Source organism: Aliiroseovarius sp. Z3 (assembly GCF_029105185.1).
Taxonomy (GTDB): Bacteria; Pseudomonadota; Alphaproteobacteria; order Rhodobacterales; family Rhodobacteraceae; genus Aliiroseovarius.
This window is the reverse complement of sequence record NZ_JAFMZK010000007.1, coordinates 1-54,572: the sequence shown is the minus strand read 5'-3', so window position 1 is coordinate 54,572 and position 54,572 is coordinate 1. Positions and strand designations below refer to the sequence as shown.

The following is a 54,572-nucleotide window of genomic DNA, read 5'->3' as shown; positions in this document are numbered from 1 at the left end:
CTGTCCGGCGCGTTGCGGGGGATGGTGGCCGCCCTTTATGACAGAATAGACTCCAACGAACAGTTTGCTGCCGACGTGGCCCACGAGATCAAGAACCCGTTGGCCAGTTTGCGGTCGGCCATCGGCACCTTGCGTTTGGCCAAGAAAGACGAACATCGCGGCAAGCTGCTGGATGTGATCGACCACGATGTGCGACGGCTGGATCGTTTGGTCAGCGATATCTCAAATGCTTCGCGGCTGGACAGCGAGCTGGTGAAGGAAGAAGAGGAAGAATTCAACCTTCTGAAAATGCTGGGCAATCTGACTGAATATCTGAGCAACGAAGGCAGCGATAAAGGTGTCGAGTTCATCACCGATCTGCCCCCGGATCCGATCTTTATTCGCGGGTTGGAAGCCCGATTGGCGCAAGTGTTCGTGAACCTGATCACCAACGCGCTGAGCTTTTGCGACGAAGGTGACGCGATCCGCGTATGGGTGCGACGGCGGGAAAACCGTGTGCTTGTGGTGATCGAGGATACCGGCCCCGGCATTCCGGAACAGGCCTTGAGCAAGATTTTCAAACGCTTCTATTCGGAGCGTCCTGAAAGCCAGTTTGGCAACAACTCGGGGTTGGGGCTGGCGATCTCGAAACAGATCGTCGAGGCCCATGGCGGCGTCATTTGGGCCGAAAACATTCGGCCCACCGATGCCGATGTCACCTCTGACCCGCTGGGCGCACGGTTCGTGGTTGGCCTTCCGGTGTGACCGAGGGGGCCCCGACGCAACCGCTTGGATTTCACGCGACAACGGTTGCCGTGGATAATGCAGCGGCGATGATTGTCGGCCCGTCGGGATCGGGGAAATCGTCGCTGGCGCTTCAATTGATCGGGCTGGGGGCGAAGCTGATCTCGGACGACTATAGCCGTGTCGAGGTGGGTGAAGCGGGACCGTTCGTTCTGGCCCCTGACCGCCTGCAAGGCGTGATCGAAGCCCGTGGTGTCGGGTTGATCAATGTACCATGGAAAGCCTCGGCCCGGCTTCAACTGGTCGTTGATATGGCCCAGGATGAGGTGGAAAGACATCCCGGTTCACGACGGCTCACAAATATTGGCGGATACGATATCGACCTTGTTTTGCGGGTTGACGCGCCTTACTTCGCATGTGCGCTATACCACCTGTTGAAATCCGGACGGTATGACGCGACAAGCTAGGCGATGAAGATGACTGACAACAACACCAACACGGGACAGAAGGTTGTTCTGGTGACCGGGCCATCCGGTGCCGGGCGAACAACGGCGATCCGCGTGTTGGAGGATATCGGCTATGAGGTCATCGACAATCTGCCGCTGTCTCTGATCGGTCGCGTTCTTGGTGGACCGGCACTGGATCACCCGCTGGCGCTGGGCGTCGATGTGCGCAACCGCGACTTTTCGACCGAGATGATGCTGCAGGTGATCGAGGATCTGCGCGAAGATGATCGACATGATGTTGAGGTGTTGTATCTGGATTGCTCACGCGACGTGTTAATCCGCCGTTATTCGGAAACGCGGCGGCGCCACCCGCTGGCCCCTGCCGAGACACCAGATCACGGCATCACCCGCGAAATCGAGCTTCTGGCTCCGATCCGGGGACGTGCGGATGTTCTGATCGACACGTCGGAATTGTCGCCGCACGATCTGAAAGAAGAGCTGATGCAGTGGTTGTCGCAGTCGGGAGCGGAAAACCTGGCGGTGTCGGTCCATTCGTTTTCATACAAGCGTGGGGTGCCCCGCGGGCTTGATATGGTTCTGGACGCGCGTTTCCTGCGCAACCCGCATTGGGAAGCGACGCTCAGATCATTGGATGGTCGCGATGACGCTGTTGCGGATTACGTCGCCAAAGATCCGCGGTTTGACGAGTTTTTCATCCGCGTCGCTGAACTGGTCGAGTTTCTGATCCCCGCTTACGGGGACGAAGGGAAATCGCATCTGGCCATCGGATTCGGGTGCACCGGAGGGCAACACCGTTCGGTTGCCCTTACGGAAAGATTGGCAAAGACGCTTGCACACAAGGGTTGGCAGGTGTCAATTAGACATCGGGAATTGGAACGCCGAGCCGAAACGGGGCCGGCATCGAAGCAGTTGGGGTAACGAGCGTGATCGGCATCGTGATCGTCGCGCATGGCGGGCTTGCAAAGGAATATCTTGCCGCTGTCGAACATGTTGTCGGCAAACAACCCGGTGTGCGTGCCATCTCGACCGATGCTGAATGCAATCGGGAGAACAAACAATCTGAAATCGCAGCCGCCGCTGACGCCGTTGACGATGGTGATGGTGTGGTCGTGGTGGTCGACATGTTTGGCGGCTCGCCCGCCAACCTGTCGCTGCCGGCGTGCTGCAAAGCGGATCGGAAGATCCTTTATGGTGCCAACCTGCCCATGTTGGTGAAGCTGGCCAAGACCCGGCATCTGCCGATTGAAATGTCGACAAGCAAGGCGCTTGCAGCGGGGCGAAAATACATCGACTGTATTGATGGTATACAGGAGTTGTAGTGTATGAGCACGAGCCGCGAATTGGAGATCATCAACGTCAAAGGGCTGCACGCACGGGCATCGGCCAAATTCGTTGATACAGTCGAAAACCACGATGCGACCGCGCGCGTATCCAAAGACGGCATTGATGCCGAAGGGGATTCGATTATGGGCCTGTTGATGCTGGCGGCATCGCAGGGCACGAAGATTCACGTCGAAACCTCGGGTCCGCAAGCTGTCGAGTTGATGGCGGCACTGACCGAACTGGTTCAAGACAAGTTCGGCGAAGGCATGTAAGGCGCGTGTCGCGGGACGAATATGGGACAAGACGTGGTGAATAACGCAGACAGCGATATGGTCGAAAGCAGTCAGGATGGCCTGTCCCACGACCAGTATGACCGTCGCAGCCTGACCTATGCCAATTCCCTGAACAACCCTTTTCAGTCCTATGTCATCCGGATTGTCGAATGGTTCACGGGCAAAATCTCGATCCTGCGAATGGTTCGAAAGCTGGAAAAGCGGGGCGCTCCGAAAGGGCAGGCGTTCTGGGGGGCCTGTCTGGATGTGATGGGTATTCGCGTCGAAACACCTGACGATCAACTGCGAAACATTCCGCCAGAGGGCCCTGTGATCGCGGTTGCCAATCACCCGCACGGATTGGTGGATGGGATGGTGTTGGCGGAGCTTATTGGCCGTCGTCGTCAGGATTACCGCATCCTCAGCCGTTCGGTTTTGGATGGGTTGGACGAGGTGGCATCATCTTACATGATCCCCGTGCCGTTCCCCCATGACCCCGATGCACAACAAAAGATGGTCGAAATGCGTGCCCAGACCATGGCGCATCTGAAAGCAGGCGGGCTTGTCACGCTTTTCCCGTCCGGAGTGGTCGCGTCATCCGACAGTCTGTTTGGTCCGGCGATTGAACGGGAATGGAATGTCTTTACCGCGCAGCTGATCCGCCGGTCCGGCGCAAAGGTGGTGCCAATCTATTTCCCCGGCGCCAATTCGCGCTGGTATCAGATGGCCAACCGGCTGTCTGCGACCATGCGGCAAGCCTTGCTGCTGCATGAGATCGTCAGAAGCTGTAACCGCCCGCAAAAGCCGGTGATTGGGCCAGTTCTATCGGACGTCGAGATGGAGCGCCTGCATACAGACCCACGCGGTTTCATGGGGTGGCTGCGCAGCCATACGCTGGCGTTAGGACAGCCTCGCGACTAACGGCGGGTCACCGTCACCGCGTGGGAACGGGCGTGTCACCACGATAGTCATAAAATCCGCGTTTGGATTTCCGACCAAGCCAACCGGCTTCGACATATTTGGTCAAAAGCGGGCAGGGGCGGTATTTCGTATCCGCCAACCCGTCATGCAGCACGTTCATGATCGCAAGGCAGGTGTCCAGCCCGATGAAATCCGCCAGCTCAAGCGGGCCCATTGGGTGGTTCGCGCCCAGCTTCAACGAGGTGTCGATGCTTTGCACCGACCCGACACCTTCGTAAAGCGTGTATACGGCCTCGTTGATCATCGGCATCAGGATGCGATTGACGATGAAGGCGGGAAAGTCTTCCGCACTTGCGGCCGTTTTGCCAAGTCGGTCCACGACATCATGGCATGTTTTGAAGGTTTCCTGATCCGTTGCAATGCCCCGGATCAGTTCTACAAGCTGCATCACCGGAACCGGGTTCATGAAGTGAAACCCCATGAATCGCTCTGGACGGTCCGTGCCGCTGGCCAGCCGCGTGATCGAGATTGACGACGTGTTGGAGGTCAGGATCGTGTCAGGTTTCAGATGCGGCAGCAGCCCGTCGAAGATTTTCTTTTTCAGGGCTTCATTTTCAGTCGCAGCTTCGATGATCAGATCGGTTGCACCAATATCTGGCAGCTTCAACGTGGTTGAGATCAGACCCAACGCCGTGTCGCGCTCCGCAGACGTGATTGTTTCGCGGGCGACCTGCCGTTCCATATTCTTTGCAATGCGCGCCATGGCGGCGTCCAGACTGTCCTGACTGATATCATTCAGGCGCACTTCGTAACCGGCCAGAGCCATCACGTGCGCGATACCGTTGCCCATTTGCCCGGCACCTACAATGCCTATCGTCTCGATGCTCATCTGATCCCTTTCATTGTCTTGCGACAGAGTATGCGGCAGCGCGGCAGGGGTGCAAGGGTTAAGCACGGCCTAAGAAAATTTGCTGCATTTGAGGGTTAGCCAAATGAAAACCAGTTCATGCGAATCATCGTCCCGGGTGAAAATTGTTGGAGTGGGTGGAATGGCTTACGATACTTTGGGCAAGGGCCCGTTGAACTATCAGTTGTGCAGGTACGGAACGTCAAAAATCCTGTTTCGCGGACCGAAGAAGAAGCTGACCGCGCCATATGTCGCGGTGTTGGGCGGCACAGAGACCTTTGGCAAATACCACGCGCATCCGTATCCGGAATTGCTACAGCTGGAGCTTGGAATGCAGGTTGCGAATTTTGGCTGCCAGAATGCAGGTGTGGATGCGTTTCTGCACGATCACGGGCTTCTGACGCTGAGCAATCGCGCGAAGGTTACCGTGCTGCAAGTGCCCGGCGCGCACAACATGTCCAACAGGTTCTATTCGGTGCATCCGCGGCGCAATGACAGGTTTCTGCGTGGCTCGAACCTGTTGAAAGACCTTTATGACGACGTCGATTTGACCGAGTTCAACTTTACCCGTCATCTGCTCACCGCGCTGCACGATGTCTCGGTTGACCGGTTCGCCAAGGTCGTGGACGAACTGCGCGTGGCGTGGGTTGCGAGGATGAAATTGCTGATCGCGAAATTGGACTGTGAGGTTGTCTTGCTTGTGGCTGGCCGATCATCCGATCAGCGACGGTGCGCGGGATGGCATCAATGGATCCGACCCTCTGTTCGTCGATCAGGAAATGGTGCAAGCCATCGCACCGTTCGTTGCTGATGTTGTCGAGGTCGCAATTTCTCGCCAGCAGCAGAAGGATGGGCGTCGTGAATTGATCTTTGCAGACATGGATGAACCAGCTACGCGTGGCATGCTTGGCTCGATCGCCCACCGCAAGACCAGCCGCGCCCTGCATGACGCCATTGATCGGCTTCGGTAAGCGGTCAATGAAAAGGCCCGCTGAAACAGCGGGCCTTGATCAATTCAGATCGTTTCGACGTCAGAGTTTTTCGGTCAGGGCCGGGACGGCGTCGAAGAGGTCGGCAACCAGTCCGAAGTCGGCAACCTGGAAGATCGGGGCTTCTTCGTCCTTGTTGATCGCAACGATGATCTTCGAGTCCTTCATGCCAGCCAAGTGCTGGATGGCGCCCGAAATGCCGACGGCGATGTAAAGATCGGGGGCGACGACCTTGCCGGTCTGACCCACCTGCCAATCGTTCGGGGCATAGCCCGAGTCGACGGCTGCGCGGGATGCGCCAACGGCGGCACCCAGCTTGTCGGCCAGTTTCTCGATCAGGGCGAAGTCGTCTTCCGACCCAACACCGCGACCGCCGGATACGACAACGCCAGCCGAGGTCAGCTCGGGCCGGTCGCTTTCGGCAACCTTGTCTTCGACCCATTCCGACAGGCCTGGGTTGGCGGCAGCCGACACGGTTTCGACAGATGCGGACCCGCCTTCGCCAGCCGCATCAAAAGTCGATGTGCGGAAGGTGATGACCTTCTTGGCATCTGACGACTTCACAGTCTGCACGGCGTTACCGGCATAGATCGGGCGTTCAAATGTATTGCCGTCAACAACGCCGGATGCGTCCGAGATCACCATAACGTCCAGAAGCGCAGCCACGCGGGGCATCACGTTCTTGGCGTCGGTGGTGGCGGGGGCCACGATGTGCTCGTAATCGCCAGCCAGCGAAACGATCAGGGCTGCGGTCGATTCGGCCAGGCGGTGACCCAGCGATGCGTCTTCGGCAACCAGCACCTTCGACACGCCGTCGATCTTGGCAGCAGCGTCGCCAGCAGCGGCGGCAGATGCGCCAGCGGCCAGAATGGTCACGTCACCCAATGCCTTGGCGGCGGTGACAGCCTTGGCGGTGGCGTCCATCGCCAGTTCGCCATTGTTGACTTCTGCGAGAAGAAGAACAGCCATTATACAGCCCCCGCTTCTTTAAGTTTCTCTACCAGCTCGTCCACGGAACCAACGATGATGCCAGCAGCACGGGCTGCAGGTTCGGTGGTTGAAACGATCTCAAGGCGCGGGGTCACGTCAACGCCGTAATCCGCAGCGGTCTTTTCATCCAGCGGCTTTTTCTTGGCTTTCATGATGTTCGGCAGCGACGCATAGCGCGGCTCGTTCAATCGCAGGTCAACGGTGACGATGGTCGGCATCGACACTTTGATGGTCTGAAGGCCGCCGTCCACTTCGCGGGTCACAACAGCCTTGTCGCCGTCAATGTCCAGCTCGGAAGCGAAGGTGCCTTGCGACCAGCCCAGCAGGGCCGACAGCATCTGGCCGGTGGCGTTCATGTCGTTGTCGATGGCTTGCTTGCCCGCCAGAACAAGGTTCGGCTGCTCTTCTTCCACGACTTTCGCCAGAATCTTTGCAACGGCCAGCGGTTCGATGTCGTCGTGAACATCGTCGGCAGCGACCACCAGAATGGCACGGTCGGCCCCCATCGCCAGCGCCGTGCGCAGGGTTTCCTGAGCTTGCTTCACGCCGATTGATACGACGACGATTTCCTCCGCCTTGCCGGCTTCCTTCAGGCGGATGGCCTCTTCGACGGCAATCTCGTCAAAGGGGTTCATCGACATTTTCACGTTTGCAAGATCGACACCCGTTCCGTCCGCTTTCACACGAACCTTCACGTTATAGTCGATCACGCGCTTCACAGGCACAAGCACCTTCATTGGCGTGTCTCTCCCAATTAGGCCCCGGTTGGGGCGGTCTCAGTTCCCCACCCGTTTACCGGGTCGGAGACGCTGAAAACAGCGTAAAATCGTCACGTTCTGTCCAAAGGACGCCGCGTTTTTTGCTTTTGACGGGGATTCGTTACGAGAATGTTTCTGCCAAGCGGCGATTGGGGACTTTTGCACCGACACGGGAGCGGCGTGCATAGTGTTCGGGAATCGGTAAGGAGTATTTGAAATGCAGACAGAGACAGAACCACTGGAGGTCATTGATGCGCCCGCGCGGACGATAGCGGGCACTACGAAAACTTACGACATGCAATCCCGAACGGCCATTCCGGATCAATGGCGGGCGTTTTTCCAGGCAGACCACCAGATCGAAAACAGTGTCGCGGGCGTAATGTATGGTGTGTCGTTCGACGCCGATGCCGCAGGCACATTTCGCTATGCCGTCGGTCTGGAAGTGTCAGACCGGTCTGCGACATTGGCGCCAGAGCTGTGTTACGTAGATTTGTCGCAAGGGCGATATGCCGTGCGCCGGGCCTTTGGTCCAGTAAGCGAGCTGCCGCGGATTTTCGACCGTGTTTTCGCCAAGGATTTGCCTGCCAAAGGGTTGCACGAACGCGATGGCGCTTGTTTTGAACGCTATCCCGATGATCCACGCAACAGCGCGGATATCATGGCCTATGAAATCTGGGTTCCGGTTCAGTGACGGGCTGTGCTTCAATCTAGCGGTTCGCCCCCGGCACCCAGAGCACGTCTGATTTGCCGTCATCATTGGCGATGCGGGCGGCAACAAAGCACCAGTCCGACAGGCGGTTCAGGTATTTGATCGCGGCTGGGTTCACATCCTCCTGTGCGGCCAGTTCGGTGGCCAGGCGTTCGGCCCTGCGACTGACGGTGCGCGACAGGTGCAGATGGGCGGCAAGCGCGGACCCGCCGGGCAGGATGAAACTGCGAAGCGGCTCCAACGCCTTGTTCATCGCATCGATCTCGGCCTCCAGCCGGTCGACCTGTTCCTGCGCCATGCGCAGCGGGGGATATTCGGCCTCGGCATCCTTTGCCATTTCGGGGCGGCAAAGATCGGCGCCAAGATCAAACAGGTCGTTCTGAATGCGTGCAAGGGCGGCGTCGACGTCCCCCTCGGCATGAAGTCTGGCCAGCCCGATGGTCGCGTTGGTTTCATCCACGGTGCCATAAGCATCAACGCGGGGCGAATGCTTGGCGACACGCGACCCGTCGCCCAATGCGGTTTCGCCCTTGTCCCCTGTGCGGGTGTAAATCTTGTTCAGAACAACCATCAGCCAGCACCTCCGCGCAGCCAGACAAAAAGAAGGATCAGCGCGATGGCAATGGCCTGCGCCGCGACGCGCCACCGCATCATCTTGTTGGAATATTTCCGCGAGGTGTCTCCGCCGATGCCAAACGATCCGATGCCAAGCATCAGAATGATAACCACGGCACCGCAGGCAACCGCGACAAGTACGAATAATGGGTCGTCGAACATGGAAAATCCTCGGCTTCAGTCCCTGATGAGATAGACCTGCAAGGGCAAAAAGGCGAGGGGTAATCGGCCGCGTTCAGCCATTGGGCGTCAGGCGGTCCCCCATCCGGGTTGACAGAACGCGCCGGGCGATCCCTGCGATGCGGGTCGCGGTGGTGACGTAGTAGCGCGGTTTTGGCTTGGGGCTTTCCAGCGCATGGATCAGTTTGTCGGTGACGGCCGAGGGGGGCAGTTCGAACCGGTCTGGTGTGCCGCTGTCGTCATACAGACGCTCGCGCAACTTGCGATACAGGCCAGCACGTGGGCTGTTTTCCCAGTCGATCCAACGTTCGAAATGCGGTTGTGCGTTCTGGCGGATTTTCGTGGTGATCGGGCCGGGCTGGATCAGGACAACCTTGATGGGTGTGCCGCGCATCTCAAGCCGCAAGGTGTCGGTCAGGCCTTCCAGCGCAAACTTTGACGCAACATAAGCGCCGCGCCACGGCATGGCGGCAAACCCCAGAACCGAGGAATTGTTGATGATCCGACCGTGACCCTGCGCCCGCATGATCGGCAGGGCAAGGCGTGACAGATGGTGGTAGCCAAACAGGTTCGTCTCGAAAATGTACCGTAGCGCATCGGTGGGAAGGTCTTCGACTGCGCCGGGGATCGCGAAGGCTCCGTTGTTGAACAGCGCGTCCAGCGTGCCGCCGGTGCGATTGGTGGCCTCAGCGATGGCAGCATCCATGCTTGCCTCGTCCGCGTGATCAAGCAGGAAACTTTCAAAACCTTCGGAACGGAGGCGTTCGCAGTCAGCCTGTTTTCGACACGTGGCGAAAACCCTCCAGCCGCGCTTGGCCAATGTTTGCGCTGCGTCATAGCCGATACCGGACGAACAGCCGGTGATCAGAATGGATTTTCCGTTGGTGGTCATGCGGTGATCCCTGTTCTGCGCAGGCAGCACTAAGTCGGCAGAGCGGGGCGGGGTCAATAAAAAACGACGCGGGCCGACAATCGGCCGCGCCGTTGAGCCCATCTTGGCTCATTCATCTTTTGTCAAAGCTGCGACGTCAGGAATTTCGACGCCATGAAGCCGCGTTCGCCGGTGTCGACCACTTTGATCTGGCTCCAACCGCTGTCGGTCGTGCCCATATTGTAAACCTCGGTCCCGCGGGTAAGCTTGGCGACAACGCCGTGGCTGGTCGACGGTCCTGCGCGCATGTTTACGGTTGTACCGCTGACGAAGACGGTTGGAAATGCGTCGGTGGTCAGGTTTGCGGTCGCAGGTGTCGGTTTGGCGATTTTGGACGCCATCTTCCGGGCTGCCGCTTCTGCCAGCTCTGCTGGCGATTGCGGCGCCTGAGCACCAGCATCCGTGACGGGTACGGCCATCAATCGTGCAGGTGTGGCCTTGGCCGGTTCCGTGACCGTCGGTGCTGCATTTGCTGTCGCGATAACCTCGCCTTCTGCGGTTTCGGGTGAGGCTGAAATCCCCAGATCAGGTGATGCAGATACCGGCACAATCGTGTCCTGCGCAATGGTTGGCTCGCGCCCGATACGGTCAACCGGCAGATCGCTATCCCGCCCGAAATGGACCATCGCGACGCCAAGCACCCCGATCGTCAGGCAGCTTAGTTTAATAATTCCCACAATTTTCCCCTTTTAACCATCTACTCTTAACGAGGTTTTTTTATTCTTCTGTTCGACTTCCTAACGCCGACCCCCATCGGCAGGATTGAAACAGAAGCTTGTTTTGTTGGTGTTAAAATGAACACCGCGTCATAAAAATTTCAGGGGAAAGATCGACATCCTTTCCCACGGTAGCTTTACCCTTCCCACAGCACTCGATACACAACAATTATGAACGATTTGACCGACGACAGCAATAAAAAGTCCCATTCCGTATCCGAGCCTTTGCGCCGGGCGATTGGGGATCGCTACCTGACCTATGCCCTGTCCACCATCATGCACCGGGCCTTGCCCGACGCGCGCGATGGTTTGAAACCTGTGCACCGCCGCATTCTTTATGCGATGTCGCGGCTGAAGCTGGCGTCAGGTGGCAAGTTCCTGAAATCCGCGAAGATTTCCGGCGATACGATGGGGGATTTCCACCCCCATGGTGACGCGGCGATTTATGACGCCATGGCGCGTTTGGCGCAGGATTTCGCGGTGCGCTATCCGTTGGTCGACGGGCAGGGGAACTTTGGCAATATCGACGGGGACAACCCGGCCGCCAGCCGATACACCGAGGCGCGGATGACCTTCGTCGCCGAGGCGATGTTGCAAGGGCTGGACGAAAACGCCGTTGATTTCCGCGACAATTACGATGGTCGTCTGACGGAACCGGTGGTTCTGCCCGCCGAATTTCCGAATCTGCTGGCCAACGGGGCGTCGGGGATTGCTGTGGGCATGGCCACCAACATCCCCCCGCACAACATTGCCGAACTGATCGACGCGTGCCTGCACATGATCAAGGTGCCGGACGTGCGTGACGACACGCTTCTGAACTATGTGCCCGGCCCGGATTTTCCGACCGGCGGGGTGATTGTCGAGCCGCGTGAGAATATCGCACAAGCCTATCGCACCGGGCGCGGATCGTTCCGGCTGCGCTGCAAATGGGAGGTCGAGGATCTGGGTCGCGGTCAATGGCAGATCGTCGTGACCGAGATCCCGTATCAGGTTCAGAAGTCCAAGCTGATCGAAAAGATCGCCGAGTTGATCCAGACCAAGAAGATCCCGATTCTGGCCGATGTGCGCGACGAAAGCGCCGATGACATCCGCATCGTGCTGGAACCGAAATCCAAGAACGTGGATGCCGAGCTTCTGATGAACCTTATGTTCCGCAACTCGGACCTTGAAACGCGGTTCAGCCTGAACATGAACGTGCTGATCGACGGCGTGACGCCGAAAGTATGTTCGATGAAAGAGGTGCTGCGCGCCTTTCTTGATCACCGCCGCGATGTGCTTCTGCGCCGCTCGCGTCACCGGATGGAAAAGATCGACCACCGGCTTGAGGTGCTCGAGGGCTTTATCGTTGCTTTCCTGAACCTTGATCGCGTCATCGACATCATCCGCTATGACGATGATCCCAAGGCCGCCCTGATGCGCGAGGATTGGGGCCGCGATCACGTTCGGGCGATGAGTGAAGCGGATTACGTCAGTCCGGCCCCCGGTGAGGGCGAGCTGTCCGATGTGCAGGTTGATGCGATCCTGAACATGCGTTTGCGCAGCCTGCGGCGTCTGGAAGAAATCGAGCTTGTGCGCGAACGCGATGCGTTGATGGAAGAGCGCGCTGGGCTTGAGGATCTGCTGGACAGCGACACCCTGCAATGGGCGCGTATTTCCGAGCAGTTGAAAGAGACCAAGAAGCAGTTTGGAAAGGACTACGAAGGGGGCGCCCGCCGCACCCAGTTCGCCGAAGCGGGCGAGGTCGAGGATGTGCCGCTGGAAGCGATGATCGAGAAGGAACCTATCACGGTCGTTTGTTCGCAAATGGGTTGGATCCGCGCCATGTCGGGCCATATCGACCTGACCCGCGAGTTGAAATTCCGCGACGGTGACGGACCCCGCTTCATCTTCCACGCCGAAACCACCGATAAACTGCTGGTGTTCGATTCCAACGGCAAGTTCTTCACCCTGTCGGCAGCCAATCTGCCCGGTGGGCGTGGCATGGGGGAACCCTTGCGCCTTATGGTCGACCTGCCGAACGAGGCCGAGATCGTGGACCTGTTCATTCATCAGCCCGGGCGGCGCCTTCTGGTCGCTTCGACCGAGGGGAACGGGTTTATCGTCGGTGAAGATGATGTTCTGGCGCAGACCAGGAACGGCAAACAGGTGCTGAACGTGGGGGATGCGCGGGCCAAGGTCTGCAAGCCGGTCGAAGGCGATCACGTCGCGATCGTGTCGGAAAATCGCAAGCTGCTGGTGTTCCCGGTGGCCGAGATTAACGAGATGACACGGGGCAAAGGTGTGCGGCTTCAGAAATACAACAGTGCGCGCGGCAAGCAGGGCGTGCTTGAGCTGGACGGCGGTTTGTCTGACCTCAGGACCTTCGACTGGGAAGTTGGTTTGTCATGGCCTGCCACCGGTGACCGCACCCGGACCGAGCCGGACATGTCCCCGTGGCTGGGCAAGCGTGCAGGCGTTGGCAAAGCACCGCCGCATGGCTTCCCGCGTGATAACAAGTTTGACTGACCGATGCCGCCTGCCAGCCTGAACATCACTTACTCTGGGCGCAAAGGCCCGATGCTTGGTCTGGCGCTGCGAACCGGTCTTCTGACCATACTGACCCTTGGGTTCTATCGGTTCTGGGCCAAGACGCGCCTGCGTCGTTATTACTGGAGTGCCATCCGCCCCGGAGGGATACCGCTGGAATATGTGGGCGATCCGCTGGAAAAGCTGCTGGGCTTCCTTGTCGCCGTGGTATTCATGGCCTTCTATATCGGGATCGTGAACCTGCTTTTGATGTATGTCAGCTTTGCGCTGCTCAATGGCAATGTCGCGGCCTATCTTCTAAGCTTCGTGGGTCTCGCCCCCATCGTGTTTTTCGCCCAGTATCGTGCCCGCCGGTATATTCTGGCCCGCACCCGCTGGCGGGGCATTCGGTTTGGGTTGGAACCCGGCGCATGGGGCTATGCGTGGCGCGCCATGGTGCACTGGGGGCTTGCCATTGTGACGCTGGGGCTGGCCTGGCCGCTGACCACGCTTTGGCTTGAGAAGTACAGGATCAGCCACACCTATTACGGTGATCAGGTTTTCGTGCAGGGCGGGCGGCGCGGGATGCTGTTTGGATCAATGAAGCACATCTACTATCCGCTTGGGCTGTCTGTGATCGCCGGGGGGATGACTGCCGCGTTTGAAAACCCAGCTTGGATCGCGGCGTTCGTTCTGACAGTGCCTTGGTTTGTCTATGGGCTGGCCTATTGGCGCGCCGACAGTTTCAAACGCATGACCGAGACGAAAGAACTGGGCGCGATGCGGTTTCGCACCTTCCCCCGGCCCGGCAAAATTGTCGGCATCTACGCGCTGGGCTGGTTTCTGATCTATCTGGTCTTCACGGGATTGACCCTTATCGCCATGGGAATCCTTTTGGCGGCGGTCGGTGGCGCGGGGTTTGATATCGAAAATCCCGATCAGATAGAAATGATGTTGGCCGCTGGCACTCCTGTTCTGGTCTTTGTCTACTTTGTGATTTTCCTTGGGTATCGCGCGATGACTCATGCGTGGATCACGCTGCCCATCGCCGCGCATTTTGCGGAAGTCACGCAGATCCTGAACGCCGAGGATCTGCACGAGATCACCCAACGCGACCGGGATGAGTTTGCGGAGGCAGAAGGATTTGCCGAGGCGTTGGATGTGGGGGCAGCGATTTGACCGAAACACAGACACGCGCCGCCGCGTTCGCGGATTTTGTTGCGGGCGAGCGTGCGGTCCTGACGCGCGTATCGGTATGCTTGCTGGCGGAAGGGCTTGAGCTGGCGCAGCCGGATGGTCAGTCCGTGATCTGGCGCTGGGCCGAGTTGCGGGCCGAACCCGATCAGGCCGACAAGGACGCGCTGGTGATCAGCCGATCCGGCGACAAGGTCGCACGGCTTTACCTTCGGGACAAAAATGTGAAGGCACAGGTTCGCACCCGCGCACCGCATCTGAAAAAACGCGACCGGGCGATCTCGGTCCCCAAGTTGGTGACGTGGGCCGGCGGTGCGGCGGCGTCTGTCGCGGCGATTATTTTCGTGCTGGTGCCAATGATGGCCGCACAACTGGCCGTGTTGCTGCCGCCTGAGGGCGAGAAGGCGCTGGGCGACACCACGTTTGAACAGATTCGCATGGCGCTGGACGAAACCGGGCTGGCAGGGGCCGCAATCTGTGAAGCCCCCGCAGGGAATGCTGCCATGCAGGCCATGTATGACAGGCTTAACCCCGCATCCGATCTGCCTTATGACATTCAGATACACATTCTGGATCACGATATGGTCAACGCCTTTGCCCTGCCGGGCGGGCGCATCGTCTTCTTTCGTGGGCTGATCGAACAGGCAGAGAACCCGGAGGAAGTCGCCGCCGTTCTGGCCCATGAAATCGGTCATGTCGTCAATCGCGACCCGACCCGCGATGCGCTCAGATCGGCAGGATCTCTGGGTGTTCTGGGCCTTTTGTTTGGTGATTTTGCGGGCGGGACCATAGCCCTTTTTCTGGCCAATCAACTGATCAATGCATCCTACAGCCAGTCGGCCGAGGCAGTCGCAGACGACTATGCCCATGAATTGCTGGACAAAGCCGGAGTGTCACCTGCCGCGCTGGGCACGATGTTCGAACGATTGCTGGCCGAGCATGGCGACGCGGAGGGAATCGTGGCGCATTTCATGTCACATCCGCAAATGGGCGAACGGATTGCAGCGGCACAGGCGGCCGTTGTTGAAGGACAGACCTATGGGTCGATACTTGAAGCGGATGCCTGGCGATCCCTGCAAACCGTTTGCGGCGGCACGTCAGCGGTTCAATCTGATCAGGATTTGCCGGACAAGAAGCCTTGGCCGGGCGACGACTGAACCGATGTCGCAAGGTCTTGCGGCGGTTCATGGATTCCCAAATGAAACAATCTTGCCTTTCCCGCTGATGCAGGCCACGGAAGCCTTGATTTTCCCGCCGTGAACGAGTAGTCAGCGCGCGATATTGAACCCGGGTTCGGCGAAACCCCATCAGACACAAGGCTTACGGCACATGGCTAAGGAAAAGTTTGAACGCTCCAAACCGCACGTCAACATCGGCACGATTGGGCACGTTGACCACGGCAAGACCACACTGACGGCTGCGATCACCAAGTATTTCGGTGACTTCAAGGCCTATGACCAGATTGACGGTGCACCGGAAGAGAAAGCGCGCGGGATCACGATCTCGACGGCGCATGTTGAGTATGAAACCGATACGCGTCACTACGCCCACGTCGACTGCCCCGGCCACGCTGACTATGTGAAGAACATGATCACGGGTGCGGCGCAGATGGACGGCGCGATCCTGGTTGTGAACGCAGCTGACGGCCCGATGCCGCAGACGCGCGAGCACATCCTGTTGGGCCGCCAGGTTGGTATCCCGACCATGGTCGTTTACATGAACAAGGTTGATCAGGTTGACGACGAAGAGCTGCTTGAGCTGGTCGAGATGGAAATCCGTGAGCTTCTGACCGAATACGGCTATCCGGGCGACGATGTTCCTGTCATTCCGGGTTCGGCTCTGGCCGCTCTGGAAGGTCGCGACGAGGCGATCGGCGAGGATTCGATCCGCAAGCTGATGGCCGCTGTGGACGAGTTCATCCCGACACCGGCCCGCCCGGTTGACGGTGCGTTCCTGCTGCCGATCGAAGACGTGTTCTCGATCTCGGGCCGCGGTACGGTTGTGACCGGTCGTGTTGAGCGTGGTGTTGTGAATGTTGGCGACGAGATCGAAATCGTCGGCATCAAGGACACGCAGAAAACCACCTGCACCGGCGTTGAAATGTTCCGCAAGCTGCTGGATCGCGGTGAAGCTGGCGACAACGTTGGCGTTCTTCTGCGCGGTATCGACCGTGAGAAAGTTGAGCGTGGCCAGGTTCTGTGTAAGCCGGGTTCGGTGAACCCGCACACGAAGTTCGAAGCCGAGGTCTATATCCTGACCAAGGAAGAGGGTGGCCGTCACACGCCGTTCTTCGCGAACTACCGTCCGCAATTCTACTTCCGGACCACCGACGTGACCGGCACGGTTGAACTGCCTGCAGGCACCGAGATGGTGATGCCGGGCGACAACCTGAAGTTCAACGTTGAACTGATCGCCCCGATCGCGATGGAAGAAAAACTGCGCTTCGCCATCCGCGAAGGCGGCCGCACCGTCGGTTCGGGCGTTGTCTCGAAGATTATCGAGTAAGAACGCCCCGCGTTCTTGCAGCGACAGGCGATTTGGCGGTTACGCCAAATCTGCCGAGAGCTTAAGTAATCGGATCTCCGATGCTTCAACCGAAAGGGCGCCCCACGGGGCGCCCTTTTTGGTTCAAGCCATGAGATGATCTGAGACGCACAATCAAACATTTGTCGAAGATTATCGAGTAACAATGTGGCTTGGGCGTACGCCCAAACGCATTGAGTGGGGACCAGAATTTGGCGCAGCCAAATTTAAGGCCCCACCCGCTCGCAAATCACAAAAGGGCCTCGCACCACGCGGGGCCCTTTTGTTTTGGCGACAGGTGAATTGACGCAGTCAAATCGCCGAGAGTCAGAGAGACTGAAGATCAGGAAAGGGCGCCCCGCGGGGCGCCCTTTTTGATTGGATACTCTTGCCGTTGAGTAATCAATCTATAGTGTAGCGATTAACCTAATTGCCACTGTAGGGCGCGTGATCTTGCTGTTCTTGTTCATCGTAACGTTTCTGTCGCTGTTGTTCACACTTTTTGCCCTGTTCGAGCCGGGGTGGGCTGATTTTCTTCTGATCTCATTGCCCGTTGCGTTGGCCAGCTTGTTCTTGTTGCTGCGATTGTTGATGACGCAGCCGCGGTCGGTGAAGCGAAAATCCCCGCGCCCTGCGCATAACCCGCGCCCTGCGCATAAGAAGGTTTGGGCAATCGTTGATGGGTCGAATGTGATGCACTGGGCAGACGGAGAGCCCAGTGTTGATCCGCTTTACGCGGTAACGCGGCGATTGAAAAAACTTGGCTTCTCTCCTCGGGTCTTTTTCGATGCCAACGCCGGGTATCTTCTTATGGGGCGGTATCTGCATGATCGTGATTTTGAAAACATCCTGCGTTTGCAGAGTTCATCAGTTACCGTGGTTCCCAAGGGAACAGTCGCGGATGAAGAGATCTTGCGCGAAGCGCGCAAACTAAAAGCAATCGTTGTGACGAATGATCGTTATCGCGATTGGGCGGACCGATATCCCGAAGTGCGGAAGAACGGGTTCCTGATGCGTGGGAAATATACGTCGAACGGATTGGTATTGGACGTTGATGTCAAAGTGACCGCGTAAGATGAACGGCGGCGAACACCTTACGATTTATCCGGATCCATCATCCTGTGACCCGTCCGAACCCCCGGATTGGCCTTGATGGCGCGTTTCATCCGGTAAATACGCTGTTTCTTGCGCCAGCTTCGGGCAAGGGGCTGAACCTCGGTCAGGCAGTCGATAAGTGCGTTGTCGTCAAGGTTGCCGACCTTGCCAACCTCCAGCGCCTCGTCGTCAACCTTGCGGATGTTCTGGAAGATCACGGTGTCGTCGGGGCAGAAGGCCACCGGCCTGAACCAGTCTTTCATCAGCTGCATCTGCACCGGGATCCATGGAAGCCGCCAGTGGAAGTAATCTTGCTGCACCACCAGTGATTGCCCCGGTATAAGGTGCGGAAAGAACCGTTCGGCGATGCCGTCTGTGGTCTCGGTCGATTTTGCGGCGTCCATGACCAATAGTTCAATCGGTGAACCGTCCCAGGTCTTTGTCATGATGTCGCCGCGGTGCAGGGTGACGCGATCTTCCCACGGTTCCAGAAGGTCGCGGGCCAGCCAATAGATGTCGGCCCCTTCGAACGGCGCGATGCCCTTGCGATAGAGTTCGTGCGTCTTGGTCCGCTCATCCGCCTTGAAGCGGTCATACGCATGGACCCAATGGGATTTGCCCGCGTCCATATGCCCGTCAGCCAGTCGCGCCGTTGACCCGCCTACGAAGCATCCCAGATCAACGACGGCTCCGATATCCTGGGTCCAATGCGACGTCAGCCAGTAATAGAGTTTCTGCTCTCGCTGCGCCAACATGGTGGGCACGCTCAGGGCTTGCTCCATCTCGGCACGGTTGATGGCACGCCATGGTGCCGCCTTGAACTCACTGGTATCCCGTATCATCTTAATTCCGTGTTACCGCATCATCTGGCAGGTAAACAGCCGAAGATTTAAGCTCGGGTTGCTTTCTTCGCAGATTGTCGCTGAAAGCGCTTGAAAACCCCTGCGCCTTGCCGTAATCCGACCCTCGGTCCTAGGGGTATAGCTCAGTTGGTAGAGCGACGGTCTCCAAAACCGTAGGTCGCGGGTTCGAACCCTGCTGCCCCTGCCATTTCCACCGCATCGCTGACCCTGACCACGTCTTTTCGGCTTAATTGTCGCGGCACAGGTCCGACGAGGCTTGAAAACCCCGCGCGCATTGCGTAATTGACCGCCTGTTACATGAAAGGCTGAGAAACAAGATGACCAATCCGCTGCAATTCATCCAGCAGGTGCGTGCCGAAGTGTCGAAGGTGACGTGGCCGACCCGCCGCGAAGTGCTTCTGACCACAGGTATGGTCTTTGTGCTGGCCGCGCTGACGGCGCTGTTCTTCTCGCTTGTCGATCTGGGTATTCGCAGTGGCTTGGCCGCTGTGCTTGGTCTGTTTGGCTGAGTTTTTGCCTGACCCCTTGAAATGAGCACGTATCGGGGGTAGTTCGGGCGACACTTCGGGACGGGCGTGTGGCGATTCGAGTTGCACGCCGCTTTTTTGTTCCCGAAATAGGAATTTGAATGGCCCTTTGGGCGCAAGAAGGCAGAGGCTGATATGGCGAAACGGTGGTATTCGGTGAGCGTGCTCTCGAACTTCGAAAAGAAGATTGCCGAGCAGATCAAGACCTCGGTCGAGGAAAAAGGTCTGGGCGAGGAAATCGACGAGGTTCTGGTCCCCACCGAAGAGGTGATCGAGGTTCGTCGCGGTAAGAAGGTGACCACCGAACGTCGTTTCATGCCCGGCTATGTGCTGGTGCATATGGAAATGTCGGACGAGGGTTATCACCTGATCACGTCGATCAACCGTGTCACCGGTTTCCTTGGCCCACAGGGTCGACCGATGCCGATGCGGGACGCCGAAGTAAACGCGATCCTGAACCGCGTTGAAGAAGGTGTCGATGCGCCGCGCACCCTGATCCACTTCGAGGTGGGCGAGAAGGTTGCGGTGACCGATGGTCCGTTCGAAGGCTTCGACGGTATGGTTGAAGATGTGGACGACGAAAACCAACGCCTGAAGGTGACGGTGTCGATCTTTGGCCGGGCCACCCCGGTCGAACTGGAATACACGCAGGTTACGAAACAAACCTGACGTGGTTGCCGCCCCATCGGGCGGACGTGGGAGGGGCAGGGATCGCGATCCCCAATCCAGACCACGGCAATCGAAGGCAAAGGGACGCGTCCCCGCGCTGTTGTTAAAGGAGAAGCCAAATGGCTAAGAAACTCGCTGGCACGATGAAGCTGCAGGTTCCTGCAGGTCAAGCCAACCCCAGCCCGCCCGTCGGCCCCGCCCTGGGTCAGCGCGGCATTAACATCATGGAATTCTGCAAGGCGTTCAACGCCAAGACGCAGGAAATGGAGCCCGGTGCGCCGTGCCCGACCGTGATCACCTATTATCAGGACAAGTCCTTCACGATGGACATCAAGACGCCGCCTGCGTCCTATTTCCTGAAAAAAGCCGCCAAGCTGAAGTCGGGTGCCAACAAGCCCGGTCATGAAACGGCTGGCACGGTGACCGCTGCCCAGGTGAAAGAGATCGCCGAGGCAAAAATGAAAGATCTGAATGCGAACGACATCGACGCCGCCATGCAGATCGTACTGGGCTCGGCCCGGTCCATGGGTATCGAGGTGAAGTAAGATGGCGAAACTGGGTAAACGCACCAAAGCCGCACGCGAAGCATTCGCCGGCAAAGAGAACCTTTCGGTCGAAGAAGCTGTTGCGCTGGTCAAGGGCAACGCGAAAGCAAAATTCGACGAAACCATCGAAATCGCCATGTCGCTGGGTGTCGATACGCGCCATGCAGACCAGATGGTCCGCGGTGTGATCGGCCTGCCGAACGGCACCGGTAAAACCATGCGCGTCGCCGTGTTCGCACGCGGCCCGAAAGCGGAAGAAGCTCAGGCAGCTGGTGCCGACATCGTCGGCGCGGAAGACCTGATGGAAACCATTCAGGGTGGCAAGATCGAGTTCGATCGTTGCATTGCAACGCCGGACATGATGCCGATCGTTGGTCGTCTGGGCAAAGTTCTTGGTCCGCGCAACCTGATGCCGAACCCCAAGGTCGGCACTGTGACCATGGACGTGAAGGAAGCTGTCGAGGCGGCCAAGGGCGGTCAGGTTCAGTTCAAGGCTGAAAAAGGCGGCGTGGTTCACGCCGGTCTTGGCAAGGCCTCGTTCGACGAAGCCAAGCTGGTTGAAAACGTGCGCGCCTTTGTCGACGCCGTGCAGAAAGCCAAGCCGACCGGTGCCAAAGGCACCTATATGAAGAAGATCGCGCTGAGCTCGACCATGGGTCCGGGCGTCACCATTTCGGTGGACAACGCGACTGGGAACTGATCTTCGTCAGTCAAGCACACGGAAGGGCGCCGTTCATGGCGCCCTTTTTTGTTTGGATATGTGCTTTTGCCCTGTGACCGGTTTTATGCTAGTGTGCAAAAGTCATGAGGGTGACGTGTGAAAACACGCGCCCGTTTAGGGGTTGGAAAACCGCTTCAAACATCTTACATAGCTCATGCAGTCCAGCGTGCGATTCGTCGTGCGCTGTTTTGCATTTCGTCCGAGACGGTGGGTGACGCTGGTGGGCCAAGCTGAAAAGCAACCGCGCGCAAGGGTCATAATTCCTGCCTGAGATGGGAAATGAACAAAAGAATTCTCGTGGCCGTTTGGCTTTGGGGCGATTTTGCGAAGGACCCGTATCACGGACCCGATTGCCGGGTTTTCTCTGAAAACCTGGTGAAATAAGAGCCGGAGGGTCTGACCCTCCATACTTGGAGTAAAACTGTGGATAGAGCCCAGAAAGAGAAAGTGGTCGAGGAACTCGGCCAGATCTTCGAAAGCTCTGGCGTCGTAGTGGTTGCACACTACGCGGGTCTCACGGTTGCCGAGATGCAGGACCTGCGGTCGCAAATGCGCGAAGCTGGCGGGTCGGTGCGTGTTGCCAAGAACAAGCTCGCCAAAATCGCCCTGGAAGACAAGCCGGCCGCTTCTATCGCCGACCTTCTTTCGGGCATGACCGTTCTTGCCTATTCCGAAGATCCTGTGGCTGCGGCCAAGGTCATGGAAGGTTACGCCAAGACCAACGACAAGCTCGTTATTCTTGGTGGTGCCATGGGCGAGACGGCGCTGGATACGGCCGGTGTCAAAGCTGTTGCCGCTATGCCGTCGCGTGACGAGCTTATTGCTTCGATCGTCGGCTGCATTGGCGCACCTGCTTCGAACATCGCTGGGGCCATTGGCGCGCCTGCTTCGAACATCGCATCCATCTTGTCCACGATCGAGGACAAGGCTGCTTAAGCAATCTGAGCCCCGTGTAGCGGATGACCGCCTCACGTTGGAACACATCTAATAACGGAAAGAAGTCAAATGGCTGATCTGAAAAAACTGGCTGAAGAGATCGTGGGTCTGACCCTTCTCGAAGCACAAGAACTGAAAACCATCCTGAAGGACGAATATGGCATCGAGCCCGCTGCTGGCGGCGCTGTCATGATGGCCGGTCCTGCTGGTGGCGACGCTGGTGCGGCTGCCGAGGAAAAAACCGAGTTCGACGTCGTTCTGAAGAACGCCGGCGCCTCGAAAATCAACGTCATCAAAGAAGTTCGCGGCATCACCGGTCTTGGCCTGAAAGAAGCCAAGGAACTGGTCGAAGCTGGCGGCAAGATCAAAGAAGGCGTGGACAAAGCCGAAGCAGAAGACATCAAAGGCAAGCTGGAAGCAGCTGGCGCCGAAGTCGAGCTGGCCTAAGCCCTGCGCTTTTGGGCCGGTTCAGGCCCATGAATATGGCTGGGCCCGGAGAAATCCGGGTCCAGCCGAACCTGTCTTGAAGAGGGCCTGATTGGTCGGGCGTTCTTCTGGGAAAGGTTCAATGGATCGGGAGGAAACCCTTGGGCGGGTTTCCGGGAATTGGTTCGAACCCCCAGTCTCGGACGAGGCGTCGCCGGTGACCCGACGGTCGGCGCATCAGTTGAGAAATGAAAGGTAATTACCTTATGGCGCAGACCTATCTTGGCCAGAAACGCTTGCGTAAGTACTACGGCAAAATCCGTGAAGTGCTTGAGATGCCGAACCTGATCGAGGTTCAGAAAAGCTCTTATGACCTGTTCCTGAACTCCGGTGATCAGCCGCAACCGATGGACGGCGAAGGCATCAACGCTGTTTTCCAGTCGGTGTTCCCGATCAAGGATTTCAATGAAACCGCAATTCTGGAATTCGTGAAATACGAGCTGGAAGAGCCGAAATTCGACGTGGAAGAATGCCAGCAGCGCGACCTGACCTATTCGGCGCCGTTGAAGGTGACTCTGCGTCTGATCGTGTTCGATGTGGACGAAGATACCGGCGCCAAGTCGGTCAAGGACATCAAGGAACAAGACGTGTTCATGGGCGACATGCCCCTGATGACGCCCAATGGCACCTTCGTCGTTAACGGCACCGAGCGTGTGATCGTGTCCCAGATGCACCGCTCGCCCGGTGTGTTCTTTGATCACGACAAGGGCAAGACGCATTCGTCGGGCAAATTGCTGTTTGCCTGCCGCATCATTCCCTATCGCGGTTCGTGGCTGGATTTTGAATTTGACGCCAAGGACATTGTTTTCGCGCGTATCGACCGCCGCCGCAAGCTGCCGGTGACGACCCTGCTTTATGCACTGGGTCTGGATCAGGAAGGCATCATGGATGCCTATTACGACACGGTTCAGTACAAGCTGAAGAAGAACAAGGGTTGGGTTACCAAGTTCTTCCCCGAACGCGTCGCAGGCACCCGCCCGACGATGGACCTGATCAATGCAAAGACCGGCGAAGTGATCGCCGAAGCCGGCAAGAAGATCACCCCGCGCGCAGTCAAGAAGCTGATGGAAGACGGCAAGGACATCGACCTGCTGGTGCCGTTCGATTCGATCGTCGGCCGGTTTGTCGCCAAGGACATCATCAACGAAGACACCGGCGCGATTTATGTCGAAGCCGGTGATGAACTGACGCTTGAGCACGACAAGGATGGCGAGTTGATCGGCGGGTCGCTGAAAGAACTGCTGGATGCGGGCATCACCGACATTCCGGTTCTGGACATCGACAACGTCAATGTCGGCCCCTACATCCGCAACACCATGGCGGCGGACAAGAACATGGGCCGCGACACCGCGCTGATGGACATCTATCGCGTGATGCGTCCGGGTGAACCCCCCACCGTCGAAGCCGCTTCGGCCCTGTTCGACACGCTGTTCTTTGACAGCGAGCGGTACGACCTGTCTGCCGTTGGCCGTGTGAAGATGAACATGCGTCTCGACCTTGACGCCGAGGATACTCAGCGCACCTTGCGCCGCGAGGACATCGTGGCCTGTATCAAGGCGCTGGTGGAACTGCGCGACGGCAAGGGCGATATCGACGATATTGACCACCTGGGCAACCGTCGTGTGCGCTCGGTCGGTGAGTTGATGGAAAACCAGTATCGCGTCGGCCTTCTGCGCATGGAGCGTGCGATCAAGGAACGTATGTCCTCGGTCGAAATCGACACCGTGATGCCGCAGGACCTGATCAACGCGAAACCGGCTGCGGCTGCTGTGCGCGAGTTCTTTGGCTCGTCGCAACTGTCGCAGTTCATGGACCAAACCAACCCGCTGTCGGAAGTCACCCACAAACGCCGCTTGTCGGCGCTTGGGCCGGGCGGTCTGACACGAGAACGCGCGGGCTTCGAGGTGCGCGACGTGCACCCAACCCATTATGGCCGCATGTGTCCGATTGAAACGCCGGAAGGGCCGAACATCGGTCTGATCAACTCGCTGGCAACCTTCGCTCGTGTGAACAAGTACGGCTTTATCGAAACGCCCTATCGCAAGGTTGTGGAAGGCAAGGTCACGGATGAAGTGAACTACATGTCCGCGACCGAGGAAATGCGCCACACCGTGGCGCAAGCCAACGCGCATCTGGACGAAGAAGGCCGGTTCGAGAACGAGCTGGTGAACACCCGTCAGTCGGGCGAATACACCATGGCGCAGCGCGAAAGCGTTGACCTGATCGACGTGTCGCCCAAGCAGCTGGTTTCGGTTGCGGCCTCGCTTATTCCGTTCCTGGAAAACGACGACGCCAACCGCGCTCTGATGGGCTCGAACATGCAACGTCAGGCGGTTCCGCTTTTGCGGGCCGAAGCGCCGTATGTCGGCACCGGTATCGAAGGCAAGGTTGCCATCGACTCGGGTGCTGCCATTCAGGCCAAGCGTGGCGGTGTGATCGACCAGGTGGATGCAACCCGTATCGTTGTGCGCGCCACCGAAGATCTGGGTCTGGGGGATGCGGGCGTCGACATCTATCGTCTGCGCAAATTCCAGCGTTCGAACCAGAACACCTGCATCAACCAGCGTCCGCTGGTGAAAGTTGGTCAGCGCGTGTCCAAAGGTGAAGTCATTGCCGATGGTCCGTCGACCGATATGGGTGAGCTGGCTCTGGGTAAAAACGTGGTCGTCGCGTTCATGCCCTGGAACGGCTACAACTACGAAGACTCGATCCTGATTTCGGAACGTATCGCACGCGATGACGTCTTCACTTCGGTGCATATCGAAGAGTTCGAAGTTGCTGCCCGTGACACCAAACTTGGGCCGGAAGAAATCACCCGCGACATTCCGAACGTCGGTGAAGAAGCGCTGCGCAACCTCGATGAGGCTGGCATCGTTTACATCGGTGCGGATGTTGAACCGGGCGATATTCTGGTCGGTAAGATCACTCCGAAGGGCGAAAGCCCGATGACGCCGGAAGAAAAGCTTCTGCGCGCCATCTTCGGTGAGAAGGCATCGGACGTGCGCGACACCTCGCTTCGTGTGAAGCCGGGTGACTTTGGTACCGTTGTTGAGGTCCGCGTCTTCAACCGCCACGGCGTTGAAAAAGACGAACGTGCCCTTCAGATCGAGCGCGAAGAGGTCGAAAGCCTTGCCCGCGACCGTGACGACGAGCTGCACATTCTGGAGCGCAACATCTATGCGCGCCTGCGTGGCATGATCGAAGGCAAGGTCGCCGTGAAGGGGCCGAAAGGCGTCAAGGCCGGGTCGAAGATCACCGACGAGCTTCTGGAAAGCCTGAGCCGCGGCCAGTGGTGGCAGCTTGCGCTGGAAGACGAGGATGATGCCAAGATCGTCGAAGCCCTGAACGAGCAATTCGAAGCCCAGAAACGTGCCTTGGATGCACGGTTCGAGGACAAGGTCGAGAAAGTCCGTCGTGGCGACGACCTGCCGCCGGGTGTCATGAAGATGGTCAAAGTCTTCGTTGCCGTGAAGCGCAAGCTTCAGCCGGGCGACAAGATGGCCGGTCGTCACGGGAACAAAGGTGTTATTTCCAAGGTTGTACCGATGGAAGATATGCCGTTCCTGGCTGATGGTACGCCGGTTGACTTCTGTCTGAACCCGCTGGGCGTGCCGTCGCGTATGAACGTTGGTCAGATCCTTGAAACCCACATGGGTTGGGCCGCACGCGGTCTGGGTCTGAACGTGGACGAAGCCTTGGACGAATATCGCCGCTCGGGCGATCTGACTCCGGTGCGTGAGGCCATGCGCATCGCCTATGGCGACGATGTCTATGAAGAAGGCATCTCGGGCATGGACGAAGACACGCTGGTGGATGCAGCATCGAACGTCACCCGCGGCGTGCCGATCGCAACGCCCGTCTTCGATGGCGCCAAGGAAGCAGACGTCAACGACGCGTTGACGCGTGCCGGGTTCGACACGTCGGGCCAATCGGTTCTGTTTGACGGTCGCACCGGCGAGCAGTTCTCGCGCCCCGTCACGGTTGGTGTGAAGTACCTGCTGAAACTGCACCACCTGGTCGACGACAAGATCCACGCGCGTTCGACTGGCCCGTACTCGCTTGTCACGCAGCAGCCGCTGGGTGGTAAGGCGCAGTTCGGTGGTCAGCGCTTCGGTGAGATGGAAGTCTGGGCTCTGGAAGCATATGGCGCGGCTTACACGCTGCAAGAGATGCTTACCGTCAAGTCGGATGACGTTGCTGGCCGTACCAAAGTGTACGAGAGCATCGTCAAAGGCGAGGACAACTTCGAAGCCGGTGTACCGGAATCGTTCAACGTTCTTGTCAAAGAAGTCCGCGGCCTCGGCCTTAACATGGAACTCCTGGATGCGGAGGGCGAGGAGTAAGGCGCCTGCCTTACCCCTCCCACCCTTCCCCTGATTAAAGGAAACGCAAAATGAACCAGGAACTGACAACCAACCCGTTCAACCCGCTGGCTGCCCCCAAGACCTTTGATGAAATCAAGGTGTCGCTGGCCAGCCCGGAACGGATCCTTTCGTGGTCGTATGGCGAGATTAAAAAGCCCGAGACCATCAACTACCGGACGTTCAAGCCTGAACGTGACGGTCTGTTCTGTGCCCGTATCTTTGGCCCGGTCAAAGATTACGAATGCCTGTGCGGCAAGTATAAGCGTATGAAGTATCGCGGCGTTGTCTGCGAAAAATGTGGTGTTGAAGTTACCCTTCAAAAAGTACGCCGCGAGCGTATGGGCCATATCGAGCTGGCCGCGCCCGTCGCGCATATCTGGTTCCTCAAGTCGCTGCCGTCGCGCATCGGCCTGATGCTGGATATGACGCTGCGTGATCTGGAACGCATCCTGTACTTCGAAAACTACGTTGTGATCGAGCCGGGCCTGACGGACCTTCAATATGGTCAGCTGATGACCGAAGAAGAGTTCATGGACGCCCAGGACACCTATGGCATGGACGCCTTCACGGCGAACATCGGTGCCGAAGCCATCCGCGAAATGCTGGCGGCGATTGATCTGGAAGCCGAAGCCGAGCAGTTGCGTGCTGATCTGGCTGAAGCCACCGGCGAGTTGAAGCCCAAGAAGATCATCAAGCGTCTGAAGATCGTTGAATCGTTCATTGAATCGGGCAACCGCCCGGAATGGATGATCCTGACCGTGATCCCGGTCATCCCGCCCGAGCTGCGCCCGCTGGTGCCGCTGGACGGTGGCCGTTTCGCGACCTCGGATCTGAACGATCTGTATCGCCGCGTGATCAACCGGAACAACCGTCTGAAACGTCTGATCGAGCTGCGCGCCCCTGATATCATCGTCCGCAACGAAAAGCGGATGCTGCAGGAATCGGTCGATGCCCTGTTCGACAACGGCCGCCGTGGCCGCGTGATCACCGGCGCCAACAAGCGTCCGCTGAAATCGCTGTCGGACATGCTGAAAGGGAAACAGGGTCGCTTCCGTCAGAACCTTTTGGGGAAACGCGTCGACTTCTCGGGCCGTTCGGTCATTGTGACCGGTCCGGAGCTGAAGCTGCACCAATGTGGTCTGCCGAAGAAGATGGCGCTGGAGCTGTTCAAGCCGTTCATCTACTCGCGTCTTGAAGCCAAAGGCCTGTCTTCGACCGTGAAGCAAGCCAAGAAACTGGTGGAAAAAGAGCGTCCCGAAGTCTGGGATATTCTGGACGAGGTGATCCGCGAACACCCGGTCATGCTGAACCGTGCGCCCACGCTGCACCGTCTTGGCATTCAGGCGTTCGAACCGGTTCTGATCGAAGGTAAAGCCATCCAGCTGCACCCGCTTGTCTGTTCGGCATTCAACGCTGACTTCGACGGTGACCAGATGGCTGTGCACGTGCCGCTGTCGCTGGAAGCCCAGCTGGAAGCCCGTGTCCTGATGATGTCGACGAACAACGTTCTGTCGCCCGCCAACGGCGCACCGATCATCGTTCCGTCGCAGGATATGATCCTTGGCCTTTACTACATCTCGATGGAGCGTGAAGGCATGAAGGGCGAGGGGATGGTGTTCTCGGACGTTGACGAGGTTCAACATGCTCTGGACGCTGGCGAAGTGCATCTGCATGCCAAGGTTCAGGCGCGTCTGCCGCAGGTGGACGAAGAGGGCAACACCGTGATGATGCGCTTTGAAACCACGCCGGGCCGCATCCGTCTGGGCGCGCTTCTGCCGCAGAACAACAAGGCGCCGTTTAGCCTTGTGAACCGTCTGCTGCGTAAGAAAGAAGTGCAGCAGGTCATCGACACCGTCTATCGTTATTGCGGTCAGAAAGAGTCGGTTATCTTCTGTGACCAGATCATGTCCATGGGCTTCAAGGAAGCGTTCAAGGCTGGCATCTCGTTCGGTAAGGACGATATGGTTATCCCGGACACCAAATGGCCGATCGTGGACGAAACCCGCGATCAGGTTAAAGGGTTCGAACAGCAGTACATGGACGGTCTGATCACGCTGGGCGAGAAGTACAACAAAGTTGTCGACGCCTGGTCGAAGTGTAACGACAAAGTCACCGACGCTATGATGGACACCATCTCGGCGAACAAACGCGACGAAAATGGCGCCGAAATGGAACCGAACTCGGTTTACATGATGGCCCACTCGGGTGCGCGTGGGTCGGTTACGCAGATGAAACAGCTGGGCGGCATGCGCGGCCTGATGGCGAAACCTTCGGGCGAGATTATCGAAACGCCGATTATCTCGAACTTTAAAGAAGGTCTGACCGTGCTTGAGTACTTCAACTCGACCCACGGTGCCCGTAAGGGTCTGTCGGATACCGCTCTGAAAACCGCGAACTCGGGTTATCTGACCCGTCGTCTGGTTGACGTGGCGCAGGACTGCATCGTGCGTATGGTCGATTGCGGCACCGAAAACTCGATCACCGCGGAAGCGGCGGTCAATGACGGTGAAGTGGTTGCGTCGCTGGGCGAACGTGTTCTGGGCCGCGTAGCTGCCGAGGACGTTCTGGTTCCGGGCACTGACGAGGTGATCGTGGCCAAGAACGAGCTGATCGACGAACGCAAAGCGGACGAGATCGAAGCCTCGGGCGTGGCAACTGTGCGCATGCGCAGCCCGCTGACCTGTGAAGCCGAAGAAGGCGTTTGCGCCAACTGCTATGGTCGTGACCTGGCACGCGGCACGCGTGTGAACACCGGCGAAGCTGTCGGTATCATCGCGGCGCAGTCGATCGGTGAACCGGGCACGCAGCTGACGATGCGGACCTTCCACATTGGTGGGGTTGCCCAGGGTGGCCAACAGTCGTTCCAGGAAGCCAACCAAGACGGCAAGATCGAATATCGTAACGCCAATATTCTGGAAAACCGTGACGGCGAGATCGTTGTCATGGGCCGGAACATGGTTCTGGCCATCATTGATGGCAACGATGTGGAACGCGCCACGTTCAAACTGGGCTACGGCTCGAAACTTCACGTCAAGGACGGCGCGAAAGTGGCGCGTGGCGACAAGTTGTTTGAATGGGATCCGTATACGCTTCCGATGATTGCTGAAAAGGACGGGACGGTGAAGTTCGTCGACCTGATCAGCGGTATTTCGGTGCGTGACGAAACCGATGATGCAACCGGCATGACACAGAAGATCGTGTCTGACTGGCGGTCGGCGCCGAAAGGCAACGAACTGAAGCCGGAAGTGATCATGGTCGGCGAAGATGGCGAACCGGTGCGCAACGAGGCCGGCAACCCCGTCACCTATACCATGTCGGTGGATGCGATCCTGTCGGTCGAGGACGGTCAGTCGGTGAAAGCCGGTGACGTGGTCGCGCGTATCCCGCGCGAAGGCGCCAAGACCAAGGACATCACCGGTGGTCTGCCGCGTGTGGCCGAACTGTTCGAAGCGCGTCGCCCGAAAGATCACGCGATCATCGCCGAAATCGATGGTTACGTGCGCTTTGGCCGTGACTACAAGAACAAGCGTCGCATCTCGATCGAGCCTGCGGATGAAAGCCTTGAGCCCGTCGAATACATGGTGCCCAAGGGCAAGCACATTCCGGTTGCGGAAGGTGACTTCATCCAGAAGGGCGAATACCTCATGGACGGCAACCCTGCGCCGCATGACATCCTGTCCATCATGGGTGTCGAGGCCTTGGCTGACTACATGATCGACGAGGTTCAGGACGTCTATCGCCTGCAAGGTGTGAAGATCAACGACAAGCACATCGAGGTGATCGTTCGCCAGATGCTGCAGAAGTGGGAGATCTTGGACTCGGGCGAAACCACGCTTCTGAAGGGCGAGCATGTGGACAAGGCCGAGTTTGACGCTGCCAACGAGAAGGCAGCGGCAGAGGGTCGTCGTCTGGCATCCGGTGAGCCGATCCTTCTGGGGATCACCAAGGCATCGCTGCAAACGCGTTCGTTCATCTCGGCCGCGTCGTTCCAGGAAACCACCCGCGTTCTGACCGAGGCGTCTGTCCAAGGTAAACGCGACAAGCTGGTCGGCCTGAAAGAGAACGTCATCGTCGGTCGCCTGATCCCGGCCGGGACCGGTGGGGCCACACAGCGTGTGCGTCAGGTTGCACAAGCCCGCGATATGAAGGTGATCGAAGAAGCCCGCGCAGAAGCCGAAAAAGCTGCTGCCTTGGCTGCACCATCGGAAGATGTTTTCGGCGACACGTCCGAGGATGACAACGGATTGGTCGAAACACCAGAATTCGGTGGTTCAGAGCAACCCTGATCCGAACAATAAGTCTACAGGAAAGCCCCGCCAACAGGCGGGGCTTTTCATTTGCCAGATCAACACTTCTTTGATTAGGCTTCAGGCCGTGCAGCTGGCCCGGTCCGAGCGGTCGCGAATTCACCTTGCAAATGATCAGATGGAAGACCGATGTCAGTCTCAGACAACATGAAAGGTGCGGCATTGATGGCTGGCTCGATGGCCGGTTTCACCTTCAATGATGCCTGCATGAAGGCGCTGTCAGGTGATGTCCCGCTGTCACAGGCCGTGTTTTTACGCGGTGTTGTAACCTGTTTGATGCTGTATGGTCTGGGGTTGGCGCTTCGATCGCTGTCCTTCCGGCTGGGTTATCGGGAATGGAAGCTGATACTCTTGCGGTCCTTAGCTGAAATGGGGGCCACCTACTGTTTTCTCAGTGCCTTGTTCAACATGCCAATTGCCAATGTCACCGCCGTGTTGCAGGCCTTGCCGCTGACCATCGCACTGGCCGCCTGGGCTTTCATGGGTGAGCCTTTGGGATGGCGGCGCCTGTTCGCCATTTTGGTTGGCTTTGTCGGTGTTGTGCTGATTGTCAAACCTGGCGGCGATGGGTTCACGCTCTGGTCCGTTTATGCGTTGGCTGCGGTCGGCTTCATCACGCTGCGTGATCTCATTGTCCGAAAGATGTCGCCGGCAACACCGTCGATGACCGTGGCCTTGGTGGCGTCCATCGCGATCACCGTGGCTTTTGGATTTGCGTCACTTGGTGTGGACTGGGCGCCTGTCACGCCAAGAAGCGGCGGGCTTCTGACCCTGTCCGCCGCCTTCATATTCATGGGCTATCTGTTTTCGGTGATGGTGATGCGCGTAGGCGACATCGGGTTTATCGCACCGTTTCGATACACCGGACTGATCTGGGCATTGATCATCGGGTTGATCTTTTTTGGTGAATGGCCAGACTGGGTGACCCTTGTTGGTGCAGGGATCGTTGTCGCAACTGGCCTGTTTACCCTGTTTCGCGAACGGCAAGTGTCGCAGCGGGCAAGGGCGAAAGGGCTTCTTTGAGAACACGACCAATGGCAGCCGTCGCAAAGACGGGGTTGGCCGGTTGACAGGGGGGACGACTCCTCCTATACGCCCAGCATCCAGCTGGGTCTAACCCGGCATTATCAGAATTGAGGGATCAAGGTCGGGGCTACTTTGAAGCACTGATCCTCTGTGAACCAACCGCGTCGCTTGCCTCGGAATGGAAGCGGTCGCGGATTTTCGCTTTGCAGACGTGCTTGGCGAGGAAATGCAAACCGCACGGGGACACTCGTGCAAACACATGTGTTGAGAAACGGGAAAACTGCCCTATGCCAACGATTCAACAGCTGATCCGCAAGCCGCGCCAGCCTAAAGTAAAACGCTCCAAGTCGATGCACCTGGAGTCCTGCCCGCAAAAACGTGGCGTTTGTACGCGCGTTTATACAACCACACCGAAAAAGCCGAACTCGGCCATGCGTAAGGTTGCCAAAGTGCGCCTGACCAATGGGTTCGAGGTCATCAGCTATATCGGTGGTGAAAGCCACAACCTGCAAGAACACTCGGTGGTTCTGATCCGCGGCGGTCGTGTGAAAGACCTTCCGGGTGTGCGTTATCACATCGTTCGCGGTGTTCTGGATACCCAGGGCGTCAAAGACCGTAAGCAACGTCGTTCGAAATACGGCGCCAAGCGTCCGAAGTAAGGAGATCCGGGAATGTCTCGTCGTCACGCCGCTGAAAAGCGCGAAATCCTGCCCGACGCCAAATTTGGCGATCGCGTGCTGAGCAAGTTCATGAACAACCTGATGATCGACGGCAAGAAGTCGGTCGCAGAGAAAATCGTCTATAACGCGCTGGATCGCGTTGAAGACAAAATCAAGCGCGCACCCGTGGAAGTGTTCCACGAAGCGCTGGACAACATCAAACCGTCGGTCGAGGTTCGCTCGCGTCGTGTTGGTGGTGCCACCTACCAGGTTCCGGTCGAAGTGCGCCCCGAGCGCCGCGAAGCACTGGCCATCCGCTGGCTGATCACAGCCGCACGCAACCGCAATGAAAACACGATGGAAGAGCGCCTTGCCGGTGAACTTCTGGATGCCGTGAACTCGCGCGGGACTGCCGTTAAGAAACGCGAAGACACCCACAAGATGGCCGACGCCAACAAAGCGTTCAGCCATTACCGCTGGTAAAGCCAAGGAAGGATTACACCCATGGCACGCGAATATCCGCTCGAGCTGTACCGCAACTTCGGTATCATGGCTCACATCGACGCAGGTAAAACCACCTGCTCCGAGCGTATCCTGTACTACACCGGCAAATCCCACAACATCGGCGAGGTGCACGATGGTGCAGCCACGATGGACTGGATGGAGCAGGAACAGGAACGCGGGATCACCATCACCTCGGCTGCGACCACCACATTCTGGGAACGCACCGAAGATGGTGAAACGGCTGACACGCCCAAGCACCGCATGAACATCATCGACACCCCCGGCCACGTTGACTTCACCATTGAAGTCGAGCGTTCGCTGGCGGTTCTTGATGGTGCCGTTGCCGTTCTTGACGCAAACGCAGGTGTTGAACCCCAGACCGAAACCGTGTGGCGTCAGGCTGACCGCTACAAGGTTCCGCGCATCGTGTTCGTCAACAAGATGGACAAGATCGGTGCCGACTTCTTCAATTGCGTTCACATGATTGAAGACCGCACCGGCGCACGCGCAGTTCCTGTCGGCATTCCGATCGGGGCCGAGAACGAGCTGGAAGGTCTGATTGACCTTGTCACCATGGAAGAATGGCTGTGGCAGGGCGAAGACCTTGGCGCATCGTGGATCAAAGCTCCGATCCGCGACTCGCTGCGCGACATGGCAGACGAATGGCGCGGTAAAATGATCGAAGCGGCCGTCGAAGAAGACGATGACGCGATGATGGAATACCTGGAAGGCAATGAGCCTGACGTTCCGACCCTGCGCAAACTGCTGCGCAAGGGTACATTGGCCCTGCATTTCGTTCCGGTTCTTGGTGGCTCGGCCTTCAAGAACAAAGGTGTCCAACCGCTTCTGAACGCTGTTATCGACTATCTGCCCAGCCCGCTGGACGTTGTTGATTACATGGGCTTCAAGCCTGGTGACGATACTGAGACCCGTAACATTGCCCGTCGTGCGGACGATGATATGGCGTTCTCAGGTCTGGCGTTCAAAATCATGAACGACCCCTTTGTCGGCTCGCTGACCTTTACCCGCATCTATTCGGGTGTCCTGAACAAAGGCGACACGCTTTTGAACTCGACCAAAGGAAAGAAAGAGCGCGTTGGCCGTATGATGATGATGCACTCGAATGACCGTGAAGAGATCACGGAAGCATTCGCAGGCGACATTATCGCTCTGGCAGGTCTGAAAGACACCACAACCGGTGATACGCTGTCCTCTGTCAACGATCCGGTGGTTCTGGAAACCATGACCTTCCCGGATCCGGTGATCGAGATCGCGGTTGAGCCGAAAACCAAGGCTGACCAAGAGAAGATGAGCCAAGGTCTGGCCCGTCTGGCCGCTGAAGACCCGTCGTTCCGTGTGGAAACTGATCTGGAATCGGGTCAGACCATCATGAAGGGCATGGGCGAACTTCACCTGGACATTCTGGTGGACCGTCTGAAGCGCGAATTCAAAGTGGAAGCCAATATCGGTGCCCCGCAGGTTGCGTATCGCGAGACGATCTCGAAAGAGATCGAGCACACCTACACCCACAAGAAACAGTCGGGTGGTTCGGGTCAGTACGCCGAGGTGAAAATGATCATCTCGCCGACCGAAGCCGGCGAAGGCTATTCGTTCGAAAGCCGCATCGTTGGTGGTGCCGTTCCGAAGGAATACATCCCGGGTGTTGAAAAAGGCATCAACTCGGTTATGGACAGCGGCCCGCTGGCTGGCTTCCCCGTGATCGACTTCAAGGTTGCCCTGATCGACGGTAAGTTCCACGATGTTGACTCGTCGGTTCTGGCCTTTGAAATCGCTGCCCGTATGTGCATGCGCGAAGGTATGCGTCTGGCTGGTGCCAAGCTGCTTGAGCCGATCATGAAAGTGGAAGTGATCACGCCCGAGGAATACACCGGTGGCATCATCGGCGACCTGACCTCGCGTCGTGGTCAGGTGTCGGGTCAAGAGCCGCGCGGTAACGCGATTGCGATTGACGCGAATGTTCCGCTGGCAAACATGTTTGGCTACATCAACACCCTGCGTTCCATGTCCTCGGGCCGTGCGCAGTTCACGATGCAGTTCTCGCATTACGATCCGGTTCCGCAGAACATCTCGGACGAAATTCAGGCGAAATTCGCCTAATCGAACAAGCCGGGCAGGGATGTCCTTGCCCGGCGATCAGATTAATAGGAGGCCATCATGGCTAAGGAAAAGTTTGAACGCTCCAAACCGCACGTCAACATCGGCACGATTGGGCACGTTGACCACGGCAAGACCACACTGACGGCTGCGATCACCAAGTATTTCGGTGACTTCAAGGCCTATGACCAGATTGACGGTGCACCGGAAGAGAAAGCGCGCGGGATCACGATCTCGACGGCGCATGTTGAGTATGAAACCGATACGCGTCACTACGCCCACGTCGACTGCCCCGGCCACGCTGACTATGTGAAGAACATGATCACGGGTGCGGCGCAGATGGACGGCGCGATCCTGGTTGTGAACGCAGCTGACGGCCCGATGCCGCAGACGCGCGAGCACATCCTGTTGGGCCGCCAGGTTGGTATCCCGACCATGGTCGTTTACATGAACAAGGTTGATCAGGTTGACGACGAAGAGCTGCTTGAGCTGGTCGAGATGGAAATCCGTGAGCTTCTGACCGAATACGGCTATCCGGGCGACGATGTTCCTGTCATTCCGGGTTCGGCTCTGGCCGCTCTGGAAGGTCGCGACGAGGCGATCGGCGAGGATTCGATCCGCAAGCTGATGGCCGCTGTGGACGAGTTCATCCCGACACCGGCCCGCCCGGTTGACGGTGCGTTCCTGCTGCCGATCGAAGACGTGTTCTCGATCTCGGGCCGCGGTACGGTTGTGACCGGTCGTGTTGAGCGTGGTGTTGTGAATGTTGGCGACGAGATCGAAATCGTCGGCATCAAGGACACGCAGAAAACCACCTGCACCGGCGTTGAAATGTTCCGCAAGCTGCTGGATCGCGGTGAAGCTGGCGACAACGTTGGCGTTCTTCTGCGCGGTATCGACCGTGAGAAAGTTGAGCGTGGCCAGGTTCTGTGTAAGCCGGGTTCGGTGAACCCGCACACGAAGTTCGAAGCCGAGGTCTATATCCTGACCAAGGAAGAGGGTGGCCGTCACACGCCGTTCTTCGCGAACTACCGTCCGCAATTCTACTTCCGGACCACCGACGTGACCGGCACGGTTGAACTGCCTGCAGGCACCGAGATGGTGATGCCGGGCGACAACCTGAAGTTCAACGTTGAACTGATCGCCCCGATCGCGATGGAAGAAAAACTGCGCTTCGCCATCCGCGAAGGCGGCCGCACCGTCGGTTCGGGCGTTGTCTCGAAGATTATCGAGTAAGAACGCCCCGCGTTCTTGCAGCGACAGGCGATTTGGCGGTTACGCCAAATCTGCCGAGAGCTTAAGTAATCGGATCTCCGATGCTTCAACCGAAAGGGCGCCCCACGGGGCGCCCTTTTTGGTTCAAGCCATGAGATGATCTGAGACGCACAATCAAACATTTGTCGAAGATTATCGAGTAACAATGTGGCTTGGGCGTACGCCCAAACGCATTGAGTGGGGACCAGAATTTGGCGCAGCCAAATTTAAGGCCCCACCCGCTCGCAAATCACAAAAGGGCCTCGCACCACGCGGGGCCCTTTTGTTTTGGCGACAGGTGAATTGACGCAGTCAAATCGCCGAGAGTCAGAGAGACTGAAGATAAGAAAGGGGCGCTCGCAGGAGCGCCCTTTTTTTGCATTCAAGCGCAACAGAAGGGTCGGGCGTGGCCCGGGCAAGCCGGACCGGGGTTGAGATTGCAGGGGCTACTAGGGTTGCTATAATAAGTAGATTGAATGACTGTGGCGCAGACTTAGCTTGCTGCGTTTTTTCCGGTGATTGGGGATCTATGCCGAGTTTGAAAGATTTTGTGGCAGCACTGCAAGCCGGATGGTTTCCTGCACTTGCTGCCTTTATTGGTTGTGCAATTGTACTGTTAGGTGACTATTTCAGATGGCCCTATTTAGATGGAAGCCCGGCCTACCTACTGACGATCGCAGTGTATGTAGGGGTTTTCTCGTTTAGTGTTCTCACAGCAAATTTAGCCTATATGCCAGTTTTGATTTGGAACATTTATTCCGATAGAAGGGCAAAAGAACGCTTCTTCAAAAGGATTGAAAAGGAAATTGAGGAGGCCCCCAGTGCTGAGAGAGAACTACTATCGTATTTAGTTTCCTCAGGACGTAGAGCGTTCACTTCCGAGTTCGACGATAAACGGCTCGTTCCCTTGGTTTCTAAGGGCCTAATTATCAGGCAAGGCGGGCAGCATAGTGTACTGGACTGGCCCTTTGTTGTCAGACAGGAAGTTTGGGACTATTTGACAGAACACAAAGAGCGATTTGAGATTTCCGACCTGACCAACGTAGAAGATCCCTTTAGAAAGAATGGCTGGCTAATCTAGCGCGATTCATCTGAGTTTTGCTCAACGCTAATGTTCATGTTTTTTCGGCGCTCACCCCTTGCCACACCCCCAAAACCCCTCTATTACGCGCTAGTTCGCTGGAAAAGCGGCTTGGCGGGATTCGGTCCCGCTTTTCGTTTTTTCCGGGGTTCGACGAGGGCAGGTGGAATGAGCCATCTGTCGTCCTATCAACTCTCTGCCTGAAAGGGCGAATGCTATGACAAGTCAAAACATTCGTATCCGTCTGAAGGCGTTTGACTATCGCGTGCTGGATGCCTCCACACAAGAGATCGTCAACACTGCCAAACGGACCGGTGCAAACGTTCGCGGCCCCATCCCGCTGCCGAACAAAATCGAGAAGTTTACGGTTCTTCGTGGTCCCCACGTTGACAAGAAATCCCGCGACCAGTTCGAGATCCGCACGCACAAGCGCCTGCTCGACATCGTTGACCCGACCCCGCAAACCGTCGACGCGCTGATGAAGCTCGATCTGGCTGCTGGCGTTGACGTTCAGATCTCGGTCTAAGGAGGGTATCACAGATGCGCTCTGGAATTATCGCGAAGAAAGTGGGCATGACCCGCTTGTTCATGGAAGACGGCAAGCAGATCCCTGTCACCGTTCTTCAACTGGAAAACCTGCAGGTTGTTGCCAACCGCACCGAAGAGACCGACGGTTACACCGCCGTTCAACTGGGTGCTGGTGAAGCAAAAGCCAAACGCACCTCGAAGCCGATGCGCGGCTATTTCGCCAAAGCTGGCGTTGCCCCCAAGCGCAAACTGGTCGAGTTCCGCGTTCCTGCTGAGAACCTGATTGCCGTTGGCGAAGAGATCTCGGCCGAGCACTATGTTGCCGGTCAGAAGGTTGACGTTGCTGGTACGTCGATTGGTAAAGGCTTTGCCGGTGCCATGAAGCGTCACAACTTCGGCGGTCTGCGCGCCTCGCACGGTGTTTCGATCAGCCACCGCTCGCACGGTTCGACCGGTCAGTGTCAAGACCCCGGCCGCGTGTTCAAAGGCAAGAAAATGGCCGGCCACATGGGTTCGGTTCGTGTGACCACACAAAACCTGGAAGTCGTGAAGACCGATGCCGATCGTGGCCTGGTGTTCATCAAGGGCGCTGTCCCCGGCTCGAAAGGTGGCTGGGTCACCGTCAAAGACGCCGTGAAAAAGAAGCTGCCCGAGAATGTTCCGTTCCCGGCTGCTCTGAAATCGGCTGCAACCGAAGCACCTGCGGAAGAAGCTCCCGCGGAAGGTGGTGAAGCATGAAACTTGACGTAATCAAACTTGACGGCAAAAAAGCCGGTTCGGTTGATCTGGACGAGGCCCTGTTCGGTCTTGAGCCGCGCGCAGACATTCTGCACCGCGTGGTCCGCTGGCAGCGTAACAACGCGCAGGCTGGCACCCACAAGGTCAAGACGCGTTCGGAAACCAGCTATTCGACCAAGAAGATCTATCGCCAGAAGGGCACCGGCGGCGCACGTCACGGTGACCGTAACGCACCGATCTTCCGCAAAGGTGGTATCTATAAAGGTCCGACCCCGCGTTCGCACGGCCACGATCTGACCAAGAAATTCCGCAAGCTGGGTCTGAAGCACGCCCTGTCCGCCAAGGCGCAAGCTGGCGAACTGGTTGTGATCGAAGACGCCGCGTCGGAAGGTAAAACCGCCGCACTGGCCAAGCAGGTCAAAGACCTGGGCTGGAAACGTGCTCTGGTCATCGACGGTGCCGAGGTGAACGAGAACTTTGCACGCGCTGCAAAGAACATCGAAGGCCTGGACATCCTGCCGACCATGGGCGCCAACGTGTATGACATCCTGAAACGTGACACTCTGGTGCTCACCAAAGCAGGTGTCGAAGCTCTGGAGGCTCGCCTGAAATGACCGATAAAGCTGCACTCTACGACGTGATCCGCAAGCCGCTCATCACCGAAAAAGCAACCATGGCATCGGAAGCCGGTGCGGTTGTTTTCGAAGTGTCGAGGGATGCCAACAAGCCGCAGATCAAAGAAGCCGTTGAAACCCTGTTCGGTGTGAAGGTGAAAGCCGTCAACACGTCGATCACCAAGGGTAAAGTCAAACGCTTCCGCGGCCAGTTGGGCAAGCGCAAGGACGTCAAGAAAGCCTATGTGACCCTGGAAGAAGGCAACACGATCGACGTGACCACCGGTCTCTGATCGTCAGGCTGACGTGAGAAATGAGGGCCCCTGCCGAAAGGCGGGGGCTTTTTCTTTTGAAAGGGAATATTTGCTTTGAGCCCAAAGTTACCGAGTTGCAGCAACGCCGCGAATGACGACTTTGGTGAAGATTCTCCTTGGATTATTCCCATGACCCATCCTTCGCATCGACAAGGTGAATGATCGAAGCTGGGCTTGAAATCCAATACCCGTCGAAGTTTTTACCGAGCTCTTCGATTTCGTCGCACCGTGCGACACCGGCCTTATCCAAGACTTCGGCAGCTTTCTCTGTATCGTCCGTTACGATCTCAAGCCATAGCTCGGCCTGGCTAATCGCGCTGACCTTATCGACCCACAGATTATTCGCACCGAACTTGAAGCCAACCGCCTCCCCTGACGGGCCTCCGATCTCCTCAAGCCCCAAGGTGTTTCTGTAGAAAGCAACAGTCTGCTCGTATTGATGTGGCGGCACCTTCATCGCGATGTTTTTGCCGCCAGAGAATTTCACGCTCATGTCTGATTTACTTCCCGACCATGATTGTTTGGACGAATGAGACGACGGATGCCTACACAAATCGTGATGCATCGCGCGCCGCAGTAGCTCTCATTCCACATGTGATCTCAGCCGTTGCAGAGTATCGTCCCACTTCAATGCCACTTGATTGAGGAAAGCGTTTGCTTCGTGGAGGCGCGCTGGTTCCAGACTGAATCGTGTCTCTCGCCCGGTTTTTTCCGACGACACGACTTGTGCTTCCGTCAATGTCTTCAGGTGTTTGCTAATCGCTTGCCGGGAAACATCGGTTCCCTCACAAAGCGCCGAGATCGAGAGTGCGTCCTGTTGCTGTAACCGGGCAACGATCGCCAAACGGCGAGGATCACCGAGCGCGGCAAAGGTCGCCGCCAGGTCTGGCTGCGCAGGATTATGCTCGGGAGTCATTCCACAAACCTTCTGATGTTTAATGTCTGCTGATCCCAACCACCCTGATTGTCGCGGAATGCTTGCAGTTGCCGGTCCTTTGGTAGGTTCTTGAAACCACTTTCCCGCACGGTGAGCCTTGTCCCGATGGTGCTGGGCTCAAGAAAAAATTCGACCAGAGTTGTCTTCTGATCGACGTCGGGATCATCAGGTTGGATGCTCTCATCCATTGGCCAGACGAAGCTGAATAGACGCGGCTCATCCAAGGCGACGATCTTCGCCCAGAACGGTAGACCCTCATGCCCGGGATATCTGGTTTCACCGAATGTCAGCTCCCCCAGCTTGAATGGTCCGTGAAGCGACAGGCCGAACCACGCACCAAATTCCCCATGGTCGGTGAGCGCCTTCCATACCCTGTCAACGGGCGCCTTGAGGTCAATGGTTCGTACGATTTCATTTTCCATGCGCAACTCCTTGGTTGCACATTGTCACACTCCTCGTCTTTACGCAACCCTTGGGTTGCGCGTTTCGACTGGATGCGTTCGCGGGTGCGATGCCAAAAAGCAGACATCTTTCGAACCAAGGCATAAAGCGGCTTTGTCCGCAACACTGTCATCGCAATGGCATGCCTAACCAATGGGGTTATTCAGTCACGTTTTCGGGTCGCTTTACACCCCACACCGGAATTTGACTCGCGATTCGCGCCTGTTTGAATAAGTTGGAACGGTTCGATGATCTGCTCATCTGGAAATGAGGTTTGTACTTATGTTGACCCGACGCCATTTTGTAATCACGTCTGCCGCGATGTTCTCGGCGCCAATTGCGACACCCGTTTGGGCGCAGGAACAAGCCACCACGCAGGCTGCCGCCGTAAAACCGGCGCAAACCAAACGGCGCCCGGTATCGGACAAATCCAAGTGGGCGGCATATGACGCGCAGGTGACGCCGGCAAACTATGATCCGGCCACGTCGAACCCGTGGGGGCTGCACCCGCGTTTCCTGCCGAAGCTCGTGCAAGCCAATTCCGGGCTCAAGCCGGGTGATATCCATGTCGATGCCGTCGCGCGCTATCTTTATCATATCCGGGATAACGGCACCGCGATGCGCTATGGCGTGGCGATTGCGCGCGGGAATTTGTACGAACCCGGCACCTACACAATCCGTCGCAAAGCCAAGTGGCCGACATGGATCCCGACCAAGGAAATGGTTGCGCGTGATCCCAAGGTCTATGGCCCGCTAGAGGACGGTATGGATGGTGGTCCGCGCAATCCGCTGGGCTCACGCGCGTTTTACCTGTTCCAAGGCAACCGCGATACGTATCTGCGCATTCACGGCTCGCCCGCGCCCCGGTCCATCGGTGGACGCGCAAGCTCGGGCTGTGTGCGCATGGTGATGGCGCATATTATCGGTTTGTATGATCAAGTCGAAACCGGCGTGACCGCGCATCTGTATCCGGCTGAAAGCATTACGGCGCGCAGCTAAGCGCGCCGTCTGTCACGCGGCGGGGGCGTCGTCGCGCTTGGCGCATATCGGCTGACCCTTGCGGTTTCTGAGCGGCAGATAGGTCGTTTCGACCGGGCCTTGATAGCGATAGACAAAACATCCGTCCGAATTGTTGAGCCGCACATCGCTGAGGTCTTGCCCCGGTGCCGCAATCGCGCGCACGTTTTCCGGCACTGAACCAAACGAGCGTGTGTCCGCCCCGCCGCTGGCGCCTTCCGGACTGACACAGGCCGACAGTGAAATCACAACCGCGCCCGTCAAAATCCCCAACTTCTTCATCACAATGTCCCCATAAGTTTCTTTTGGGGAAGGATGGGGGATTTTGGGGCAGAGGGGAAGGGGGTTGTTTGGGAAGGTGGAAGAGTTCGTCTTGCTTGTAACACGGGGCTGAGTGAGGGGTGGAACTCGATCACTTTCCCATATAGCCGGATGCCGCGCTTTGTACGAATGTCGGCTCCTCAGAAGTAATACGGCCAAAACGTGACAATATCAAACGCAGTTTTCCCAAAGGTTTGTGGCACAAGATTCTTCAGCATTTCAGCCGACCATGACGCCAGTGACAAAATCGACCGATTTTGACGCATTGGTTTGGTCAGGGGATTTGTTGCACAGAGTTGAACAACGGCATCGTTGCGGAGCGTTGCTCTTGTCGGGTAGGCTTGGAGTGTTGGCTTCGAGGATTAATCAATGGGCACTACAACAGAACATCAAAAGTCAAAGGACGCGGTACTTGCGCTGAGCTGGATAGACATTGGCGCTTTCGGTGCAGTTCTTGCCTGCTTTGTCGCGGCCATCGTCTTGCAGTCGTCGTCGGTTCAGGTATCCGGCGGACTTGCTGCGTTTGCGGGCGGTGTAATACTTGCTGCATTTGTGACGCATGCTCGAGCGCGCGCGAACGCGATATCTTCTGCTAAGGAGGAATTCCACGCGGCGAAGAAAGAAGCCGAAACCTTCAGGACGCTCCGAGATGAGATGAAGCGCAAGGAGTAAGATTTCGTGCCGCCTCCCGATCCGCGCAATCGCGCCGCATTCAACTCACATCTCGACTACAATCTGCCTTCCAGCATGAGCAGAGAGGAATTGTTCATCGAAGGTGCTCACTGGAGCCAATGGCTCGATGACAACGGCTATATTGGTAATGAACCCTCGCCAGGGCGGCTGCTGAAGTGGTTGTCATATGGAATTGAGGCCATGGGAGTCTTCTTCACCTACCTCGGCGCAGCGGGCCACATTTCCGATACTGCAGGACTTCTATCTACGTGGGGAGGTATCGCGGTCATGACGTTGGGCTTGCTGCTCATGAAGTTCTCTTCCGCAGCGGTTCAGCGGGATCGCGATGCCGTAGTCTCCGTCGGGCTGCGTCTACGCACGATCAATCAAGAACTTAGTAGCATTCGATACGGTCATCGACGCTGACCATTTGTTGAATCGAATTTTGCTTGCATGAGCTGTGCGCACGCGAACATGATAGAACTCATACGTTTCTGCCCTCGGCGAAATCGATCGTCTATGACCGAAGGCAAATTCTCAAAGCAGTCACTGGCGCGGCCGCAGCGAAAGCTCGCTTCGTCCGCGAAGCTGCCGTGTAGGTGCCAAAATCCCATCCAGTTGGCCGAGCGGAAGACAGCATGTCTTTCACCCGAAAACCCCCACCATCCCCTAGACACCCCCAACCAACCCTGATACATCGCGCAGGTCGCGTGGCCTCGGATTCGTTCCGGGGCCTTGTGACATTTGGAATTTGGGTCCTGTTTCGCCAATGGTGGGCGGGGCTCTGTAACTCAGGCAGGTGACTGCCTCAAAGCAACGGAAGACAGAAAGCATGGCACTCAAGTCGTACAAACCGACGACGCCAGGCCAGCGTGGGCTGGTTCTGATCGACCGTTCGGAGCTTTGGAAAGGTCGCCCGGTTAAGTCCCTGACCGAGGGTCTTACGAAATCGGGTGGTCGGAACAATACCGGACGGATCACGTCGCGCCGCCGTGGTGGTGGTGCGAAGCGTCTTTATCGTATCGTGGACTTCAAACGGAACAAGTTTGACGTCGCCGCCACTGTTGAGCGGATCGAATACGACCCCAACCGCACAGCCTTCATCGCGCTCGTGAAGTACGAAGACGGCGAACAGGCTTACATCCTGGCCCCGCAGCGTTTGGCTGTTGGCGATCAGGTCATCGCATCGGCCAAGGCCGACGTGAAACCCGGTAACGCGATGCCCTTCTCGGGCATGCCCATCGGTACCATTGTCCACAACATTGAGATGAAACCGGGCAAGGGCGGCCAGATCGCCCGTGCAGCCGGCACATATGCTCAGTTTGTTGGTCGCGACGGCGGTTACGCTCAAATCCGTCTGAGCTCGGGCGAACTGCGCCTTGTGCGTCAGGAATGCATGGCCACCGTTGGTGCCGTGTCGAACCCCGACAACTCGAACCAGAACTACGGTAAAGCCGGTCGTATGCGCCACAAAGGCATCCGTCCCAGCGTTCGTGGTGTTGTCATGAACCCGATCGACCACCCCCATGGTGGTGGTGAAGGCCGGACTTCGGGTGGTCGTCACCCGGTGACCCCGTGGGGCAAGCCGACCAAGGGTGCGCGCACCCGCAACAAGAACAAGGCGTCGTCGAAGCTGATCATCCGCTCGCGTCACGCCAAGAAGAAGGGGCGTTAAGATATGGCACGTTCTGTCTGGAAAGGCCCTTTTGTTGACGCTTACGTCCTCAAAAAAGCCGAGAAAACCCGCGAGTCGGGTAAAAACGAGGTCATCAAGATCTGGTCGCGTCGTTCGACCATTCTGCCCCAGTTCGTGGGCCTGACCTTTGGCGTCTATAACGGTCAGAAGCACATTCCGGTGAGTGTGACGGAAGACATGATCGGCCAGAAGTTCGGTGAATACTCGCCGACCCGTACCTATTACGGTCACGCGGCTGATAAAAAAGCGAAGAGGAAGTAAGCCATGGGTAAGGATAAGAATCCCCGCCGCGTGGCCGACAACGAAGCAATGGCGAAAACCCGCATGCTTCGCACGTCCCCGCAAAAACTGAACCTGGTTGCTGGCATGATCCGCGGCAAGAAGGTCGATAAGGCTCTGAATGACCTGACCTTCTCGAACAAGCGTATCGCACAGGACGTGAAGAAATGCCTTCAGTCCGCCATCGCCAACGCCGAGAACAACCATAACCTGGACGTTGATGAGCTGATCGTGGCGGAAGCCTATGTCGGCAAGAACCTGACCATGAAACGCGGTCGTCCGCGCGCCCGTGGTCGTTTCGGCAAAATCATCAAACCGTTCTCGGAACTCACCATCAAGGTGCGTCAAGTTGAGGAGCAAGCCTAATGGGTCAGAAGGTAAATCCGATTGGCATGCGTCTTCAGGTCAACCGCACCTGGGACAGCCGCTGGTATGCAGACACGAAAGATTACGGCGATCTTCTTATGGAAGACCTGAAAATTCGTGACTTCATCAAAAACGAATGCAAGCAAGCCGGTATCAGCCGTGTGATCATCGAACGTCCGCACAAAAAGTGCCGCGTTACGATCCACACTGCACGCCCCGGTGTGATCATTGGTAAAAAAGGCGCAGACATCGAAACCCTGCGCAAGAAAATCGCCAAGATCACCGACTCGGAACTGCACCTGAACATCGTTGAGGTTCGCAAGCCCGAGCTGGACGCCGCATTGGTCGCAGAATCGATCGCTCAGCAGCTTGAGCGCCGTGTGTCCTTCCGTCGTGCCATGAAGCGCGGCGTGCAGAACGCAATGCGTATGGGCGCCCTGGGCATCCGTGTAAACGTCGCTGGCCGTCTGGGCGGTGCCGAGATTGCACGGACCGAGTGGTATCGCGAAGGCCGTGTGCCGCTGCACACCCTGCGCGCTGACATCGACTATGCACATGCTGAAGCAATGACGCCTTATGGCATCATCGGCATCAAAACCTGGATCTTCAAAGGTGAAATCATGGAGCACGATCCTGCTGCTCGTGATCGTCGCCAGGCAGAGCTTCAGGAAGGTCCCGCGCCCCGTGGCGCTGGCGGCCGTCGCTAAGGAGCCAAAGATATGCTGCAACCAAAGCGTACTAAATTCCGCAAGATGCACAAAGGCCGGATCAAGGGCGAGGCCAAAGGCGGCTCTGACCTGAACTTCGGTTCCTATGGTCTGAAAGCGCTTGAGCCTGAGCGTGTGACTGCACGTCAGATCGAAGCTGCCCGTCGTGCCATGACACGTCACATGAAACGTCAAGGCCGCGTCTGGATCCGCATCTTCCCGGACACCCCCGTGACCGCCAAGCCCATCGAAGTTCGTATGGGTAAAGGTAAAGGTTCCGTGGACCGTTGGACCTGCAAAGTGAAGCCGGGCCGCGTGATGTTCGAGATCGACGGCGTCAACGACGACGTTGCTCGCGAAGCTCTGCGTCTTGCTGCCATGAAGCTGCCGATCAAATCGCGCGTCGTTGTGCGGGAAGATTGGTAAAGGTCGAAAACGCTCTGCGTTTTCTGGCCAGTGCGGTGTAGCGAATTTCCAAAGGAAACTCGCGGGCCGCACCCCGGTAGAAACAAGAAACCCCCGTCGAGAAATCGGCGGGGGTTTTGTTGTTGATGGGTGTTGCGATCTATGATTGAAGGATTGGTAAGGCACTAATTAATAAAGTGAAATTTGGTATGAAGAAGATTGTCGCGTTCATTGGACTTGGTTTTTTGGCCTCATGTGTCGCTACACAAACGCCATACGAGAAGTATCTCGAAGGTAAGCCGCTTGTTAACTATCCTTATAAGGCTGGGGCTAGCCCAGCAAATATTCGAAATATTGGTACTGATTGCGAGATTGAAGCGGCTCAGCGAGTACCTCAAAACATCGTCGTTAGAACTACGCCGACCTACACCACACCTACACAGACATATTGCAACCGAGTTGGTACTCAGGTGCTGTGCAACACCACGGGGGGACAAACTTATGGTGGTCAAGTGTCATCCTATGATGCCAACGCTAATTTGCGTGTTCGTGCATATGCGCAGTGCATGTCTAGGCGTGGCGTGCGCTTTCTAAATATTCCGGCGTGCCCCAATGGTGTTGATCTGTCTTCTCAGAATAATGAAAAGGTCTTACGCCCTCTTTCAAAGCGCACCTGCTATCAAGTCTACCCGAATGGCGGTTTGGCAATTGGTGATGGATAAACACGGGTTTTAGTTTGGTTAGGCCCGTGCCCTGCACGGGCCACGCCCGACCCTCCCCACGGGAGGGCGTATTGCAACCTATCAAAATGCAGGATCGTTTGCGGTGGGGCTATGCGGCGCGAAACGGGACCGAAGAGATACGCCCACCCAAGGTCGGGCGTGGCCCTACACCCCAACCCCCAAAACCCCAATCGCTTCTTCCAACTGGGTCTCTTCATACCCGAAATGCGAGTGCACGACAGTTTCCAGCTGACGGAACACCGCGCGGGCTTCGTTGAACTTCTCGGCGTCCACGTCAAACATCAGCGCCATGGAGGCGCGTTCCAGTCGGACCAGCAACTCGTGCACAACCTTGTGTTCTTCCATCAGCCGCTTAACGACCGCGCGCAGGGCATCGTTGCCGCGCCCGGCCAATTGCGGGAACAGGCTGTATTCCTCGATATCGTGATGCCCGTTCAGCACCATGCATTCGCGCCCGCAGAGCGATCCGAACTGCCGGACGTTCTGTGCGAACTCGGCTTGGGTCACGGCATCGGACAGATCTTTGCCTGATGCCTCGCCCGCCTCGATCCGGTCCAGCACGATCCCGATCCGGCCCACATCGTTCAGGTGCATTCGGTGGATCGCCGCCAGCCGCCGCCCCATGCGCCGGTCCTGATCCGTTGCTTCGGGCAGGGCGGGCATTGTCGGGCGGGTGCCGAAGTCGACGGTCAGCCCCGTCAGCGGTGTGTCGGCGAGTGTGCTCATCTTGCCCTCGGTCATTGCGTATCGGCGGCAGATATGCCGCGCGCCGAGGATTACAATGCTGGGAGCTTAGCGCAACAGCTCATCCATTAACCCGATCACCTCGAGCACTTTGAATGTGGTGGGATCGGCGCGATAGATCATCTCGCCCACGCGGTAATAGCGATAGCGGGGATCAAGCCGATAGCGGTCGTAGTCGGTGAAGCGATAATAGTCGTAATGCTCCAGATCATCGCCCACCCGCGGTCTGGCAAGCCCGGGTGGGATGCAGGGCGGGTTTTTCTTGGCCAGACCCGGCGGGCAGCCCCTGGTAATCGCGCCCGTATGCTTCACCTTGCCTTTTCCCTGACCATGTCCCTTGCCGTTCCCGGCGAAACCGGCGGTTGCGATCAGCGGGATCAATACCAGAGCCATTGCGGTTTTCGTTGCGGCCTTCATCATTCACTCCATCCAATGTTCGCGTGGCCCTTGATGGTCAACGGCCTGCAAACGTGTGGGTTCCAGTCGGGGTGAAATTGGCCAACGCCGGGTTGATATACAATATCACGCGCAATGGGCACCGCGTGCCTTGCGGCTTTTCGCCTGTCCCCGGCGATCTCCGCGCGGAAACGCACCGAGGGCAGCGATCACTCGCCCCATTTGTAGTTGAAGCTCACCGAAAGCCGTTCTTCCTCGCCAGTGTTTTGCATCACCTCGTGGCGCAACCAGCTTTCCCACAACAACACGTCACCTTCCGCCGGGCGCTTGGTGATGAAGTTCTGCAACTCCTCGCGCGCGTTCTTGCGACGTGGGGGCGCCGCCATCATGCGGGCGTGACGCGGGTCTTCATAGCGTAGCGCGCCGGCGCCTTCGGGCAGCGCCAAATAGGTGGTTCCGGAAATGACCGAATGCGGGTGGATATGCGCCGAGTGATAGCCACCGGGGGGCAGGATGTTGATCCAGATATCTTCCAGTACCAGCGCGCGATCATCCAGATTGAACTCCAGATCCTCGGCAAAGGCCGCGACGTGCTTTTCCAGGTTGTCGACCAGATCCTTGAAGATCGGAAAGCGCCAGGGCAGGTCGGTCAGCGACGCGTAAGAGGTGTAGCCGGGATACCCCTCGGCCTCGCACCATTCCTGCCCGGCCTCGTCATCCTCGGCGATGGAATAGCAGCTGTCATAAAGCTCGTCCTGGCTGACCTTGGGGTCAAACTCGGACAGTTGAGCGTGGTAAAGGCGGGTCACGAAGAGAGAGGATATATTGGCCATGGGGGCTTTGTAGACCACTTGGAAAAAAGGGGCGAGCCTTGATGCGACATATTTGCATGCCGGTTGAAGGTGGTTTGCTGATAACTACCTAACAATCAAATGCTAAAAAAGGAATATAACCATGTCTAACGAGACGATCTGCAAACATCTGAATACAGCCCTTCAAATGGAAATGACTGCTGCGCACCAATATCAGCTGCACGCACATGTGCTGGATGATTGGGGGCTGGATAAATTGGCACAAACCATGCGCGGCGAGTTTGAAGAAGAACTGGGCCATTCCGGTCGTTTTATGACGCGTATCCTGGAGCTGGGCGGCGAGCCTGAAGTTGCCTTTGCCGCAACGCCAAAGGCAGCAAAGACCTTGAAAGAGATGTTCGAGTCCGACCTGAAGGACGAAAAAGAAGCCATCGTGTTTTACACACAAGCGTCCAAGGCGGCCTATGAAGCGGATGACCTTGCGACGAAAGCCCTGTTCGAAGAGATCGCGATCGACGAAGTCGGGCATCGCGGATGGCTTGAGTTGCAGCTGAGCCTGATCGAACGGATCGGCGAGCAGCGTTATGCCTCGAAATTTGTCAGTGGCGGCGGCGAGGAAGAAAGCCAAGCATAAACTGAAGAAACAGGCGCTTTGCTGTTGCCATGAGCGCCGTTGTTTCATATAGACCCACATCGCGCGGATTCCCGGCAACGGGATTCGTGTGTATTGCATATAACCCACCAGATTTAGGGTGACCTGCCAGCAAAGACGGGTAGAGCTCTCTGGTGCAAGGAAAGGAATAGGCGAATGAACGCCAAGGAACTGCGTGATCAGTCTCCTGACCAGCTGCGCGAAAAGCTGGCAGAGCTGAAGAAAGAGGCCTTCAACCTGCGTTTCCAGCAGGCCACCGGTGCCCTCGAAAACACTGCCCGTATGCGTACAGTACGTCGCGACGCCGCGCGCGTTAAGACCGTATTGAACGAACAAGCCCGCGCTGCGGCTGAGTAAGAGGAGCCCTGAGAATGCCCAAACGTATCCTGCAAGGCACTGTTACCAGCGCCGCAAACGAACAAACCGTAACTGTGTCGGTCGAACGCCGCTTCACACACCCGGTTCTGAAGAAAACCATCCGTAAGTCCAAGAAGTACCGGGCTCACGATGAAAAGAATGCCTACAAGGCTGGCGACGTGGTCCGCATCATCGAATGCGCGCCGAGATCGAAAACCAAGCGTTGGGAAGTTCTGGAAGGCTGAATTCTGCCTTCCCGGACGACTTGACATAAGTCGAAACCCTGGGGGTTACGCCACGCATCGGCGCCCCAAAGGTCGGGAGAAACCACATGATCCAGATGCAAACAAATCTGGATGTAGCTGACAACTCAGGCGCTCGCCGAGTTCAGTGCATCAAGGTTCTGGGTGGTTCCAAGCGTAAATACGCATCCGTTGGCGACATCATTGTTGTCTCGGTTAAGGAAGCCATCCCTCGCGGTCGCGTAAAGAAAGGTGACGTCCGTAAGGCCGTCGTCGTGCGCACCGCCAAAGAGGTCCGTCGTGAAGACGGCACCGCCATCCGTTTTGACCGCAACGCTGCTGTCATCCTGAACAACAACAACGAGCCGATGGGCACCCGTATCTTTGGACCGGTTGTTCGTGAACTGCGCGCGAAGAACTTCATGAAGATCATCTCGCTGGCTCCGGAGGTGCTGTAAGATGGCTGCTAAGTTGAGAAAAGGCGACAAGGTTGTCGTTCTGGCCGGCAAGGACAAGGGCAAACAGGGCGAGATTTCGTCGGTTGACCCGAAAGCTGGCAAAGCCATCGTTGATGGTGTGAACATCGCAATCCGCCACACCCGCCAAAGCCAGAACAGCCAAGGTGGCCGCATCCCGCAAGCGATGCCGATCCAACTGTCGAACCTGGCGCTGCTGGACAAGAACGGCAAAGCAACGCGCGTTGGCTTCCGCGAGGAAGACGGCAAGAAAGTGCGTTTCGCCAAAACCACCGGGGAGACTGTCTGATGCTTGATACTGCAAACTACACCCCCCGCCTGAAAGCCGCTTACAAGGACAGCATCCGTGCCGCCCTGAAAGAGGAATTCGGTTACAAGAACGACATGCAGATCCCGCGTCTGGACAAGATCGTTCTGAACATTGGTTGTGGCGCCGAGGCCGTGAAGGACTCGAAAAAAGCCAAGTCGGCTGTGGCTGACCTGACTGTGATCGCGGGCCAGCAGGCCCTGACGACGAAAGCCAAGAAATCCATCGCTGGTTTCCGTGTCCGTGAGGACATGCCGCTGGGTGCGAAAGTGACCCTGCGCGGCGACCGGATGTATGAATTCCTGGATCGTCTGATCACCATCGCGATGCCCCGTATCCGCGACTTCCGCGGTGTATCGGGTACCTCGTTCGACGGTCGTGGCAACTATGCCATGGGCCTGAAAGAGCACATCGTGTTCCCGGAAATCGACTTTGATAAAGTTGACGAGACCTGGGGCATGGACATCGTGATTGCCACCACCGCGAAAACCGACGCGGAAGCAAAGAGCATGTTGAAGCACTTCAATATGCCCTTCAACAGCTGATCCGCGGGAAGGAATAGACATGGCTAAGAAAGCAATGATCGAACGCGAGAAGAAGCGTCAGAAGCTGGTGGAAAAATATGCCGCCAAGCGTGCTGCGCTGAAAGAGATCGCAAACGACGAAAGCAAGTCAATGGAAGAGCGTTTCACCGCCCGCCTGAAACTTGCCAAACTGCCGCGCAACAGCTCGGCGACCCGGCTGCACAACCGTTGTCAGCTGACCGGTCGTCCGCACGCTTACTACCGTAAGCTGAAAGTGTCGCGTATCGCGCTGCGGGATCTTGGGTCGAACGGCCAGATCCCCGGCCTGGTGAAATCAAGCTGGTAAGGGAGAGACAGATATGAATGATCCTATCGGCGATATGCTCACCCGTATCCGCAACTCGCAAATGCGCGGCAAGTCGGTTGTTTCGACACCTGCTTCGAAACTGCGTGCTTGGGTTCTGGATGTTCTGGCTGACGAAGGCTACATCCGCGGTTACGAAAAAGGCACTGACGAGCGTGGGCATCCCACCCTCGAAATCAGCCTCAAATACTTCGACGGTGTTCCGGTTATCCGTGAACTCCAGCGGGTTTCGACCCCTGGCCGTCGCGTCTATATGGGCGTGAAAGACATCCCGCAGGTCCGTCAGGGCCTTGGCGTTTCGATTGTCTCGACCCCCAAAGGCGTCATGTCCGATGCAAACGCTCGCAACCAGAATGTTGGTGGCGAAGTGCTTTGCACCGTCTTCTAAGGAGGCTTTCGAATGTCTCGTATTGGTAAAAAACCGGTCGAACTGCCCAGCGGCGTTACTGTGACGCAGTCGGGTCAGACCGTAGAAGTTAAGGGCCCGAAAGGCGTTCTGAGCTTCACCGCAACCGATGATGTCACCATCTCTGTTGAGGACAACCAGGTTAACGTTGCACCGCGTGGCAAGTCCAAGCGCGCACGTCAGCAGTGGGGCATGAGCCGCACGATGGTTGCCAACATGGTTACCGGTGTCACCGACGGTTTCAAGAAAGAGCTGGAAATCAACGGTGTTGGTTACCGGGCCCAGATGCAGGGCAACACTCTGAAACTGAACCTCGGCCTGTCGCATGACGTTGACTACGTTGCACCGGAGGGGGTCACTGTGACCGCTCCCAAGCAGACCGAAATCGTCGTTGAAGGCGTCGACCCACAACTCGTCGGCCAGGTCGCGGCCAACATCCGCGCATGGCGTAAGCCCGAGCCTTACAAAGGCAAAGGCATCAAATACAAAGACGAGTATATCTTCCGCAAGGAAGGTAAGAAGAAGTAAGGACCAGACAGATGGCAAACAGCAAACGGACCCTGTTCCTCAAGCGCCGCCTGCGCGTCCGGAACAGCCTGCGCAAACACAACGTAGGCAAGATGCGCCTTTCGGTGCACCGCTCGAACAAGAACATCAGCGTTCAGCTGATCGACGATGTGAATGGCGTCACCCTGGCTTCGGCTTCTTCGTTGGAGAAGGATCTGGGCGTGGTTGGCAAAAACAACATCGACGCAGCCAGCAAAGTGGGTGCAGCGATCGCGGAACGTGCCAAGAAAGCCGGCGTCGAGGAATGCTATTTCGACCGCGGCGGCTTCCTGTACCACGGCAAAGTGAAGGCTCTGGCCGACGCGGCGCGCGAAGGTGGTCTGAAGTTCTAAGTGACCTGAGAGGGGCGCCGGACCTGATCCGCTGCCCCTCCGATGATCCGGGGGCACATCAAACGCCCACCAGGATTGAGATAAACGGCGCAAACGCGCGCCATCATGAAAGGAATGCCTGATGGCAGAACGTGAAAACCGCCGGAACCGTCGCGACCGCGACGAAACCCCGGAATTTGCCGATCGTCTGGTTGCGATCAACCGTGTGTCGAAAACCGTTAAGGGTGGTAAGCGCTTTGGCTTCGCCGCACTTGTCGTTGTTGGCGACCAAAAAGGCCGTGTTGGCTTTGGTAAAGGTAAAGCGAAAGAGGTCCCCGAGGCCATTCGCAAAGCCACCGAGCAAGCCAAGCGTCAAATGATCCGCGTGCCGCTGCGCGAAGGTCGCACGCTGCACCACGACATCGAAGGTCGTCATGGCGCCGGTAAAGTGGTCATGCGCACCGCCCCGGAAGGTACCGGTATTATTGCTGGTGGTCCGATGCGTGCCGTGTTCGAAATGCTGGGCGTCAAAGACGTTGTGTCGAAGTCGATCGGCTCGCAGAACCCATACAACATGATCCGCGCCACCATCGACGGGCTGCAAAAAGAAGCCAGCCCCCGCATGATCGCCCAACGTCGCGGCAAGAAAGTCGCCGACATTCTGGGCGCCAAATCTGAAGCTCCGGCAGACGCCGAAGCCGCAGACGCGTAAGGAGACTGATCCATGGCTAAAACCATCGTCGTCAAGCAGATCGGCTCCC

The 54,572-nt window shown here is 57.4% G+C and carries 67 protein-coding genes and 1 tRNA gene (1 of these 68 running past the window's edge); 53 read left to right on the top strand and 15 right to left on the bottom strand.

All coding sequences use genetic code 11. The features are described from left to right. The 6 genes in view from J3R80_RS13015 to J3R80_RS12990 are tightly spaced (at most 21 nt apart) and all read left to right on the top strand, a layout consistent with a single transcriptional unit that may run on beyond the window. On the top strand, window positions 1-744 hold the 3' end of the coding sequence (locus tag J3R80_RS13015) for a sensor histidine kinase (RefSeq protein WP_275394356.1). It extends 1,035 nt beyond the left edge of the window; the window shows 744 of its 1,779 coding nt (coding positions 1,036-1,779); its start codon lies beyond the left edge, outside the window; it ends in the stop codon at window positions 742-744. Further along, window positions 741-1,190, top strand: a complete 450-nt coding sequence (locus J3R80_RS13010) for a serine kinase (protein ID WP_275394214.1) — start codon at window positions 741-743, stop codon at window positions 1,188-1,190. The genes J3R80_RS13015 and J3R80_RS13010 overlap by 4 nt, the downstream gene beginning before the upstream one ends. Window positions 1,191-1,193: 3 nt before the next feature. Next, entirely contained in the window at window positions 1,194-2,108 is a 915-nt protein-coding gene (rapZ, locus tag J3R80_RS13005; protein ID WP_275394213.1) for an RNase adapter RapZ, read from the top strand. A gap of 5 nt (window positions 2,109-2,113) precedes the next feature. Beyond that, window positions 2,114-2,509, top strand: coding sequence for a PTS fructose transporter subunit IIA (locus J3R80_RS13000; protein WP_275394212.1), 396 nt, complete (start codon window positions 2,114-2,116; stop codon window positions 2,507-2,509). A 3-nt stretch (window positions 2,510-2,512) separates the two neighbouring features. Then, entirely contained in the window at window positions 2,513-2,785 is a 273-nt protein-coding gene (locus J3R80_RS12995) for an HPr family phosphocarrier protein (RefSeq protein ID WP_275394211.1), read from the top strand. Between the two features lie 21 nt (window positions 2,786-2,806). Next, the gene (locus J3R80_RS12990; protein ID WP_275394210.1) at window positions 2,807-3,706 is read left to right on the top strand and encodes a lysophospholipid acyltransferase family protein; all 900 of its coding nucleotides are present in this window, start codon (window positions 2,807-2,809) and stop codon (window positions 3,704-3,706) included. A gap of 13 nt (window positions 3,707-3,719) precedes the next feature. Here J3R80_RS12990 and J3R80_RS12985 read toward each other — a convergent pair whose 3' ends face one another. Then, on the bottom strand, window positions 3,720-4,595 hold the full coding sequence (locus tag J3R80_RS12985) for a 3-hydroxybutyryl-CoA dehydrogenase (RefSeq protein ID WP_275394209.1): 876 nt from the start codon (window positions 4,593-4,595) through the stop codon (window positions 3,720-3,722). 160 nt (window positions 4,596-4,755) lie between these two features. Between J3R80_RS12985 and J3R80_RS12980 the strand changes: the two genes are divergently transcribed. Continuing rightward, window positions 4,756-5,424 (top strand): DUF6473 family protein, encoded by a 669-nt coding sequence (locus J3R80_RS12980; protein WP_275394208.1) that lies wholly within the window; start codon window positions 4,756-4,758, stop codon window positions 5,422-5,424. Beyond that, a complete protein-coding gene (locus tag J3R80_RS12975; RefSeq protein WP_275394207.1) occupies window positions 5,312-5,584 on the top strand; it encodes a DUF6473 family protein in 273 nt (90 codons plus the stop codon). The genes J3R80_RS12980 and J3R80_RS12975 overlap by 113 nt, the downstream gene beginning before the upstream one ends. Before the next feature lie 60 nt (window positions 5,585-5,644). Here the strand turns inward: J3R80_RS12975 and J3R80_RS12970 are convergent, their stop codons facing one another. Both J3R80_RS12970 and J3R80_RS12965 read right to left on the bottom strand, forming a co-directional pair. Continuing rightward, entirely contained in the window at window positions 5,645-6,571 is a 927-nt protein-coding gene (locus J3R80_RS12970) for an FAD-binding protein (protein WP_275394206.1), read from the bottom strand. Next, window positions 6,571-7,329, bottom strand: coding sequence for an electron transfer flavoprotein subunit beta/FixA family protein (locus tag J3R80_RS12965; RefSeq protein ID WP_275394205.1), 759 nt, complete (start codon window positions 7,327-7,329; stop codon window positions 6,571-6,573). The genes J3R80_RS12970 and J3R80_RS12965 overlap by 1 nt, the downstream gene beginning before the upstream one ends. A 238-nt stretch (window positions 7,330-7,567) precedes the next feature. Here J3R80_RS12965 and J3R80_RS12960 point away from each other — a divergent pair, with 238 nt between their 5' ends. Next, complete coding sequence (locus J3R80_RS12960; protein ID WP_275394204.1) at window positions 7,568-8,041, top strand: GyrI-like domain-containing protein; 474 nt, start codon at window positions 7,568-7,570, stop codon at window positions 8,039-8,041. Window positions 8,042-8,057: 16 nt separating this feature from the next. Here J3R80_RS12960 and J3R80_RS12955 read toward each other — a convergent pair whose 3' ends face one another. The 4 genes from J3R80_RS12955 to J3R80_RS12940 all read right to left on the bottom strand — a co-directional run bounded on the left by J3R80_RS12955 (window position 8,058) and on the right by J3R80_RS12940 (window position 10,462). Then, complete coding sequence (locus J3R80_RS12955; protein ID WP_275394203.1) at window positions 8,058-8,630, bottom strand: cob(I)yrinic acid a,c-diamide adenosyltransferase; 573 nt, start codon at window positions 8,628-8,630, stop codon at window positions 8,058-8,060. After that, window positions 8,630-8,836, bottom strand: a complete 207-nt coding sequence (locus tag J3R80_RS12950; RefSeq protein ID WP_275394202.1) for a twin transmembrane helix small protein — start codon at window positions 8,834-8,836, stop codon at window positions 8,630-8,632. Before J3R80_RS12950 ends, J3R80_RS12955 begins: the two co-directional genes overlap by 1 nt. A gap of 73 nt (window positions 8,837-8,909) precedes the next feature. Further along, complete coding sequence (locus J3R80_RS12945) at window positions 8,910-9,746, bottom strand: SDR family NAD(P)-dependent oxidoreductase (RefSeq protein ID WP_275394201.1); 837 nt, start codon at window positions 9,744-9,746, stop codon at window positions 8,910-8,912. A gap of 122 nt (window positions 9,747-9,868) precedes the next feature. Further along, complete coding sequence (locus J3R80_RS12940) at window positions 9,869-10,462, bottom strand: SH3 domain-containing protein (protein WP_275394200.1); 594 nt, start codon at window positions 10,460-10,462, stop codon at window positions 9,869-9,871. Window positions 10,463-10,672: 210 nt separating this feature from the next. On the opposite strand from J3R80_RS12940, the gene J3R80_RS12935 reads away from it, so the two are divergent. The 5 genes from J3R80_RS12935 (at window position 10,673) to J3R80_RS12915 (ending at window position 17,797) form a co-directional block, all read left to right on the top strand. Beyond that, complete coding sequence (locus J3R80_RS12935) at window positions 10,673-13,006, top strand: DNA topoisomerase IV subunit A (protein WP_275394199.1); 2,334 nt, start codon at window positions 10,673-10,675, stop codon at window positions 13,004-13,006. A gap of 3 nt (window positions 13,007-13,009) precedes the next feature. Further along, entirely contained in the window at window positions 13,010-14,185 is a 1,176-nt protein-coding gene (locus J3R80_RS12930; protein WP_275394198.1) for a DUF898 family protein, read from the top strand. Next, the gene (locus J3R80_RS12925) at window positions 14,182-15,357 is read left to right on the top strand and encodes a M48 family metallopeptidase (RefSeq protein WP_275394196.1); all 1,176 of its coding nucleotides are present in this window, start codon (window positions 14,182-14,184) and stop codon (window positions 15,355-15,357) included. Before J3R80_RS12930 ends, J3R80_RS12925 begins: the two co-directional genes overlap by 4 nt. Window positions 15,358-15,529: 172 nt before the next feature. Beyond that, a complete protein-coding gene (gene tuf / locus J3R80_RS12920; RefSeq protein WP_275394186.1) occupies window positions 15,530-16,705 on the top strand; it encodes an elongation factor Tu in 1,176 nt (391 codons plus the stop codon). 465 nt (window positions 16,706-17,170) lie between these two features. After that, the gene (locus tag J3R80_RS12915; RefSeq protein ID WP_275394195.1) at window positions 17,171-17,797 is read left to right on the top strand and encodes a hypothetical protein; all 627 of its coding nucleotides are present in this window, start codon (window positions 17,171-17,173) and stop codon (window positions 17,795-17,797) included. A 20-nt stretch (window positions 17,798-17,817) separates the two neighbouring features. Here J3R80_RS12915 and J3R80_RS12910 read toward each other — a convergent pair whose 3' ends face one another. Further along, window positions 17,818-18,660 (bottom strand): hypothetical protein, encoded by an 843-nt coding sequence (locus J3R80_RS12910; protein WP_275394194.1) that lies wholly within the window; start codon window positions 18,658-18,660, stop codon window positions 17,818-17,820. Window positions 18,661-18,792: 132 nt separating this feature from the next. Here J3R80_RS12910 and J3R80_RS12905 point away from each other — a divergent pair. The 19 genes from J3R80_RS12905 (at window position 18,793) to J3R80_RS12815 (ending at window position 40,048) form a co-directional block, all read left to right on the top strand. Continuing rightward, window positions 18,793-18,868, top strand: a tRNA-Trp gene (locus J3R80_RS12905). 130 nt (window positions 18,869-18,998) lie between these two features. After that, window positions 18,999-19,190: a preprotein translocase subunit SecE gene (secE, locus tag J3R80_RS12900; RefSeq protein WP_191287655.1), complete on the top strand. Its 192-nt coding sequence runs from the start codon at window positions 18,999-19,001 to the stop codon at window positions 19,188-19,190. A gap of 153 nt (window positions 19,191-19,343) precedes the next feature. Next, window positions 19,344-19,877: a transcription termination/antitermination protein NusG gene (gene nusG / locus J3R80_RS12895; protein WP_275394193.1), complete on the top strand. Its 534-nt coding sequence runs from the start codon at window positions 19,344-19,346 to the stop codon at window positions 19,875-19,877. Between the two features lie 119 nt (window positions 19,878-19,996). Continuing rightward, window positions 19,997-20,422, top strand: a complete 426-nt coding sequence (rplK, locus tag J3R80_RS12890) for a 50S ribosomal protein L11 (RefSeq protein ID WP_275394192.1) — start codon at window positions 19,997-19,999, stop codon at window positions 20,420-20,422. 1 nt (window position 20,423) lies between these two features. Then, on the top strand, window positions 20,424-21,122 hold the full coding sequence (rplA, locus tag J3R80_RS12885; RefSeq protein WP_275394191.1) for a 50S ribosomal protein L1: 699 nt from the start codon (window positions 20,424-20,426) through the stop codon (window positions 21,120-21,122). A gap of 444 nt (window positions 21,123-21,566) precedes the next feature. Further along, window positions 21,567-22,079, top strand: a complete 513-nt coding sequence (gene rplJ, locus J3R80_RS12880; RefSeq protein WP_091428110.1) for a 50S ribosomal protein L10 — start codon at window positions 21,567-21,569, stop codon at window positions 22,077-22,079. 69 nt (window positions 22,080-22,148) lie between these two features. Next, window positions 22,149-22,526: a 50S ribosomal protein L7/L12 gene (gene rplL, locus J3R80_RS12875; protein ID WP_191287651.1), complete on the top strand. Its 378-nt coding sequence runs from the start codon at window positions 22,149-22,151 to the stop codon at window positions 22,524-22,526. A 245-nt stretch (window positions 22,527-22,771) separates the two neighbouring features. After that, window positions 22,772-26,908: a DNA-directed RNA polymerase subunit beta gene (rpoB, locus tag J3R80_RS12870; protein ID WP_275394190.1), complete on the top strand. Its 4,137-nt coding sequence runs from the start codon at window positions 22,772-22,774 to the stop codon at window positions 26,906-26,908. A 50-nt stretch (window positions 26,909-26,958) separates the two neighbouring features. After that, window positions 26,959-31,215 (top strand): DNA-directed RNA polymerase subunit beta', encoded by a 4,257-nt coding sequence (gene rpoC / locus J3R80_RS12865; protein WP_275394189.1) that lies wholly within the window; start codon window positions 26,959-26,961, stop codon window positions 31,213-31,215. 150 nt (window positions 31,216-31,365) lie between these two features. Then, entirely contained in the window at window positions 31,366-32,259 is an 894-nt protein-coding gene (locus tag J3R80_RS12860; RefSeq protein WP_275394188.1) for a DMT family transporter, read from the top strand. Window positions 32,260-32,549: 290 nt separating this feature from the next. Then, entirely contained in the window at window positions 32,550-32,921 is a 372-nt protein-coding gene (gene rpsL / locus J3R80_RS12855) for a 30S ribosomal protein S12 (protein ID WP_091428117.1), read from the top strand. A gap of 12 nt (window positions 32,922-32,933) precedes the next feature. Next, window positions 32,934-33,404 (top strand): 30S ribosomal protein S7, encoded by a 471-nt coding sequence (gene rpsG, locus J3R80_RS12850; RefSeq protein ID WP_191287646.1) that lies wholly within the window; start codon window positions 32,934-32,936, stop codon window positions 33,402-33,404. A 21-nt stretch (window positions 33,405-33,425) separates the two neighbouring features. Further along, entirely contained in the window at window positions 33,426-35,543 is a 2,118-nt protein-coding gene (fusA, locus tag J3R80_RS12845; RefSeq protein WP_275394187.1) for an elongation factor G, read from the top strand. 57 nt (window positions 35,544-35,600) lie between these two features. Continuing rightward, a complete protein-coding gene (gene tuf / locus J3R80_RS12840; RefSeq protein WP_275394186.1) occupies window positions 35,601-36,776 on the top strand; it encodes an elongation factor Tu in 1,176 nt (391 codons plus the stop codon). A 490-nt stretch (window positions 36,777-37,266) separates the two neighbouring features. Then, window positions 37,267-37,875: a hypothetical protein gene (locus tag J3R80_RS12835; RefSeq protein ID WP_275394185.1), complete on the top strand. Its 609-nt coding sequence runs from the start codon at window positions 37,267-37,269 to the stop codon at window positions 37,873-37,875. 217 nt (window positions 37,876-38,092) lie between these two features. Next, a complete protein-coding gene (rpsJ, locus tag J3R80_RS12830; RefSeq protein ID WP_091428130.1) occupies window positions 38,093-38,401 on the top strand; it encodes a 30S ribosomal protein S10 in 309 nt (102 codons plus the stop codon). A gap of 14 nt (window positions 38,402-38,415) precedes the next feature. Next, on the top strand, window positions 38,416-39,141 hold the full coding sequence (rplC, locus tag J3R80_RS12825; RefSeq protein ID WP_275394184.1) for a 50S ribosomal protein L3: 726 nt from the start codon (window positions 38,416-38,418) through the stop codon (window positions 39,139-39,141). Next, window positions 39,138-39,755 (top strand): 50S ribosomal protein L4, encoded by a 618-nt coding sequence (gene rplD, locus J3R80_RS12820; protein ID WP_275394183.1) that lies wholly within the window; start codon window positions 39,138-39,140, stop codon window positions 39,753-39,755. The genes rplC and rplD overlap by 4 nt, the downstream gene beginning before the upstream one ends. Next, window positions 39,752-40,048, top strand: coding sequence for a 50S ribosomal protein L23 (locus tag J3R80_RS12815; RefSeq protein ID WP_275394182.1), 297 nt, complete (start codon window positions 39,752-39,754; stop codon window positions 40,046-40,048). The genes rplD and J3R80_RS12815 overlap by 4 nt, the downstream gene beginning before the upstream one ends. 142 nt (window positions 40,049-40,190) lie before the next feature. Here J3R80_RS12815 and J3R80_RS12810 read toward each other — a convergent pair whose 3' ends face one another. The 3 genes from J3R80_RS12810 to J3R80_RS12800 all read right to left on the bottom strand — a co-directional run bounded on the left by J3R80_RS12810 (window position 40,191) and on the right by J3R80_RS12800 (window position 41,428). Further along, on the bottom strand, window positions 40,191-40,562 hold the full coding sequence (locus J3R80_RS12810) for a hypothetical protein (RefSeq protein WP_275394181.1): 372 nt from the start codon (window positions 40,560-40,562) through the stop codon (window positions 40,191-40,193). A 90-nt stretch (window positions 40,563-40,652) separates the two neighbouring features. Beyond that, complete coding sequence (locus tag J3R80_RS12805; RefSeq protein WP_275394180.1) at window positions 40,653-40,985, bottom strand: metalloregulator ArsR/SmtB family transcription factor; 333 nt, start codon at window positions 40,983-40,985, stop codon at window positions 40,653-40,655. Beyond that, window positions 40,982-41,428 (bottom strand): SRPBCC family protein, encoded by a 447-nt coding sequence (locus J3R80_RS12800; protein ID WP_275394179.1) that lies wholly within the window; start codon window positions 41,426-41,428, stop codon window positions 40,982-40,984. The genes J3R80_RS12805 and J3R80_RS12800 overlap by 4 nt, the downstream gene beginning before the upstream one ends. Before the next feature lie 301 nt (window positions 41,429-41,729). Between J3R80_RS12800 and J3R80_RS12795 the strand changes: the two genes are divergently transcribed. Further along, window positions 41,730-42,446 (top strand): L,D-transpeptidase, encoded by a 717-nt coding sequence (locus J3R80_RS12795; RefSeq protein ID WP_275394355.1) that lies wholly within the window; start codon window positions 41,730-41,732, stop codon window positions 42,444-42,446. Between the two features lie 12 nt (window positions 42,447-42,458). On the opposite strand, the gene J3R80_RS12790 is transcribed toward J3R80_RS12795, so the two are convergent. Continuing rightward, a complete protein-coding gene (locus J3R80_RS12790; RefSeq protein ID WP_275394178.1) occupies window positions 42,459-42,746 on the bottom strand; it encodes a hypothetical protein in 288 nt (95 codons plus the stop codon). Between the two features lie 408 nt (window positions 42,747-43,154). Between J3R80_RS12790 and J3R80_RS12785 the strand changes: the two genes are divergently transcribed. From J3R80_RS12785 to J3R80_RS12750, 8 genes are all read left to right on the top strand, one after another. Further along, complete coding sequence (locus J3R80_RS12785; RefSeq protein WP_275394177.1) at window positions 43,155-43,457, top strand: hypothetical protein; 303 nt, start codon at window positions 43,155-43,157, stop codon at window positions 43,455-43,457. Window positions 43,458-43,463: 6 nt separating this feature from the next. Further along, window positions 43,464-43,883, top strand: a complete 420-nt coding sequence (locus J3R80_RS12780; protein ID WP_275394176.1) for a hypothetical protein — start codon at window positions 43,464-43,466, stop codon at window positions 43,881-43,883. Between the two features lie 406 nt (window positions 43,884-44,289). Further along, window positions 44,290-45,132, top strand: coding sequence for a 50S ribosomal protein L2 (rplB, locus tag J3R80_RS12775; RefSeq protein WP_275394175.1), 843 nt, complete (start codon window positions 44,290-44,292; stop codon window positions 45,130-45,132). Between the two features lie 3 nt (window positions 45,133-45,135). Beyond that, a complete protein-coding gene (rpsS, locus tag J3R80_RS12770; RefSeq protein ID WP_191287449.1) occupies window positions 45,136-45,414 on the top strand; it encodes a 30S ribosomal protein S19 in 279 nt (92 codons plus the stop codon). 3 nt (window positions 45,415-45,417) lie between these two features. Then, window positions 45,418-45,798: a 50S ribosomal protein L22 gene (rplV, locus tag J3R80_RS12765; protein WP_191287448.1), complete on the top strand. Its 381-nt coding sequence runs from the start codon at window positions 45,418-45,420 to the stop codon at window positions 45,796-45,798. Continuing rightward, the gene (gene rpsC, locus J3R80_RS12760) at window positions 45,798-46,505 is read left to right on the top strand and encodes a 30S ribosomal protein S3 (protein ID WP_275394174.1); all 708 of its coding nucleotides are present in this window, start codon (window positions 45,798-45,800) and stop codon (window positions 46,503-46,505) included. The genes rplV and rpsC overlap by 1 nt, the downstream gene beginning before the upstream one ends. 12 nt (window positions 46,506-46,517) lie before the next feature. Beyond that, window positions 46,518-46,931 carry a 50S ribosomal protein L16 gene (gene rplP / locus J3R80_RS12755; protein WP_108857553.1) on the top strand — a complete coding sequence of 138 codons (414 nt, stop codon included), beginning with the start codon at window positions 46,518-46,520 and terminating at the stop codon, window positions 46,929-46,931. A 188-nt stretch (window positions 46,932-47,119) separates the two neighbouring features. After that, window positions 47,120-47,632 carry a hypothetical protein gene (locus J3R80_RS12750; RefSeq protein WP_275394173.1) on the top strand — a complete coding sequence of 171 codons (513 nt, stop codon included), beginning with the start codon at window positions 47,120-47,122 and terminating at the stop codon, window positions 47,630-47,632. 165 nt (window positions 47,633-47,797) lie between these two features. Here J3R80_RS12750 and J3R80_RS12745 read toward each other — a convergent pair whose 3' ends face one another. The 3 genes from J3R80_RS12745 to J3R80_RS12735 all read right to left on the bottom strand — a co-directional run bounded on the left by J3R80_RS12745 (window position 47,798) and on the right by J3R80_RS12735 (window position 49,626). After that, complete coding sequence (locus tag J3R80_RS12745) at window positions 47,798-48,379, bottom strand: hemerythrin domain-containing protein (RefSeq protein ID WP_275394172.1); 582 nt, start codon at window positions 48,377-48,379, stop codon at window positions 47,798-47,800. A 66-nt stretch (window positions 48,380-48,445) separates the two neighbouring features. Then, window positions 48,446-48,814 carry a hypothetical protein gene (locus J3R80_RS12740; RefSeq protein WP_275394171.1) on the bottom strand — a complete coding sequence of 123 codons (369 nt, stop codon included), beginning with the start codon at window positions 48,812-48,814 and terminating at the stop codon, window positions 48,446-48,448. 188 nt (window positions 48,815-49,002) lie between these two features. Then, window positions 49,003-49,626 carry a TIGR02466 family protein gene (locus tag J3R80_RS12735; protein ID WP_275394170.1) on the bottom strand — a complete coding sequence of 208 codons (624 nt, stop codon included), beginning with the start codon at window positions 49,624-49,626 and terminating at the stop codon, window positions 49,003-49,005. A 121-nt stretch (window positions 49,627-49,747) separates the two neighbouring features. Between J3R80_RS12735 and J3R80_RS12730 the strand changes: the two genes are divergently transcribed. The 11 genes from J3R80_RS12730 to rpsE all read left to right on the top strand — a co-directional run bounded on the left by J3R80_RS12730 (window position 49,748) and on the right by rpsE (window position 54,523). After that, window positions 49,748-50,239, top strand: a complete 492-nt coding sequence (locus tag J3R80_RS12730) for a bacterioferritin (protein WP_275394169.1) — start codon at window positions 49,748-49,750, stop codon at window positions 50,237-50,239. 174 nt (window positions 50,240-50,413) lie between these two features. After that, window positions 50,414-50,614, top strand: coding sequence for a 50S ribosomal protein L29 (gene rpmC / locus J3R80_RS12725; protein ID WP_275394168.1), 201 nt, complete (start codon window positions 50,414-50,416; stop codon window positions 50,612-50,614). A 14-nt stretch (window positions 50,615-50,628) separates the two neighbouring features. Continuing rightward, window positions 50,629-50,859, top strand: coding sequence for a 30S ribosomal protein S17 (gene rpsQ / locus J3R80_RS12720; RefSeq protein WP_275394167.1), 231 nt, complete (start codon window positions 50,629-50,631; stop codon window positions 50,857-50,859). Between the two features lie 86 nt (window positions 50,860-50,945). Beyond that, window positions 50,946-51,314, top strand: coding sequence for a 50S ribosomal protein L14 (gene rplN, locus J3R80_RS12715; RefSeq protein WP_159806805.1), 369 nt, complete (start codon window positions 50,946-50,948; stop codon window positions 51,312-51,314). Window position 51,315: 1 nt separating this feature from the next. Next, window positions 51,316-51,621, top strand: a complete 306-nt coding sequence (gene rplX, locus J3R80_RS12710; protein ID WP_275394166.1) for a 50S ribosomal protein L24 — start codon at window positions 51,316-51,318, stop codon at window positions 51,619-51,621. Beyond that, complete coding sequence (rplE, locus tag J3R80_RS12705) at window positions 51,621-52,184, top strand: 50S ribosomal protein L5 (protein ID WP_275394165.1); 564 nt, start codon at window positions 51,621-51,623, stop codon at window positions 52,182-52,184. The genes rplX and rplE overlap by 1 nt, the downstream gene beginning before the upstream one ends. 19 nt (window positions 52,185-52,203) lie before the next feature. Then, complete coding sequence (gene rpsN, locus J3R80_RS12700; protein WP_275394164.1) at window positions 52,204-52,509, top strand: 30S ribosomal protein S14; 306 nt, start codon at window positions 52,204-52,206, stop codon at window positions 52,507-52,509. A gap of 13 nt (window positions 52,510-52,522) precedes the next feature. Further along, entirely contained in the window at window positions 52,523-52,915 is a 393-nt protein-coding gene (gene rpsH, locus J3R80_RS12695) for a 30S ribosomal protein S8 (protein WP_275394163.1), read from the top strand. Between the two features lie 12 nt (window positions 52,916-52,927). After that, window positions 52,928-53,461: a 50S ribosomal protein L6 gene (gene rplF, locus J3R80_RS12690; RefSeq protein WP_275394162.1), complete on the top strand. Its 534-nt coding sequence runs from the start codon at window positions 52,928-52,930 to the stop codon at window positions 53,459-53,461. Between the two features lie 11 nt (window positions 53,462-53,472). Then, window positions 53,473-53,832: a 50S ribosomal protein L18 gene (gene rplR / locus J3R80_RS12685; RefSeq protein ID WP_275394153.1), complete on the top strand. Its 360-nt coding sequence runs from the start codon at window positions 53,473-53,475 to the stop codon at window positions 53,830-53,832. A 121-nt stretch (window positions 53,833-53,953) separates the two neighbouring features. Continuing rightward, complete coding sequence (rpsE, locus tag J3R80_RS12680) at window positions 53,954-54,523, top strand: 30S ribosomal protein S5 (RefSeq protein ID WP_275393933.1); 570 nt, start codon at window positions 53,954-53,956, stop codon at window positions 54,521-54,523. Window positions 54,524-54,572: the final 49 nt, after the last annotated feature.

Coding starts and splice junctions, on each gene's coding strand:
- rapZ (WP_275394213.1), top strand. CDS start 1,194: ATGAAGATGACTGACAACAACACCAACACGGGACAGAAGGTTGTTCTG.
- J3R80_RS12995 (WP_275394211.1), top strand. CDS start 2,513: ATGAGCACGAGCCGCGAATTGGAGATCATCAACGTCAAAGGGCTGCAC.
- J3R80_RS12990 (WP_275394210.1), top strand. CDS start 2,807: ATGGGACAAGACGTGGTGAATAACGCAGACAGCGATATGGTCGAAAGC.
- J3R80_RS12985 (WP_275394209.1), bottom strand. CDS start 4,595: ATGAGCATCGAGACGATAGGCATTGTAGGTGCCGGGCAAATGGGCAAC.
- J3R80_RS12980 (WP_275394208.1), top strand. CDS start 4,756: ATGGCTTACGATACTTTGGGCAAGGGCCCGTTGAACTATCAGTTGTGC.
- J3R80_RS12970 (WP_275394206.1), bottom strand. CDS start 6,571: ATGGCTGTTCTTCTTCTCGCAGAAGTCAACAATGGCGAACTGGCGATG.
- J3R80_RS12965 (WP_275394205.1), bottom strand. CDS start 7,329: ATGAAGGTGCTTGTGCCTGTGAAGCGCGTGATCGACTATAACGTGAAG.
- J3R80_RS12960 (WP_275394204.1), top strand. CDS start 7,568: ATGCAGACAGAGACAGAACCACTGGAGGTCATTGATGCGCCCGCGCGG.
- J3R80_RS12955 (WP_275394203.1), bottom strand. CDS start 8,630: ATGGTTGTTCTGAACAAGATTTACACCCGCACAGGGGACAAGGGCGAA.
- J3R80_RS12950 (WP_275394202.1), bottom strand. CDS start 8,836: ATGTTCGACGACCCATTATTCGTACTTGTCGCGGTTGCCTGCGGTGCC.
- J3R80_RS12945 (WP_275394201.1), bottom strand. CDS start 9,746: ATGACCACCAACGGAAAATCCATTCTGATCACCGGCTGTTCGTCCGGT.
- J3R80_RS12935 (WP_275394199.1), top strand. CDS start 10,673: ATGAACGATTTGACCGACGACAGCAATAAAAAGTCCCATTCCGTATCC.
- J3R80_RS12930 (WP_275394198.1), top strand. CDS start 13,010: ATGCCGCCTGCCAGCCTGAACATCACTTACTCTGGGCGCAAAGGCCCG.
- tuf (WP_275394186.1), top strand. CDS start 15,530: ATGGCTAAGGAAAAGTTTGAACGCTCCAAACCGCACGTCAACATCGGC.
- J3R80_RS12910 (WP_275394194.1), bottom strand. CDS start 18,660: ATGATACGGGATACCAGTGAGTTCAAGGCGGCACCATGGCGTGCCATC.
- secE (WP_191287655.1), top strand. CDS start 18,999: ATGACCAATCCGCTGCAATTCATCCAGCAGGTGCGTGCCGAAGTGTCG.
- nusG (WP_275394193.1), top strand. CDS start 19,344: ATGGCGAAACGGTGGTATTCGGTGAGCGTGCTCTCGAACTTCGAAAAG.
- rplK (WP_275394192.1), top strand. CDS start 19,997: ATGGCTAAGAAACTCGCTGGCACGATGAAGCTGCAGGTTCCTGCAGGT.
- rplA (WP_275394191.1), top strand. CDS start 20,424: ATGGCGAAACTGGGTAAACGCACCAAAGCCGCACGCGAAGCATTCGCC.
- rplL (WP_191287651.1), top strand. CDS start 22,149: ATGGCTGATCTGAAAAAACTGGCTGAAGAGATCGTGGGTCTGACCCTT.
- rpoB (WP_275394190.1), top strand. CDS start 22,772: ATGGCGCAGACCTATCTTGGCCAGAAACGCTTGCGTAAGTACTACGGC.
- rpoC (WP_275394189.1), top strand. CDS start 26,959: ATGAACCAGGAACTGACAACCAACCCGTTCAACCCGCTGGCTGCCCCC.
- J3R80_RS12860 (WP_275394188.1), top strand. CDS start 31,366: ATGTCAGTCTCAGACAACATGAAAGGTGCGGCATTGATGGCTGGCTCG.
- rpsL (WP_091428117.1), top strand. CDS start 32,550: ATGCCAACGATTCAACAGCTGATCCGCAAGCCGCGCCAGCCTAAAGTA.
- rpsG (WP_191287646.1), top strand. CDS start 32,934: ATGTCTCGTCGTCACGCCGCTGAAAAGCGCGAAATCCTGCCCGACGCC.
- fusA (WP_275394187.1), top strand. CDS start 33,426: ATGGCACGCGAATATCCGCTCGAGCTGTACCGCAACTTCGGTATCATG.
- tuf (WP_275394186.1), top strand. CDS start 35,601: ATGGCTAAGGAAAAGTTTGAACGCTCCAAACCGCACGTCAACATCGGC.
- rpsJ (WP_091428130.1), top strand. CDS start 38,093: ATGACAAGTCAAAACATTCGTATCCGTCTGAAGGCGTTTGACTATCGC.
- rplC (WP_275394184.1), top strand. CDS start 38,416: ATGCGCTCTGGAATTATCGCGAAGAAAGTGGGCATGACCCGCTTGTTC.
- rplD (WP_275394183.1), top strand. CDS start 39,138: ATGAAACTTGACGTAATCAAACTTGACGGCAAAAAAGCCGGTTCGGTT.
- J3R80_RS12815 (WP_275394182.1), top strand. CDS start 39,752: ATGACCGATAAAGCTGCACTCTACGACGTGATCCGCAAGCCGCTCATC.
- J3R80_RS12810 (WP_275394181.1), bottom strand. CDS start 40,562: ATGAGCGTGAAATTCTCTGGCGGCAAAAACATCGCGATGAAGGTGCCG.
- J3R80_RS12805 (WP_275394180.1), bottom strand. CDS start 40,985: ATGACTCCCGAGCATAATCCTGCGCAGCCAGACCTGGCGGCGACCTTT.
- J3R80_RS12800 (WP_275394179.1), bottom strand. CDS start 41,428: ATGGAAAATGAAATCGTACGAACCATTGACCTCAAGGCGCCCGTTGAC.
- J3R80_RS12795 (WP_275394355.1), top strand. CDS start 41,730: ATGTTGACCCGACGCCATTTTGTAATCACGTCTGCCGCGATGTTCTCG.
- J3R80_RS12790 (WP_275394178.1), bottom strand. CDS start 42,746: ATGAAGAAGTTGGGGATTTTGACGGGCGCGGTTGTGATTTCACTGTCG.
- J3R80_RS12785 (WP_275394177.1), top strand. CDS start 43,155: ATGGGCACTACAACAGAACATCAAAAGTCAAAGGACGCGGTACTTGCG.
- rplB (WP_275394175.1), top strand. CDS start 44,290: ATGGCACTCAAGTCGTACAAACCGACGACGCCAGGCCAGCGTGGGCTG.
- rpsS (WP_191287449.1), top strand. CDS start 45,136: ATGGCACGTTCTGTCTGGAAAGGCCCTTTTGTTGACGCTTACGTCCTC.
- rplV (WP_191287448.1), top strand. CDS start 45,418: ATGGGTAAGGATAAGAATCCCCGCCGCGTGGCCGACAACGAAGCAATG.
- rpsC (WP_275394174.1), top strand. CDS start 45,798: ATGGGTCAGAAGGTAAATCCGATTGGCATGCGTCTTCAGGTCAACCGC.
- rplP (WP_108857553.1), top strand. CDS start 46,518: ATGCTGCAACCAAAGCGTACTAAATTCCGCAAGATGCACAAAGGCCGG.
- J3R80_RS12750 (WP_275394173.1), top strand. CDS start 47,120: ATGAAGAAGATTGTCGCGTTCATTGGACTTGGTTTTTTGGCCTCATGT.
- J3R80_RS12745 (WP_275394172.1), bottom strand. CDS start 48,379: ATGAGCACACTCGCCGACACACCGCTGACGGGGCTGACCGTCGACTTC.
- J3R80_RS12740 (WP_275394171.1), bottom strand. CDS start 48,814: ATGAAGGCCGCAACGAAAACCGCAATGGCTCTGGTATTGATCCCGCTG.
- J3R80_RS12735 (WP_275394170.1), bottom strand. CDS start 49,626: ATGGCCAATATATCCTCTCTCTTCGTGACCCGCCTTTACCACGCTCAA.
- J3R80_RS12730 (WP_275394169.1), top strand. CDS start 49,748: ATGTCTAACGAGACGATCTGCAAACATCTGAATACAGCCCTTCAAATG.
- rpmC (WP_275394168.1), top strand. CDS start 50,414: ATGAACGCCAAGGAACTGCGTGATCAGTCTCCTGACCAGCTGCGCGAA.
- rpsQ (WP_275394167.1), top strand. CDS start 50,629: ATGCCCAAACGTATCCTGCAAGGCACTGTTACCAGCGCCGCAAACGAA.
- rplN (WP_159806805.1), top strand. CDS start 50,946: ATGATCCAGATGCAAACAAATCTGGATGTAGCTGACAACTCAGGCGCT.
- rplX (WP_275394166.1), top strand. CDS start 51,316: ATGGCTGCTAAGTTGAGAAAAGGCGACAAGGTTGTCGTTCTGGCCGGC.
- rplE (WP_275394165.1), top strand. CDS start 51,621: ATGCTTGATACTGCAAACTACACCCCCCGCCTGAAAGCCGCTTACAAG.
- rpsN (WP_275394164.1), top strand. CDS start 52,204: ATGGCTAAGAAAGCAATGATCGAACGCGAGAAGAAGCGTCAGAAGCTG.
- rpsH (WP_275394163.1), top strand. CDS start 52,523: ATGAATGATCCTATCGGCGATATGCTCACCCGTATCCGCAACTCGCAA.
- rplF (WP_275394162.1), top strand. CDS start 52,928: ATGTCTCGTATTGGTAAAAAACCGGTCGAACTGCCCAGCGGCGTTACT.
- rplR (WP_275394153.1), top strand. CDS start 53,473: ATGGCAAACAGCAAACGGACCCTGTTCCTCAAGCGCCGCCTGCGCGTC.
- rpsE (WP_275393933.1), top strand. CDS start 53,954: ATGGCAGAACGTGAAAACCGCCGGAACCGTCGCGACCGCGACGAAACC.